General features: G+C 32.0%; 57 protein-coding genes and 1 tRNA gene (2 of these 58 cut by a window edge). 24 read left to right on the forward strand and 34 right to left on the reverse strand.

The features are described from left to right. The 4 genes in view from gpmI to B3792_RS00290 are tightly spaced (at most 34 nt apart) and all read left to right on the forward strand, a layout consistent with a single transcriptional unit that may run on beyond the window. Positions 1-401, forward strand: partial view of a 2,3-bisphosphoglycerate-independent phosphoglycerate mutase gene (gene gpmI / locus B3792_RS00275; protein ID WP_291047204.1) — the end only. 1,135 nt of this gene lie to the left of the window's left edge; the window shows 401 of its 1,536 coding nt (coding positions 1,136-1,536); the start codon falls outside the window, past its left edge; it ends in the stop codon at positions 399-401. 27 nt (positions 402-428) lie between these two features. Beyond that, entirely contained in the window at positions 429-851 is a 423-nt protein-coding gene (locus B3792_RS00280) for a BT0820 family HAD-type phosphatase (RefSeq protein ID WP_280045217.1), read from the forward strand. Continuing rightward, positions 848-1,657, forward strand: a complete 810-nt coding sequence (gene map, locus B3792_RS00285) for a type I methionyl aminopeptidase (protein WP_115001887.1) — start codon at positions 848-850, stop codon at positions 1,655-1,657. The genes B3792_RS00280 and map overlap by 4 nt, the downstream gene beginning before the upstream one ends. A 34-nt stretch (positions 1,658-1,691) precedes the next feature. Continuing rightward, positions 1,692-2,441: a class I SAM-dependent methyltransferase gene (locus B3792_RS00290; protein WP_257468107.1), complete on the forward strand. Its 750-nt coding sequence runs from the start codon at positions 1,692-1,694 to the stop codon at positions 2,439-2,441. Positions 2,442-2,511: 70 nt separating this feature from the next. Here the strand turns inward: B3792_RS00290 and B3792_RS00295 are convergent, their stop codons facing one another. The 4 genes from B3792_RS00295 to B3792_RS00310 form a co-directional block, all read right to left on the reverse strand. After that, a complete protein-coding gene (locus B3792_RS00295) occupies positions 2,512-3,219 on the reverse strand; it encodes a GLPGLI family protein (protein ID WP_219034894.1) in 708 nt (235 codons plus the stop codon). A gap of 12 nt (positions 3,220-3,231) precedes the next feature. Continuing rightward, positions 3,232-4,266 (reverse strand): hypothetical protein, encoded by a 1,035-nt coding sequence (locus tag B3792_RS00300; RefSeq protein WP_219034878.1) that lies wholly within the window; start codon positions 4,264-4,266, stop codon positions 3,232-3,234. 140 nt (positions 4,267-4,406) lie between these two features. Then, positions 4,407-7,244 carry a DNA polymerase I gene (gene polA, locus B3792_RS00305; protein ID WP_291047200.1) on the reverse strand — a complete coding sequence of 946 codons (2,838 nt, stop codon included), beginning with the start codon at positions 7,242-7,244 and terminating at the stop codon, positions 4,407-4,409. 96 nt (positions 7,245-7,340) lie between these two features. Then, a complete protein-coding gene (locus tag B3792_RS00310; RefSeq protein ID WP_286495515.1) occupies positions 7,341-7,673 on the reverse strand; it encodes a 2Fe-2S iron-sulfur cluster-binding protein in 333 nt (110 codons plus the stop codon). 143 nt (positions 7,674-7,816) lie between these two features. On the opposite strand from B3792_RS00310, the gene B3792_RS00315 reads away from it, so the two are divergent. Next, on the forward strand, positions 7,817-8,608 hold the full coding sequence (locus B3792_RS00315) for a TIGR00266 family protein (protein ID WP_291068560.1): 792 nt from the start codon (positions 7,817-7,819) through the stop codon (positions 8,606-8,608). A 112-nt stretch (positions 8,609-8,720) separates the two neighbouring features. Next, positions 8,721-10,166 carry a DUF5723 family protein gene (locus tag B3792_RS00320; RefSeq protein WP_280049431.1) on the forward strand — a complete coding sequence of 482 codons (1,446 nt, stop codon included), beginning with the start codon at positions 8,721-8,723 and terminating at the stop codon, positions 10,164-10,166. Positions 10,167-10,227: 61 nt separating this feature from the next. On the opposite strand, the gene B3792_RS00325 is transcribed toward B3792_RS00320, so the two are convergent. From B3792_RS00325 to B3792_RS00335, 3 genes are all read right to left on the reverse strand, one after another. After that, entirely contained in the window at positions 10,228-11,280 is a 1,053-nt protein-coding gene (locus B3792_RS00325) for an NAD(P)/FAD-dependent oxidoreductase (RefSeq protein WP_115001902.1), read from the reverse strand. A 148-nt stretch (positions 11,281-11,428) separates the two neighbouring features. After that, a tRNA-Met gene (locus B3792_RS00330) sits at positions 11,429-11,502 on the reverse strand. Positions 11,503-11,705: 203 nt separating this feature from the next. Beyond that, positions 11,706-12,887, reverse strand: coding sequence for a pyridoxal phosphate-dependent aminotransferase (locus B3792_RS00335; RefSeq protein ID WP_219034881.1), 1,182 nt, complete (start codon positions 12,885-12,887; stop codon positions 11,706-11,708). 112 nt (positions 12,888-12,999) lie between these two features. On the opposite strand from B3792_RS00335, the gene tpx reads away from it, so the two are divergent. Beyond that, positions 13,000-13,500: a thiol peroxidase gene (gene tpx / locus B3792_RS00340; protein WP_114997736.1), complete on the forward strand. Its 501-nt coding sequence runs from the start codon at positions 13,000-13,002 to the stop codon at positions 13,498-13,500. Between the two features lie 67 nt (positions 13,501-13,567). Here the strand turns inward: tpx and B3792_RS00345 are convergent, their stop codons facing one another. Further along, positions 13,568-14,458 (reverse strand): 3-hydroxyacyl-CoA dehydrogenase family protein, encoded by an 891-nt coding sequence (locus B3792_RS00345; RefSeq protein ID WP_114997739.1) that lies wholly within the window; start codon positions 14,456-14,458, stop codon positions 13,568-13,570. Between the two features lie 198 nt (positions 14,459-14,656). Beyond that, positions 14,657-15,661: a Gfo/Idh/MocA family protein gene (locus tag B3792_RS00350; RefSeq protein WP_114997742.1), complete on the reverse strand. Its 1,005-nt coding sequence runs from the start codon at positions 15,659-15,661 to the stop codon at positions 14,657-14,659. Between the two features lie 71 nt (positions 15,662-15,732). Here B3792_RS00350 and B3792_RS00355 point away from each other — a divergent pair, with 71 nt between their 5' ends. Then, positions 15,733-16,380 carry a protein-L-isoaspartate(D-aspartate) O-methyltransferase gene (locus B3792_RS00355; protein ID WP_280045208.1) on the forward strand — a complete coding sequence of 216 codons (648 nt, stop codon included), beginning with the start codon at positions 15,733-15,735 and terminating at the stop codon, positions 16,378-16,380. A 55-nt stretch (positions 16,381-16,435) separates the two neighbouring features. Here the strand turns inward: B3792_RS00355 and B3792_RS00360 are convergent, their stop codons facing one another. The 3 genes from B3792_RS00360 to B3792_RS00370 all read right to left on the reverse strand — a co-directional run bounded on the left by B3792_RS00360 (position 16,436) and on the right by B3792_RS00370 (position 18,876). Next, positions 16,436-16,864 carry a PepSY-like domain-containing protein gene (locus B3792_RS00360; RefSeq protein ID WP_180905227.1) on the reverse strand — a complete coding sequence of 143 codons (429 nt, stop codon included), beginning with the start codon at positions 16,862-16,864 and terminating at the stop codon, positions 16,436-16,438. 64 nt (positions 16,865-16,928) lie between these two features. Continuing rightward, positions 16,929-18,203: a sensor histidine kinase gene (locus tag B3792_RS00365; RefSeq protein ID WP_291068563.1), complete on the reverse strand. Its 1,275-nt coding sequence runs from the start codon at positions 18,201-18,203 to the stop codon at positions 16,929-16,931. 1 nt (position 18,204) lies between these two features. After that, entirely contained in the window at positions 18,205-18,876 is a 672-nt protein-coding gene (locus B3792_RS00370) for a response regulator transcription factor (RefSeq protein ID WP_286485014.1), read from the reverse strand. Positions 18,877-18,969: 93 nt separating this feature from the next. Between B3792_RS00370 and B3792_RS00375 the strand changes: the two genes are divergently transcribed. Continuing rightward, a complete protein-coding gene (locus B3792_RS00375; protein ID WP_291068566.1) occupies positions 18,970-19,986 on the forward strand; it encodes a threonine aldolase family protein in 1,017 nt (338 codons plus the stop codon). Between the two features lie 36 nt (positions 19,987-20,022). Here the strand turns inward: B3792_RS00375 and B3792_RS00380 are convergent, their stop codons facing one another. Then, entirely contained in the window at positions 20,023-20,532 is a 510-nt protein-coding gene (locus tag B3792_RS00380; protein WP_291068568.1) for a hypothetical protein, read from the reverse strand. Between the two features lie 89 nt (positions 20,533-20,621). Further along, entirely contained in the window at positions 20,622-21,797 is a 1,176-nt protein-coding gene (locus tag B3792_RS00385; protein WP_280049430.1) for a trans-sulfuration enzyme family protein, read from the reverse strand. A gap of 243 nt (positions 21,798-22,040) precedes the next feature. On the opposite strand from B3792_RS00385, the gene B3792_RS00390 reads away from it, so the two are divergent. Continuing rightward, positions 22,041-23,183 (forward strand): DEAD/DEAH box helicase, encoded by a 1,143-nt coding sequence (locus B3792_RS00390; RefSeq protein ID WP_286495891.1) that lies wholly within the window; start codon positions 22,041-22,043, stop codon positions 23,181-23,183. A 72-nt stretch (positions 23,184-23,255) separates the two neighbouring features. On the opposite strand, the gene B3792_RS00395 is transcribed toward B3792_RS00390, so the two are convergent. Both B3792_RS00395 and aspA read right to left on the reverse strand, forming a co-directional pair. Further along, positions 23,256-23,561 (reverse strand): hypothetical protein, encoded by a 306-nt coding sequence (locus B3792_RS00395; protein ID WP_114997765.1) that lies wholly within the window; start codon positions 23,559-23,561, stop codon positions 23,256-23,258. 52 nt (positions 23,562-23,613) lie between these two features. After that, positions 23,614-25,011: an aspartate ammonia-lyase gene (gene aspA, locus B3792_RS00400; RefSeq protein ID WP_114997768.1), complete on the reverse strand. Its 1,398-nt coding sequence runs from the start codon at positions 25,009-25,011 to the stop codon at positions 23,614-23,616. Positions 25,012-25,119: 108 nt separating this feature from the next. Between aspA and B3792_RS00405 the strand changes: the two genes are divergently transcribed. Beyond that, complete coding sequence (locus B3792_RS00405) at positions 25,120-26,328, forward strand: acyltransferase family protein (RefSeq protein ID WP_286495890.1); 1,209 nt, start codon at positions 25,120-25,122, stop codon at positions 26,326-26,328. Between the two features lie 162 nt (positions 26,329-26,490). Here B3792_RS00405 and B3792_RS00410 read toward each other — a convergent pair whose 3' ends face one another. Further along, positions 26,491-27,150, reverse strand: coding sequence for a helix-turn-helix domain-containing protein (locus B3792_RS00410; protein WP_291068570.1), 660 nt, complete (start codon positions 27,148-27,150; stop codon positions 26,491-26,493). A 93-nt stretch (positions 27,151-27,243) separates the two neighbouring features. Here B3792_RS00410 and B3792_RS00415 point away from each other — a divergent pair, with 93 nt between their 5' ends. The 6 genes from B3792_RS00415 (at position 27,244) to B3792_RS00440 (ending at position 36,440) form a co-directional block, all read left to right on the forward strand. Continuing rightward, positions 27,244-27,636 (forward strand): YbjN domain-containing protein, encoded by a 393-nt coding sequence (locus B3792_RS00415; protein ID WP_219034890.1) that lies wholly within the window; start codon positions 27,244-27,246, stop codon positions 27,634-27,636. Between the two features lie 12 nt (positions 27,637-27,648). Then, positions 27,649-28,353: a PspA/IM30 family protein gene (locus tag B3792_RS00420; protein ID WP_125350044.1), complete on the forward strand. Its 705-nt coding sequence runs from the start codon at positions 27,649-27,651 to the stop codon at positions 28,351-28,353. Between the two features lie 69 nt (positions 28,354-28,422). Continuing rightward, positions 28,423-28,620 (forward strand): DUF4177 domain-containing protein, encoded by a 198-nt coding sequence (locus B3792_RS00425; RefSeq protein ID WP_125350043.1) that lies wholly within the window; start codon positions 28,423-28,425, stop codon positions 28,618-28,620. A 19-nt stretch (positions 28,621-28,639) separates the two neighbouring features. Then, positions 28,640-29,332, forward strand: coding sequence for an OB-fold-containig protein (locus B3792_RS00430; protein WP_125350042.1), 693 nt, complete (start codon positions 28,640-28,642; stop codon positions 29,330-29,332). 99 nt (positions 29,333-29,431) lie between these two features. Then, complete coding sequence (locus B3792_RS00435) at positions 29,432-31,516, forward strand: flotillin family protein (protein ID WP_221856601.1); 2,085 nt, start codon at positions 29,432-29,434, stop codon at positions 31,514-31,516. An 85-nt stretch (positions 31,517-31,601) separates the two neighbouring features. Further along, positions 31,602-36,440: a DNA repair ATPase gene (locus B3792_RS00440; RefSeq protein ID WP_221856599.1), complete on the forward strand. Its 4,839-nt coding sequence runs from the start codon at positions 31,602-31,604 to the stop codon at positions 36,438-36,440. A 30-nt stretch (positions 36,441-36,470) separates the two neighbouring features. Here the strand turns inward: B3792_RS00440 and prfH are convergent, their stop codons facing one another. The 5 genes from prfH to B3792_RS00465 all read right to left on the reverse strand — a co-directional run bounded on the left by prfH (position 36,471) and on the right by B3792_RS00465 (position 41,803). Continuing rightward, positions 36,471-37,097, reverse strand: coding sequence for a peptide chain release factor H (gene prfH / locus B3792_RS00445; protein WP_257468282.1), 627 nt, complete (start codon positions 37,095-37,097; stop codon positions 36,471-36,473). Further along, positions 37,097-38,488 carry an RtcB family protein gene (locus tag B3792_RS00450; RefSeq protein ID WP_219035380.1) on the reverse strand — a complete coding sequence of 464 codons (1,392 nt, stop codon included), beginning with the start codon at positions 38,486-38,488 and terminating at the stop codon, positions 37,097-37,099. The genes prfH and B3792_RS00450 overlap by 1 nt, the downstream gene beginning before the upstream one ends. 2 nt (positions 38,489-38,490) lie before the next feature. Next, entirely contained in the window at positions 38,491-39,252 is a 762-nt protein-coding gene (locus B3792_RS00455; protein WP_219035379.1) for a hypothetical protein, read from the reverse strand. Positions 39,253-39,626: 374 nt separating this feature from the next. Beyond that, on the reverse strand, positions 39,627-41,315 hold the full coding sequence (locus B3792_RS00460) for a beta-mannosidase (protein ID WP_409450507.1): 1,689 nt from the start codon (positions 41,313-41,315) through the stop codon (positions 39,627-39,629). Beyond that, complete coding sequence (locus B3792_RS00465; protein WP_219035377.1) at positions 41,240-41,803, reverse strand: glycosyl hydrolase 2 galactose-binding domain-containing protein; 564 nt, start codon at positions 41,801-41,803, stop codon at positions 41,240-41,242. The genes B3792_RS00460 and B3792_RS00465 overlap by 76 nt, the downstream gene beginning before the upstream one ends. Positions 41,804-42,066: 263 nt before the next feature. On the opposite strand from B3792_RS00465, the gene B3792_RS00470 reads away from it, so the two are divergent. From B3792_RS00470 to B3792_RS00480, 3 genes are all read left to right on the forward strand, one after another. After that, complete coding sequence (locus B3792_RS00470) at positions 42,067-42,357, forward strand: helix-turn-helix transcriptional regulator (RefSeq protein WP_219035376.1); 291 nt, start codon at positions 42,067-42,069, stop codon at positions 42,355-42,357. A gap of 126 nt (positions 42,358-42,483) precedes the next feature. Beyond that, a complete protein-coding gene (gene lepA, locus B3792_RS00475) occupies positions 42,484-44,280 on the forward strand; it encodes a translation elongation factor 4 (protein WP_038332533.1) in 1,797 nt (598 codons plus the stop codon). Between the two features lie 93 nt (positions 44,281-44,373). After that, positions 44,374-44,718, forward strand: a complete 345-nt coding sequence (locus tag B3792_RS00480; protein ID WP_125350035.1) for a DUF4260 domain-containing protein — start codon at positions 44,374-44,376, stop codon at positions 44,716-44,718. Here the strand turns inward: B3792_RS00480 and B3792_RS00485 are convergent. Next, positions 44,713-45,705: a 2-hydroxyacid dehydrogenase gene (locus tag B3792_RS00485; protein WP_125350034.1), complete on the reverse strand. Its 993-nt coding sequence runs from the start codon at positions 45,703-45,705 to the stop codon at positions 44,713-44,715. The genes B3792_RS00480 and B3792_RS00485 overlap by 6 nt on opposite strands. 173 nt (positions 45,706-45,878) lie before the next feature. Between B3792_RS00485 and B3792_RS00490 the strand changes: the two genes are divergently transcribed. The 3 genes from B3792_RS00490 (at position 45,879) to B3792_RS00500 (ending at position 49,026) form a co-directional block, all read left to right on the forward strand. Next, positions 45,879-47,417 carry a serine hydrolase gene (locus B3792_RS00490; protein WP_291047178.1) on the forward strand — a complete coding sequence of 513 codons (1,539 nt, stop codon included), beginning with the start codon at positions 45,879-45,881 and terminating at the stop codon, positions 47,415-47,417. A gap of 62 nt (positions 47,418-47,479) precedes the next feature. Beyond that, positions 47,480-48,364, forward strand: coding sequence for a DMT family transporter (locus B3792_RS00495; RefSeq protein WP_286495880.1), 885 nt, complete (start codon positions 47,480-47,482; stop codon positions 48,362-48,364). 29 nt (positions 48,365-48,393) lie between these two features. Next, positions 48,394-49,026, forward strand: coding sequence for a CatA-like O-acetyltransferase (locus B3792_RS00500; RefSeq protein WP_286495878.1), 633 nt, complete (start codon positions 48,394-48,396; stop codon positions 49,024-49,026). Positions 49,027-49,066: 40 nt separating this feature from the next. Here B3792_RS00500 and B3792_RS00505 read toward each other — a convergent pair whose 3' ends face one another. From B3792_RS00505 to B3792_RS00530, 6 genes are all read right to left on the reverse strand, one after another. Next, entirely contained in the window at positions 49,067-49,657 is a 591-nt protein-coding gene (locus B3792_RS00505; protein WP_286495877.1) for a hypothetical protein, read from the reverse strand. A 23-nt stretch (positions 49,658-49,680) separates the two neighbouring features. After that, positions 49,681-50,328: a hypothetical protein gene (locus B3792_RS00510; RefSeq protein ID WP_291047175.1), complete on the reverse strand. Its 648-nt coding sequence runs from the start codon at positions 50,326-50,328 to the stop codon at positions 49,681-49,683. A gap of 94 nt (positions 50,329-50,422) precedes the next feature. Next, complete coding sequence (locus tag B3792_RS00515; RefSeq protein ID WP_291047174.1) at positions 50,423-50,923, reverse strand: regulatory protein RecX; 501 nt, start codon at positions 50,921-50,923, stop codon at positions 50,423-50,425. Between the two features lie 188 nt (positions 50,924-51,111). Then, positions 51,112-51,759 (reverse strand): ribulose-phosphate 3-epimerase, encoded by a 648-nt coding sequence (gene rpe, locus B3792_RS00520; protein ID WP_280036965.1) that lies wholly within the window; start codon positions 51,757-51,759, stop codon positions 51,112-51,114. Between the two features lie 84 nt (positions 51,760-51,843). Then, complete coding sequence (locus B3792_RS00525; protein WP_219035269.1) at positions 51,844-52,419, reverse strand: DUF3575 domain-containing protein; 576 nt, start codon at positions 52,417-52,419, stop codon at positions 51,844-51,846. 60 nt (positions 52,420-52,479) lie between these two features. After that, a complete protein-coding gene (locus B3792_RS00530) occupies positions 52,480-52,869 on the reverse strand; it encodes a hypothetical protein (RefSeq protein ID WP_219035270.1) in 390 nt (129 codons plus the stop codon). Positions 52,870-52,965: 96 nt separating this feature from the next. On the opposite strand from B3792_RS00530, the gene mgtE reads away from it, so the two are divergent. Next, complete coding sequence (mgtE, locus tag B3792_RS00535) at positions 52,966-54,285, forward strand: magnesium transporter (RefSeq protein WP_125350025.1); 1,320 nt, start codon at positions 52,966-52,968, stop codon at positions 54,283-54,285. Between the two features lie 38 nt (positions 54,286-54,323). Here mgtE and B3792_RS00540 read toward each other — a convergent pair whose 3' ends face one another. The 5 genes from B3792_RS00540 to B3792_RS00560 all read right to left on the reverse strand — a co-directional run. Further along, positions 54,324-55,190 (reverse strand): sigma-70 family RNA polymerase sigma factor, encoded by an 867-nt coding sequence (locus B3792_RS00540; RefSeq protein WP_019975176.1) that lies wholly within the window; start codon positions 55,188-55,190, stop codon positions 54,324-54,326. A gap of 124 nt (positions 55,191-55,314) precedes the next feature. Beyond that, a complete protein-coding gene (hutG, locus tag B3792_RS00545) occupies positions 55,315-56,256 on the reverse strand; it encodes a formimidoylglutamase (RefSeq protein ID WP_219035272.1) in 942 nt (313 codons plus the stop codon). A 2-nt stretch (positions 56,257-56,258) separates the two neighbouring features. After that, positions 56,259-56,864 carry a trimeric intracellular cation channel family protein gene (locus B3792_RS00550; RefSeq protein ID WP_125350023.1) on the reverse strand — a complete coding sequence of 202 codons (606 nt, stop codon included), beginning with the start codon at positions 56,862-56,864 and terminating at the stop codon, positions 56,259-56,261. A 38-nt stretch (positions 56,865-56,902) separates the two neighbouring features. Further along, positions 56,903-57,511 (reverse strand): trimeric intracellular cation channel family protein, encoded by a 609-nt coding sequence (locus B3792_RS00555; RefSeq protein ID WP_125350022.1) that lies wholly within the window; start codon positions 57,509-57,511, stop codon positions 56,903-56,905. 127 nt (positions 57,512-57,638) lie between these two features. Next, positions 57,639-57,671: the final stretch of an NAD(P)-binding domain-containing protein gene (locus B3792_RS00560; RefSeq protein WP_291047172.1), read on the reverse strand. It continues 1,350 nt past the right edge of the window; 33 of the gene's 1,383 nt are visible here — the last part of the coding sequence; its start codon lies beyond the right edge, outside the window — the gene reads right to left on this strand; the stop codon is at positions 57,639-57,641.

The following is a 57,671-nucleotide window of genomic DNA, read 5'->3' on the forward strand; positions in this document are numbered from 1 at the left end:
ATGCAATTGTACCAGAAATCGAAAAAGAATCAGCGGATTTCATTTGTCTTAACTTCGCTAATACAGATATGGTTGGACATACAGGTGTTATGTCTGCGGCAATAAAAGCTGCTGAAGTAGTAGATTCTTGTGCGGAGAAAATTGTAAATGCAGCTTTAGAACATGGTTACAATGTGGTGATTTTGGCTGATCACGGAAATTCAGATTTTATGATGAACGAAGATGGATCACCGAATACGCAACATACAACGAATCCTGTTCCATTTATTTTGGCTCAGAAAAATATCGAATGGAATGTTGAGCATGGTAAACTTGGAGATATTGCACCAACTATCTTAACTTTGATGGGAATTGAAATTCCAACTGAAATGACTGGAAACATTATTGTTCAAAAAAAATAACCTAAATAACTTTAAATACTTACAAACATGATTAATAAAATTATTGCTGTTGACTTTGATGGAACTGTGGTAGATGATAAATATCCAGAAATTGGAAAAGCTAAAATCTTCGCTTTCGAAACATTGAAACAATTACAAAACGACGGATATCGCCTTACTTTATGGACTTATCGTAGTGGTAAATATTTAGACGAAGCTGTTGAGTTTTGCAAACAAAATGGTATAGAGTTTTATGCCATCAACAATAGTTTTGACGGAGAGGATTTTGATAAAAATACGCAAAGTCGAAAAATAAATGCCGATATCTTTATCGACGATAGAAATTTAGGAGGTTTCCCAGGTTGGAGTGACGTTTATCAAATCATTACAAAAAAGATTGAATTAAGTGTTCACGCAAACGGGCAAAAAGCTCCTGAGAAGAAAAAGAAAAGAGGATTTTTCGGATTATGATACATTTAAAAAGTAAAGAAGAATTAGAACTAATGTACCTAAGCGCTCAATTGGTTTCAAAAACCTTGGGTATGTTAGCCAAAGAAGTAGTGCCTGGTGTTACAACCAATCATTTAGATAAATTAGGAGGCGAATTTATTCGCGACAATGGTGGATATCCTGCATTTTTAGGAATGTACGATTTCCCTAAAAACCTTTGTATTTCTCCAAATCAACAAGTTGTTCATGGAATTCCAAACGATGAACCACTTAACGAAGGAGATATTGTTTCGGTAGATTGTGGTGTTTATATGAATGATTTTTACGGAGATCACGCTTATACATTTGCAGTTGGTGAAGTAGATGCTGAAACTGAAAAATTATTACGCATTACAAAAGAATCTATGTTCAAAGGAATAGAACAAATGAAAAAAGGTAATCGCGTAGGTGATATCGGTTTTGCAATTCAACAATATTGTGAAAAAGAAGGTTACGGAATCGTTCGTGAATTAGTTGGACACGGATTAGGTCGTAAAATGCACGAAGAACCACAAGTTCCGAATTATGGACGTCGTGGATCTGGTAAAAAAATTGAAGAAGGAATGGTGTTAGCCATCGAACCAATGGTAAATATGGGAACTGAAAAAGTCTTCTTTCATCCAGATGGTTGGACGGTTACAACGCGCGATGATAAATATTCGGCTCACTTCGAACACGATGTTTGTGTAGTGGATGGCGAACCAAAATTATTGTCAACTTATCAGTTTATTTACGATGCTTTAGGAATCGTATCTGACGAAGAAAAACCATTTTTATTCAAACCTTAAGAAAACTTTTGTGAAAAAGCTTTTAAAAAAAATCATGAATATTCTACCTCGTCCTTTATTAATACAAGGTAGTTATATTATTCGTCCTGTTTTAGTTTGGTTTATGAAAGGAAATCGCTTCGTAGACCCAATTGATGGACAAGGTTATTATAGTTTGTTGCCTTATGGTTACGAAAAACAGCGTGATAATGTACTTTCACCCGGAACTTTTTCATTAGAAAGACATCGCTTGATGTGGTTGTACCTAAAAAATGAAACGTCTTTCTTTACTGAAAAAGCTAAAGTTTTGCACATTGCTCCAGAGCAATCTTTTATCAAGCGTTTTCGTGCGATGAAGAATTTAGAATACATCACAAGTGATATAGAATCGCCTTTGGCAGATGTAAAAGCAGATATCTGCGATTTACCTTTTGGTGATGATACATTTGATATCATTTTTTGTAATCACGTTTTGGAACATATTCCTGACGATCACAAAGCGATGAGCGAATTATTTCGTGTCATGAAACCAGGAGGTTGGGGAATTCTGCAAGTTCCAATTTCGTATCAACGTGATGTAACGTACGAAGATCCAACGGTTACAACAAAAGAAGAACGTAAAGAAAAATTTGGACAATATGATCACGTTCGTGTTTATGGTTTAGATTATTACAAACGTTTGGAAGATGTAGGATTTATTGTAGAAAAAGCAGATTACACCAAACAAATTCCTTCGGAAGATGTACTAAAATATTGTTTAGAAAAAGGTGAAATTTTACCAGTTGTTCGCAAACCAGCGGTATAATTCATTTAAAAATAGTCAAAATAAAAGCNNGCTTTTATTTTGACTATTTTTCAACTCCTTCATTCGATGTTTACGATGCATTCATATCGTTTTGCATTTCTCTTAACGTCATTACTTTTCCTCTTGTAGGTAAATTAATTTTAAGATTTTCTTTCAAAATTTCAAGTTGATTAATCTTAAAAATCACTGTAAAATAAGGCGAAATAATTTCTGCTTGTAAAATCAACCCCGGTAAATTCGAAAAATAATAAGGTCCATCTTTATATCTTATTTCAGGCGAATACCAAGCCGTAAATTCATTTCCATCTCGATCTTGATCAATCGCTTTTACGACATTATAACCATTAATCACAGCTTTTTCTTTCGTTAATTTCCAATTAAAATTAGGTATATTTTCTTTAACCAAATACGTTTTTACATTAATATCAAACTGTTTATAATATTCATTTTTAGAAAAATCTTTATACAAAGGATTTTGTTCCGATTTCAAAATCTCTTGTACAACCATATCCGCTTCATGTTGTGCGTTATTCACTTTTGTATCTGCTCGAAAAACAGATAAATTTTTATTACTTTCTAATATAAAATCGACAAAAACTCCTCTATCTATAGCCATTTTGAAAGCTGGTTGCAAATTCTTTGAAAACATATCCTTCGATTGTTCATAATCAAAAATAAATTCGGCTTTGTAAGTTGCTCGTATGCTTTCTTTTTGCGTTTGTGCTGACAGATTAATTCCTAAAAACGAGGTAATTGCGACAATTATATTTTTATTTATTGGGTTTTTATTTTATTTAAAACTTTTTCTAATATCCATCTTTTCGTTCACCGATTTGTTGAACTCTGAAAAAGATTGCGTGTTATAATCATTTACGATTATACTAAAATTCATATCTAAATCTGTTTTTTCATCATCTTTTTCATAAGTAGTGTTCCAAATTGCAGACGTTTCTTTCAACACCCAATTCCCGTTATGAGGACGATATTTATAAACAACTTTTGCTTCTCTTAAAAATTCATTTTCTGAATATTTAGTTTCCGGAATAGTCGTTTCCCAATAAAACTCAACAACAGCAAATGTATCTTTATCAATTGTCAGAAATACATCTCTTGATTTTGTTTTTATTGTAACTTCATAAACAAAACTATCTCCATATTTTGTTAATGATAAATTAGATTCTTCATATTTCTTTTCCTTTAATAAGTATACAAATTGCTTAATATATTTTTCTTTCAAATAAATACTCTCCAAATAATAAATCAAACGAATATTTGAATTTGGTTCTCGTCCACTTTTTATTTCGTTGTTTACAATTCCTTTTGATTTAATTTTCAAATCTCCTCGTTTAAATTTAAACTGTAAATCTGCATCAATAAAATCCCGTTCATTATTATTAAATAACAAATCTTGTTGAAAATTAACTAAGAAATAATATTGTTCAATATTAAAGTTTTTATCATAATTATCATAAACTTTCTGTAGAACATCTTCGGCTTTCAAGTTTGTTACAAAAGCTTCTTTTAACTCGATTTCGGATACTCTTTCGAGTTTGATTATCATTTCAGATTTTAATTCCGATACGTTGATTATTGCATCTTGATAATCTTTTTTCGAAACGATTAACTCATCTGTTTGCGAAACATTGTTTAAATCAACCACAACTTTTCCTTTCATGTCTGATACAAAATTCTTAGTCGAATTTTTGAAATATACATCTGCATCATAAAGTGGTAAATTATCCGAAAGGTCTAATATTTTTAGATTTATAATTTGAGCATTTAAACAAATCGTAAACAATGTAAATAAGTAAAATAGTTTTTTCATATAATTTAAAATCAATAATGAATTAAAGATATATTTTAATCTCGTTAAGAATTTGTTAATCAGAATATTTTGTAGATATTTTAACAAAAAAAAACGCTACTAAAAAGTAACGCTTTGTAATTATTGTAAATAATATTTTTCTAATGAGCTTCTAACCAATTCGCTCCTACTCCGACTTCTGCAATCAACGGAACATCCATTTGCATTGCAGCTTCCATAGTCGATTTGATTAATTCAGAAACTTTTTCAAACTCATCTTTGGGTGCATCAAAAATTAACTCATCATGCACTTGTAAAATCATTTTGGTTTTATAATTTTTCTTCAATTCTTTCTGAATTTGAATCATTGCCATTTTCACGATATCCGCCGCAGTACCCTGTATTGGCGCATTTACAGCATTTCGCTCAGCATGCGAACGCACCACAGCATTTCTCGAATTGATATCTTTCAAATAACGGCGACGACCCATTAACGTTTCTACAAAACCTTGGTCACGAGCTACCTCAACTTGTTTTTCGATATACGCTTTCAACGTTGGATAAGTTTCATAATACGCATCAATCAATGCTTTGGCTTCTTTACGAGAAATATTTGCTTGATCTGCTAAACCAAAAGCCGAAACACCATAAATAATTCCGAAGTTTACCGTTTTCGCTTGACTACGTTGTTCACGCGTCACCTCATCTAAATCTACATTGAAAACTTTTGCGGCAGTAGAAGCGTGAATATCTTCTCCATGTTTGAAAGCTTCTACCATTGCAGGATCTTGTGACATTTGTGCAATCAAACGCAATTCAATTTGCGAATAATCGGCAGAAATAATCACATGATTTTCATCTCGCGCAACAAAGGCTTTACGAATTTGCTGACCTTCTTCTGAACGAATCGGAATGTTTTGTAAATTCGGATTTACAGAAGACAAACGTCCCGTTGCAGCAACCGTTTGCGCGTATGTTGTATGCACGCGACCAGTTTTTGGATTCACCAATTCTGGCAACGCATCAATATAAGTCGATTTTAATTTTTGTAATTGACGGTACTCTAAAATATCATTGATAATTGGATGCTTATCTTTCAGTTTTGATAAAATTTCTTCTCCTGTTGCATACTGACCAGTTTTAGTTTTCTTCGCTTTTGGATCTAATTGTAATTTATCAAACAAGATTTCTCCCAATTGTTTTGGCGAATTAAGATTGAATTCTTCTCCAGCATCTTCCTGAATTTTTGCTTCTAATTCTCTTAATTTCGCTTCGTGTTTTACCGAAAGTTCTTTCAAGAACGGAACATCCAAATTAACACCTTCCAATTCCATATCAGCCAAAACTTGCATCAATGGCATTTCAAGATCAGTGAATAATTTGTGTGTATTTGATTTGATTAATTCTGGTTCGAAAAGATTTTTCAACTGATTTGTAATATCAGAATCTTCTACTCCATATTCGGTTTGCTCCATCAACGGAACATCACGGAAATTCTTTTGATTCTTTCCTTTTTTTCCAATCAAACTTTCGAGTGAAACTGGTTGATAACTCAAATATGTTTCTGACAACACTTCCATATTGTGATGCATATCTGGATTAATCAAATAATGCGCAATCATCGTATCAAAATTTTGACCTAAAACAACAATGTCATATTTGTTTAAAACTTTAATATCATATTTTAGATTTTGACCAATTTTCGAAATTGATTCATCTTCAAAAAATGGTTTAAATTCGTTGATAATTGCTTTTGTTTCTTCAAAATCTGTTGAAAAAGGCACATAATAACCTTTTCCTTTTTCCCAAGAAAACGAAATCCCGACCAATTCTGCTTCTAACGCATCCAAAGAAGTTGTTTCTGTATCGAAAGTCACTTCTTTTTGTTTCAGAATATTTCTCAACAATAATTCTCTTCCTTTTTTCGTATCGATTAATTGATACAAATGATTGGTTGTTGAAATATCTGTAAAAGCTGAATTTTGTGGAACGATTTCTTCATCAGACGTAAAATCGAACAATGATTGTTGAGCCATTTGCACTTGATTCGAAGAAATCTGACTTGCCGCAGAAATTTCTTCTTGCGCTTCTTTGATAATTCCCGAAACATCCAAACCATAAATTCTGTAAACCGTTTCTAACATACGACGGAATTCTAACTCCGTGAAAAGTTCAGTAACTTTTTCTATATCTGGCGGGCAAACCGTTAAATCTTCTTCATCAAATTCTACAGGAACATCTGTAATAATCGTTGCTAATTTCTTCGAAAGAATTCCAAGCTCTTTATTCTCTTCAATCTTTTCTTTAGCTTTCCCTTTCAGCTTATCTGTATTCGCTAAAAGGTTTTCCAATGATCCAAATTCTTTCAAATATTTACTTGCCGTTTTTGCTCCAACACCTGGTAAACCTGGAATATTATCCACAGCATCACCCATCATTCCAAGGTAATCGATAACTTGAATTGGATCGTCGATTTCAAATTTTTCTTTTACTTCTTCAATTCCCCAAATCTCAACACCTTTTCCATTTGCAGCAGGACGATACATTTTAATTTTTTCCGTTACCAATTGCGCAAAATCCTTATCGGGTGTCACCATATAAGTTGTATAACCAGCTTTCTCTGCTTTCTGTGCTAATGTTCCGATCACATCATCTGCTTCGTAACCTTCGGCGAAAAGTACTGGAATTTTTAACGCTCGTAAAATATCTTGAATATACGGAACGCCTTGACGAATGGCTTCTGGCGTTTCATCACGATTTGCTTTATATTCAGGATAATCTACCGTACGAACTGTTGCTTGACCAACATCAAAAACAACCGCCAAATGCGTTGGTTGTTCACGTCGAATGACATCGAACAAGGAATTCGTAAATCCCATAATTGCCGATGTATTGAAACCTTTTGAGTTGATTCGTGGATTTTTGATAAATGCATAATACCCTCTAAAAATTAAGGCATAAGCATCTAACAAAAAAAGTCTTTTATCTAATTGATTCATTTAATAAGTTTTAAGTATTACGCCAAACGTTTTACGCTAAACGATAATAACAAAATTGTAACGTAGAACTTATAACGTACCACGTAAAACTAAAATTTAATATTCTGGTGCTAATTCAACAACTAATCCATCCATTTCATTCGAAAGATGTAACTGACAACCTAAACGTGAATTATCTTTCACATTAAATGCCTCTGCTAACATTGCATCTTCATCAGGCGTCATTTCTGGTAATTGAATTTCTGGTGTTAAGACATAACATTGACAAGAAGCACACATCGCCATTCCACCACAAATACCAATGGTTCCTTCTGGTGCTAATTCGTAGGCGCGCACAAGCTCCATGATATTCATATTCATATCAGTAGGCGCGTCAACTTCGTGCGAAACACCTTCTCTATCTATAATTGTAATTTTAATATCTGCCATAATACTTTTTCAAGTTAAACAAAAATACGGATTGTTTACTTTCAAAAAAAGAATATACCTCATTGGTTCATATTTAATACTAATTTTAAATAAGAACTGTTACGAATTACGAATTTTGTCGACTAATTAGTAAAATTAAAAAAATGAATTCACACGAAATAGATTATAAAATTTACGGTGAAGAAATGCAATTTGTCGAAATTGAATTAGATCCACAAGAAACTGTTGTAGCAGAAGCAGGTAGTTTTATGATGATGGATGATGGTGTAAAAATGGAAACAATTTTTGGCGATGGTTCTCAACAAAGTGGTGGAATTTTCGGAAAATTATTAAATGCCGGAAAACGAATGTTAACAGGTGAAGGTTTGTTTATGACTTCGTACACAAATTACGGACAAGGAAAAAAGAAAGCGTCTTTTGCTGCACCATATCCAGTAAAAATTGTTCCGATAGATTTACCAGAAGTGAACGGAAAATTTATTTGCCAGAAAGATGCTTTTCTTTGTGCTGCAAAAGGAGTTTCGGTTGGAATTGAATTTAATCGAAAATTAGGAACTGGACTTTTTGGAGGAGAAGGTTTCATTATGCAAAAATTAGAAGGCGACGGAATGGCTTTCATTCATGCTGGTGGAACATTACATCGTCGTGTTTTACAAGCTGGCGAAGTTCTGAAAGTTGATACAGGTTGCATTGTTGGTTTCGAACAATCTGTTCATTACGATATCGAATTTATAGGCGGAATTAAAAATACATTTTTCGGAGGAGAAGGTGTTTTCTTTGCTACATTAAGAGGTCCTGGTGTTGTATATATACAATCTTTACCTTTTAGCCGATTGGCTGATCGTATTATTGCACATGCACCTTCTGCAGGCGGTTCTTCACAAGGTGAAGGTTCTATTTTAGGAGGTTTAGGAAGATTAATTGATGGTGATTAAAATTTAATTTTATAAAGAAGGGTTTCAAATTGAAACTCTTTTTTTTGAGCTGTACGTAAAACCGTAATTTATTTCAATTGATTTTTCTTATTTATAATAAAAATTTTATCATTTGAAAAAACTTCTATTAACCGTTATTTTTTGTTCAGGATTTACGTTTGGACAAAATATTTTATCTTTTAGTAATGATCAATATAGCGGGATTAACGGTAGTGTTTTTTCTCCGACAACTTCATATTTTAACCCGAATAAATGGGATATTAATATTATTTCTGAGGATATTTTATTCAGAAATGATTACGCTTACGTATCCGATCAAAACGTATTAGGTTTAATAAAAGGTGAAACAAAATCAGCAAATATAAAAGCTGGAATAAGAGGAGAAACGCATTCTAATATTTTAGATTTCGCAACTAGAAATACGATTTCTTATCATTTGGAAAATGATTTTCTGGGACCTTCCGTTTCTTTTAAAAAGAAAATTAATAATCAAACTTATCGTCTTGGAATTTTCACCCGACTTCGTACACAAGGTTCTATTAAAGATTTAGATAATTATTTTCGTTTTAGTAATCAGAATGAAATAGAACCAAAAAATTATGAGTTTGAACCTACAAAGACAAATGCAATGAATTGGGCTGAATTAGGCTTAAATGTTTCGACAAATTTGTATACAACTAATACTTCTGAAGTTATTATTGGGGCAAATATTAAATATCTTTTGGGTTTAGATGGCGCGTATATCAAAAGTAAAAACGCGATAAAATTAGAAGCTGAACCAACTATAACAAGTACAATCGACAATCCTGATGCAAATATTTATGCGTCAAATTATGATATAAAAGCAGGATATTCTACCAATTATGATTTTGATCGAGATAAATATGTTTTACGAAATAGAGGAAATGGAGTTGGAATAGATTTAGGAATTTCTTTTGTGAACAGAAGAGCGAATGATGAATTATATGATTTCAAATTTTCGGCAAATTTATTAGATGTTGGATTAGTAAAATTCAGAGGCGATAACCATCATTTCTACAATCCCTCGCAAAGAGTTCAAATTCGTAATAATCCAAAATTAGATGGAGTTGAATTTGAAAGTGTTGATCAATATTTAGGACTTTTGAGCAAAGAAGTTTATGGTGATGAAACAAAATCTAAAACGGGAAATAATTTTTCGATCGGTTTACCAACGAGTTTACATCTTAATCTGAGTAAAAAAATTATTGAAAATCATTACTTAAATTTCAATTTGATGCAACGAATTCCAGTTTTTGAAAATAGTTTGAAACGTATCAATGTGCTACAAACTTCTTATACTATCCAAAAAAATGGATTTGGAATTGGACCTTCCCTTTCTATCTATGATTTTGAAAATATAACATTTGGTGGGTATGTAAGAATTGGCCCTCTAATTTTGGGCAGTGATAATGCAATTCCAATCGTTTTTAAACAGAAAAAATTAACTTCTGCGAACTTTTATTTTGGATTAAAATTTTATCCTTTTTGGGACAATGAAGCCAAAAGACGAAGTAGAGAACCTTGTGAATGTGAATAAAAAAAACCTTTTACGCAAAACGTAAAAGATTTAAAAAATATTTCTATTTATTTTGTTAAAATTAGTCAATAGCTTTGACAACCGCTTTTTCGGCTTCTTTTCTTGTCCCGTCGAAACCATCAACACCAGAAACTGTTGTGTATTTCAAGACAAATTTTTTCCCAGGATTCATTCTATTGTAAACAGACTGACACATTAGCGTTGCTTCATGGAAACCACATAAAATCAACTTCAATTTTCCTGGATAAGTATTTACATCACCAATCGCGTAAATTCCTTCGATATTTGTTTGATAATCTAACGCATTATTTACCTTGATTGCATTTTTCTCAATCTCCAATCCCCAATTTGCAATAGGACCTAGTTTTGGAGAAAGACCAAACAATGGAATAAAATAATCTGTTTCAAGTTCAAAAGTTTCACCTTCTTTTTCAATTACCAAACTTTCCACTTTTCCTTCACCTTTGATTCCAGTAATTTCAGCTGGAGTAACCAAATTAATTTTTCCAGCTTTTTTCAATTCAATTACTTTATCAACAGAATCTAACGCTCCACGGAACTCATTTCTTCTGTGTACCAACGTAACTTCCGCAGCCACATCAGCCAAGAAAATCGACCAATCCAAAGCAGAATCTCCACCACCAGCAATTACGATTTTTTTATCACGGAACAGTTCAGGATTTTTTACAAAATACTCCACTCCGTTTTCTTCATACGCTTCGATGTTTTCGATAATTGGCTTACGAGGCTCAAAAGATCCAAGACCACCTGCAATCGCAACCGCTTTTCCTTGCACTTGCGTTCCTTTATTTGTTGTTACAATAAAAGTTCCGTCTTCTTGCTTATCGATTGTTGCAGCTTGTTCGTTCAATGTAAAACCTGGCTCAAATTGTTTGATTTGCTCCATCAAATTATCAATCAATTCACCTGCACCAACAGAAGGATAACCAGGAATATCAAAAATTGGTTTTTTTGGATACAATTCTGTCAATTGTCCTCCTGGTTGAGGAAGTGCATCAATAATATGACATCTCATTTTTAATAAACCTGCTTCGAAAACGGCAAAAAGACCAGTTGGTCCAGCTCCGATTATAACTATATCTGTTTGAATCATTTTTTTGAATTTTATTTAGAACGTTACTAAATTGAATGCAAATTTAATGAATTTGAAAGGATTAATCGATGATTATCATCAGAAGTCTAATAATATTTATTGATAATAAAAAAGACAAATTCAATAATGAATTTGTCTTTTGAAGTTGTAGCGAAGAGCAGAATCGAACTGCCGACCTCAGGGTTATGAATCCTGCGCTCTAACCATCTGAGCTACCTCGCCTTGTTTTTAGTGGTGCAAATATAAGAGGTTATTTTCGATTAAAACAAATCTTTTTTGAAATATTTTCAATAAAAAGTCGCTTAAATAGGCTAATCAATTGAATTTCATTAAAATTAAAATCACATTTTTTTTAAGAAAATATCATCCACAAAAAAATCCTCAAGTAAAACTTGAGGATTTTGATATTTTATCTATTTTTCTACTTACGCTAAAGCATTTTTGATACGTGTCATTGCTTCTTTCAACTCTTCTACAGACGCCGCATACGAGATACGAATACAATTTTTAGACCCGAAAGCCGAACCAGAAACAACTGCAACTTGTGCATGCTCTAATAAATATAAAGCTAAATCATCTGCATTGTTAATTGTAACGCCATTGTATGTATTTCCGAAAGTTGCCGTAACATCTGGAAATAAATAGAAAGCTCCTTTTGGTTCGTTTACTTTGAACGTTGGAATTTCTCTTGCCCAACCTAACATCAATTCACGACGTTCTGCAAACGCATCAACCATGTATTGAACAGAACTTGGATCTGCTTCTAAAGCCGTAATTGCAGCACGTTGAGCGATAGACGTTGCTCCCGAAGTCACTTGTCCTTGTAACGTTTCGCATGCTTTTGCTAACCAAGCTGGCGCTCCAATGAAACCAATTCTCCAACCTGTCATTGCGAAAGCTTTTGCTAAACCATTTACAGTTACTGTTTGATTATAAACTTCTGGGAAAGATGCAATCGAAACATTTTTTTCTCCGTAAACAATGTGCTCATAAATTTCGTCCGAAATAATAATCACATCTGGATATTTTGCTAAAACCTCAGCCAAACCTTTCAATTCTTCTCTTGTGTAAACTGATCCTGACGGATTACAAGGAGATGAATAAATAATAGCACGAGTTTTATCTGTAATTGCAGCTTCTAACTGTGCTGGTGTAATTTTGAAATCAGCTTCTAAAGTTCCTTCCACAAAAACTGGCGTTCCTCCTGATAATTCTACGATATCTGAATAAGAAACCCAATAAGGTGTTGGAATAATTACTTCAGTTCCTTCGTCTACAATTGCTTGTAAAACATTATAAATAGATTGTTTTGCTCCAGTAGAAACAACAACTTGATTTGCTGTATATTCAATATTGTTATCACGTTTAAACTTCTTACAAATTGTTTCCTTCAAATCTGCATACCCTGCAATTGGAGGATATCCTGAATAATTTTCGTCGATAGCTTTTTTAGCTGCCTCCTTGATAAAATCTGGTGTATTGAAATCTGGTTCTCCAATACTTAAACTAATCACATCGATTCCTTGTGATTTTAATTCTCTTGCTTTCGCAGACATTGCAATAGTTGCAGATGGTTTCAAATTCTGTAAACGCTTTGAAAGTTGCATAATATTTGTGTGTTATTTGTAATGTAACAATTTATTATTGCGAAGATACTTTTTTCTCCGTAGAATTTTGTTACTTTTAATCATTAAAAATCTAAGAATAAAATAAAAAATTATGGCTGAAATTACATTCAAAGGAAATCCTATTCATACAGGCGGAGATTTACCTATAATTGGTGAAAAAGCGCCGATTTTTGCTTTAACAGCAGGAGATTTAAGCGACAAAACATTGGCTGATTATGCTGGAAAAAATGTTGTTTTAAATATTTTTCCAAGTGTTGACACTGGTGTTTGTGCGCAATCTGTACGAACTTTTAACAAAGAAGTTTCTTCTGCTGCAAATACAGTTGTGTTATGTATTTCGAAAGATTTACCTTTCGCTTTATCTCGTTTTTGTGCTGCCGAAGGTTTGGATAATGTAGTCACTTTATCTGATTTCAAAAATGAAGAATTCGCAAATGCTTATGGTGTTAAAATGGTTGATGGACCATTAAATGGATTATTATCTCGCGCAGTTGTAGTAATTAATCCAAATGGAGAAGTTGCTTATGCAGAACAAGTTCCTGAAATTGGACAAGAACCAGATTACACACATGCTTTAGCTGCAATTAAGTAATCAAAATAAAAAAAAGCGTTACCCGAAAAGTAACGCTTTTTGTTTTGACTATTTTGTGTAAGATAAACTACTTCGCAAACTGAGCAGCTAATTTTTCTGCTTTTTTAGATTCTGAATAATCATAGAATCCTTCTCCAGATTTTACTCCTTTTTTACCAGCAGTTACCATGTTAACTAACAATGGACAAGGTGCATATTTAGGATTTTTGAAACCATCGTACAACACTTCTAAGATTGATAAACAAACGTCTAAACCGATAAAATCTGCTAATTGTAATGGTCCCATTGGATGAGCCATACCTAATTTCATTACTTCGTCAATTTCTTTCACGCCCGCAACTCCTTCATATAAAGAATAAATTGCTTCGTTAATCATTGGCATTAAAATACGATTGGCGATAAAACCTGGATAATCATTCACTTCAACTGGAACTTTTCCTAATTTTTCTGACATTTCCATAATCGCTTTCGTTACTTCGTCTGTTGTATCGTAACCACGAATAATTTCAACCAATTTCATCATCGGAACTGGATTCATGAAATGCATTCCAATCACTTGTTTTGGACGACTTGTAACAGACGCAATTTTTGTAATCGAAATAGAAGAAGTATTAGACGCTAAAATTGCATTTGCTGGCGCAGCTTCATCAATTTGTTTGAAGATTTTCAATTTCAAATCTAAATTTTCTGTTGCAGCTTCTACAACTAAATCCGCATTTTTTACCGCTTCCGCAGTATCTGTAAATGTTGTAATATTATTTAAAGTTGCTGTTTTGTCAGCTTCCGTAATTTTTTCTTTGGCGATCATACGCTCCAAATTTCCAGCGATTGTTTTCAATCCACGCTCCAAACTATCTTGAGAAACGTCAACCAAATTCACTGCAAATCCTGATTGTGCGAAAACGTGAGCAATTCCATTCCCCATCGTTCCAGCTCCAATAACTGTAATGTTTTTCATCTTTTTGTATGTTTGTTTTTATTATTTATTTTTTTTCGAGATTCGAAGTTCGAAATGAGTTTTGCGAAATTTGATTTTTCAGAATGAGAAGCTGAAATGAATTCAGCTTGACAAATTTTCGTCATTCTGAACTTGTTTCAAAATCACATCATATTCATGCGTTTAGCGAAATTCGAACTTCTAAAATCTAACATCGATTTATTCTTTCTCGATTGTTTGATTTTTGATGACTTGCTGTTCTTTTTCAAAATAAGCAATAATCTCCAATGCAACTTTCAATGCATTTCGTCCATCTTGTAACGAAACTTTAATTGGTGAATTATTCACAATAGAATCTGCAAAGCTTTCTAATTCATCCAAAATTGCATTATTTGGTAAAATTTCTGGATGTTCAAAACAAATTTCTCTACGATCTCCTTTATCGTTTTCCAAAATCATCGCAAATTCACTTGGATTTTCTGGCGCTTTGTGCATTTTAATAATTTCAGTCTTTTTCGTCAAGAAATCAATTGAAATATACGCATTTCGTTGAAAAACACGCATTTTTCGCATATTTTTCATTGACATTCTACTTGTCGAAACATTCACCACACAACCATTTTCAAACTCAATTCGAGCATTTGCAATATCAGGTGTATCACTAATTACCGAAACTCCAGACGAATGAATTGATTTAATTTCTGATTTTACAATCGATAAAATCACATCTAAATCATGAATCATCAAATCTAAAACTACAGGAACATCTGTACCGCGCGGATTAAATTCTGCCAAACGATGCGTTTCAATAAACAATGGTTCTTCGATAAAAGGTGCAGCCGCTGTAAATGCAGGATTAAAACGCTCTACGTGTCCAACTTGCGCTTTCAAACCTTTTTCATTTGTCAATTTCAACAAATGATCTGCCTCTTCTAAGGTATGCGTAACTGGTTTTTCGATGAAAAAATGTTTATTTTTTTCGATCACTTTCAATGCCACTTCATAATGTGATAACGTTGGTGTCACAATATCGACAACATCAACAGCATCAATCAATTCGTCCATCGAACTAAAATATTTATACCCAAATTCAGCTTCAACTTTTTTTCCATTTTCTTCAAAAGAATCAAAGAAGCCAATTAATTCGTATCTTTCCGATTGATTTAATAACTTTAAATGGATTTTTCCAAGGTGCCCAGCACCGATCACTCCTACTTTTAACATTTGGTAGATTTTGCCGTTAAAATTAATGAGAATAAGTTGTATTTAATGCATTTTTGTAAAAATTTTGGAATATGTCTGTAGACGATTTTAAACACAGAGGACGACGCAAAATGTTGGTTGATTTGTTGCGCTCGAAAGGAATTGAAGATGAAAACGTATTGGAAGCTATTAATTTAGTGCCACGACATTTATTTTTAGACAGCGCATTTACGGAATTCGCATATCGCGACGAAGCTTTTCCGATTGCTGCTGGACAAACGATTTCGCATCCGTTTACAGTTGCTTTTCAGACACAATTATTAGATATTCAACCTAATGAAAAAGTCTTAGAAATCGGAACTGGTTCTGGTTATCAAACTGCTGTTTTGGTTGCTTTGGGTGTTGAAGTTTTTACGATTGAACGTCAAAAAGATTTATTTGATTTCTCGAAAATTATGTTGAAAAAAATCAATTTCGAGCCACGCTATCAAACGTATGGAGATGGCTACAAAGGCTTACCTTCTTTTGCTCCTTTTGATAAAATTATTGTAACAGCTGGTGCGCCAGAAATTCCAGAAGAATTAAAAAAACAATTGAATATTGGTGGAATAATGGTGATTCCGGTTGGTGAACAATCGCAACGAATGATTGTGATTATACGTTTATCAGAAGATCAATTTGAGCATTACGAATTTGGAGATTTCAAATTTGTGCCAATGTTAGAAAGTCGAGATAAATAGAATAAAAAACTCCAACTAAACTTTAGTTGGAGTTTTTCTTTGAATATATTTTTTATTAATCATCAATTTTCTTGAAATTTCCATTTTTATCAAATTTTAATTCAAGTCCATTATTCAATTTTACTTCAATTTCTTTTCGATCTCTTTCAATTTTTGTGATTGTAGTATTCGGAAAACTTCTTTTCACATAATTCGAAATTTTAGCTGGAATAAATCCTGTTGGAATAGCATTTCGTTTTCCATCAACTTCTTTCCAAGCTCCGTCTCCGTCAAATTCTACCTTTGTTCCATTTGCCAAATACACTTTATATTCTTTCGAAAAATAATCATCGTCCAACATCACAGAACCAACTTGTTTTGCACCAAAATACTTATTGATAAATTGCTGTCCCGTTTTTGGAACTTGGTTATATTTTATCGCTTTATCTTGAGCAAAAGAAATCAACGTTGCACTTAACATGATAACACTTAAAAACTTTTTCATTTTGTTTGATTTTATAATTATAAGACAAAGTTGCAAAGTGAATTAGGAAAGATTTGGGAATAATTTATTTTTTCAGAATAAATTGATGAAAAGGAAACTCATAATTGTAATCTAACTTTAGATTTTGTTGATTTCTGATAATCGTGTCCACAATTGAAAGCCCCAATCCATTATTACCATCACTTGTTCCTTGTTTATAAAAACGACTAAAAATAAGATTCGAATCCAACGTTGCGTTTTTTCCTGTATTCGAAATTATAAATTGATTTGAATCACTTTCTATCTTAATAATTTTCTCATCATTGTTATGTTTGATCGCATTTCTAATCAAATTTGAAATTAAAATTCGAGCCAAATCGATATTAAAATCAAGAATAAAATCTGCCTTAAAATTTGTTTCTAATTTAATTTCTTCTGCTTCTAAAATATCTTCATAATCTTCAATCAAATCATTTGTTAAAGCTGTAAAATTAACTTCAACATTATTTTTATATTGATTATTCTCGATTCGAGACAACATTAACAACGATTTATTAAGATTCACCATTCGCCAAAGTGTTTGCTTAGTTTCTACTAAACTCATCACTTCTTTTTCGTTTAAATCTGAATTTTCTATTAGCAAATCAAGTTTATTTAGTGCAATTGTCAAAGGCGTTTGCAATTCGTGCGAAGCATTTTCGATGAATAATTTTTGCGAGTTAAAAACCTCATCATTTCGATTAATCATTCGCTCAATTTCTTTTTGCAAATAAGAAAATTCTTTCACATTCGTTTCAACAAGTTTTGGTTTTTCGTTATTTCCCACTTCATATTTTCTTAATTGAGAAATAATCTGTCCAAAAGGTTTGAAGGCTTTTTTCAATCCAAAATGATTAATCAACAATATACTAATCAAGATAAAAAAGTATAACGCAATCAAAGAAAGAGACAAATCATAAATCAATTCGTCTTCTTCGACGGTTGACGTTCTAATTTCTAATGAATACGGATGATTTTCTTTGTCATAAAAACCAGTTCTCAATATACGATAAGGCTCCATATCATCATCGTATCCCATGTAAACTAACTCATTTGAAAAATGATTTCTTTCATCATATTTACTTGGATCAACTTTGGTAATTTTGAATTGACTTAACCCAAATTCGGTTGTATTTAATAAATTCGGATCGCGATAAGCTTCTCGAATAATCTCAATTTTTTGATTCTTCAATCCGTCATCTACATTGTCATAAACCTCATCCAAAATCAAGGAATGAAAAAGAAATGCCCAAATCGCAATAACGATTAGTAACCAAAATGTGAGGTAACGAAATGTATAATTTTTTAGTGATATTTTCATGTTAAATCAACTTATAACCAATCCCATAAACCGCTTGTAAATCGGCTTCAGAATTCGCTTCTTTCATTTTTTTTCTTAGATTCTTTATTTGCGAATAAATAAAATCTAAATTATCTGACAGCTCAATATGATCTCCCCAAACACTTTCTGCTAAAGTCGTTTTCTGAAAAACACGTTCGGGTCTCAACATAAAATAATACAGCAAATCGTATTCCTTTCTGTTCAATTTCAGTTCGATATTATTTACTTTAACCAAACGATCTTCAGGAAAAATTTGAATATTTTTATAACTCAAAATATCTTCTCCTTTTTGTAGATTTTTGCGTAAAGCAACTTTAATTCGAGCCAATAATTCAGCAAAATGAAATGGTTTCGCCAAATAATCATCCGCGCCAACCAATAATCCTTCTACTTTATCATCAACCGAATCTTTTGCCGACAAAATAATCACCGAAGTTTCTTTATGAAGATTCTTTAATTCCTTCAACAAAGACATTCCATCACCATCTGGCAACATCATATCCAATAAAATGCAATCATAATCGAACGAAATTATTTTATCCAAAGCTTGCTGATAATTATCCGCAGTTTCGACAATCATCTTTTCCTTTTCTAAAAACTCAACAATCGTTTCTTGCAATTTTATTTCATCTTCTACGACTAAAATCTTCATAATTCAGTTTAAATAATTGGTAAAAATAGATAGTAAAATAGGAAAGAATTAGGAAAACTCCTACTTTTATTCTCAAAATTTAAGATTTCAATTTTGAAAAAATATAGCTTTAAAAATGATTATAGCGAAGGCGCTCATCCAGCAATTTTGCAACGATTAATCGATACAAATTTAGAACAAACAATTGGTTATGGCGAAGATGAATTTTGCAATGAAGCAAGAGAATTGATCAAAAAATATCTGAAAAAAGATGCTGCAATTCATTTTGTTTCTGGTGGAACACAAGCCAATTTAATTGTAATTTCTTCTATTCTAAAACCACATGAATCTGTAATTGCAGCAGAAAGTGGGCATATTGCTGTTCACGAAACTGGCGCGATAGAAGCAACAGGACATAAAGTAAATACTATTGCGACGGATAATGGAAAAATAACTCCTGAGCAAATTTCGGTTGTTCTTGCCACGCACACGGACGAGCATATGGTAAAGCCAAAATTGGTTTATATTTCTAATTCTACGGAAGTTGGCAGTGTTTATTCAAAAAAGGAATTACAAGAGCTTTATCATTTTTGCCAAGAAAATAATTTATATCTTTTCGTTGATGGCGCGCGTTTAGCTTCTGCTTTAACTTCTTCTAAATGTGATTTAAGCTTAGAAGATATGGCAAATTTTACAGATGTTTTTTACATTGGTGGGACTAAAAATGGTGCACTTTTAGGTGAAGCAATTGTGATAAATAATTTGAAATTGGATGAAGATTTTCGTTATCATATCAAACAAAAAGGCGGAATGTTAGCGAAAGGACGTTTGATTGGAATTCAGTTTTCGGAAATGTTTCGAGATGATTTATTTTTCGAGATGGGAAAACACGCGAATCAAATGGCAGAAAAATTAGCAAATGCTATTTCAGCAAAAGGTCACAACTTTTTGACAGAACCATCTTCTAATCAAATTTTTCCTATTTTACCAAATTCAATTATCGAAAAACTACAACAAGATTTTGAGTTTTATATTTGGCAAAAAATTGATGAACAAAATTCTGCAATTAGATTGGTTACTTCTTGGATAACGCCAGAGAAACAAGTAGAAAATTTTATCAAATCAATATAAAAAATAAAGGATCCATAATTTGTGGATCCTTTTATTTTAATAATAATCTTTCACATTTTTCAAACGCTCTTTATCTCGTTTATACTGAGACTTTCTGATTTCTTTTTTACGTTTCATCAAATTTTTATCGTAAGAATAATTACGTTCTATTCGCTTGATATCTCTTTCATATTCGTCTTCTAAGCGCTCTAATCGATTATCAATTCTATCTTTGTAATAATCGTCACGATGAGAATTTGACCATTTGTAACGTTGATTATCATTTAAGATTTTATCAATATCACGTTGTAAATTGTAAGAAATCTCTCTGTTTCTTCTACCTTTTTCGTAACCAGATAAATTGCGATCTCTTCCAACTCTTTCGAAATCTTTACTTGCTTGTTTTTTTAAAGCAATTATTTTATTTTTTTGACTACTTGATATTCCGTAATAATCAGATCTTTCAATTAAAACATCGACATTTCTATTATTTCCATCATTTGGTCTATTTTGCGCATAACTTGACATTGTAAACAACGCAAAACCAAAAATTAAAAACTTCTTCATATTCTAAACTTTCGTTTAGAATAAGCAAAGTCCGTGCTGAAATGAATAAATTATTAAAATTTATATTTAATCAACAACTAATCAATTAATTAAACCTTAGTTTTTTCTAACGCTTGCAAAATATCTTCGATAATATCCACTTTATCCTCCAAACCGACCGATAAACGAATAGAACCTGGCCTAATTCCCAAATCTGCACGTTCTGCATCTGATAATTTTGCGTGAGTTGTAGTTGCTGGATGCGTTGCAATCGATCTCGAATCTCCTAAATTAGACGTATATAAAATCATTTCTAATGCATCAATAAATCTGAAAGCACGTTCTTTTCCTCCTTTCACTTCAAATGTTACGATTCCACCCCCGCCTTTCATTTGTTTTTTCGCCAACTCATATTGCGGATGCGATGGTAAAAATGGATATTTCACATCTGCAATTTCAGCATGATTTTCCAAAGCTTCTGCCAACGCCAACGCATTTTCGCAATGACGATCCATACGAAGTGGCAACGTTTCTAAACTTTTAGAAATTGTCCACGCATTAAAAGCCGACATCGCCGGACCTGTATGACGAATAAAAAACATCATTTCATTGATTAATTCTTCTTTTCCTACAACTACTCCACCCAAAACTCGACCTTGTCCGTCCATATATTTTGTTGCAGAATGAATAGATAAATCAAATCCAAATTGCAAAGGTTGTTGTAAATATGGCGTTGCGAAACAATTGTCAATTGCAAAAATAACATTCGGATGTTTTTCTTTCAATTTTGCCAAAGCTTCTAAATCAAATAATTCTAATCCAGGATTTGAAGGCGATTCTAAGAAAACAATTTTTGTATTTGATTGAATTGCTTTTTCCCAATCCTCGATATTTGGCGTTTCTACATATGTATAAGTTACGCCCCAACGCGGAAATAATTGCGTAATTAATTGATGTGTAGAACCAAAAATTGCACGACTCGATACAATATGATCTCCACTTTTTATATACGAAGCAAAAGATGCAAAAACAGCAGCCATTCCCGAAGCAAAAGCTAAACCTGCATCTGCTTTTTCCAAAGCACAAACGCGATTAATAAACTCTGTTGTATTTGGATTTGCATAACGTGAATAAACCATACCTTGCTCTTCTTCTGCAAAAATTGCACGTCCTTGCTCTGCGCTATCAAAAATAAAACTTGATGTTAAATATAATGGAACCGAATGCTCGCGAGTAGCAGATCTTGGCGCTTGCTCACGAATTATCTTAGACTGATCTTTTTTCATAAGAATCAAAGTTAACGATAGTTTTATTAAGCAAAAAGCTTTTAATAAAGTTTTAAACAGAAATTATTTCTGTTTTCAATCGTTGTTTCGATAATTTGACTGTTTCTAAAAAGATTTTTAGAAATATTTCAGAAACGATTTTAAAACTTTCATTTTCATCACGATTAAAAATGATTAAACGAGTAATTATTCCTAAAATATCATTCAAATTTAATCTCTACCTTTGCAGTCTTATATCAATTTATGTCATTCGAAAATTTAGGATTATCACCATATTTATCAAAAGCAATTACAAAACTTGGATTTTTAAAACCTTTTGAAATTCAGACCGAAACAATTCCATCTATTTTAAAAGGAAAAGATGTGATGGGAATTGCAAAAACTGGTTCTGGAAAAACCTTGTGTTTTGTTGCGCCTTTGCTACAAAAAATTCAGCATCAATCGTACGAAAAATCTCGTAATATAAAAGCGTTAATTTTAGTTCCAACACGTGAATTAGCAGTTCAGATTGAACAAACTTTTGCAGGATTACAAACTGCTTTACGTCGCGAAGTACAAACACAAGCTGTTTATGGTGGAACTTCAATTAATCCACAAATGAAGAATTTATATGGAACTGAAGTTTTGATTGCAACTCCTGGTCGTTTATTGGATTTGATGGATCATAATGCGTTATCATTGGATCAATTGCAATATTTGGTGATTGACGAAGCAGACAAAATGTTCCAATTAGGATTTGGAGATGAGATGAACCGAATTTTGAAAAGTGTTCCGAAAAAGAAACAATCAATTCTATTTTCTGCAACTTTGAATGATAAAATTGATGAAATAAAATCTACATTAAGTATTGATCCAATTGTTGTTGAAATCAAAAAACAAGAAATTGATTTGGAACAAATCGAACAAGTTGCTTATAAAGTTGATGCCGAAACAAAAGGTCCTTTTTTACGTTATTTAATCAAATCTGAAAACTTAGAACAAGTTTTGGTTTTTGTTTCTTCGACACGAACTGCAGATAATTTAGTAGAAAAATTAAAAAAGAATAAAATCTCTGCAATGGCGATTCACAGTAAGAAATCCCAAGGCGCTAGAATGGATAATTTGGAAGATTTTAAACTAGGTGATATTAAAGTTTTGGTTGCAACAGATTTGATTGGACGCGGAATTCATATCGAAGGTTTACCAACTGTTATTAATTACGAATTACCTCGTTCGCCTTTAGATTATGTGCACAGAATCGGGCGTACAGGTCGTGCAAATGCAAACGGAAAAGCCATTAGTTTGATTACAGAAGAAGATTTGCATCATTTCAAAATCATTCAGAAAAAAATGGGTAAAAAAGTTGATTTACTTCCAACTGATAATGTGAATTTACACGGATATTAAAATAAGTTTTAAGTTATGAGTAACAAGTTCTAAGTTTTCTCTGAACTCATTACTCATAATTTTTTAATTAAATCAAGTCCAAAGATATTGTCTAAACTCTATTAATTTTTTCAACATTTGATTATCTTCTTCATATTGATTATTTTCTAAATTATCATTATCGAGCTTACGTTTATTCCACCAATTATATAAGTTTTCAATTTCAATTTTTGCATTTTTATGTTCATCATCATACATCCAATCAACATGACTTGTAAATAAATTTTCTTTTTCAATACAATCGCATAAAATCTGAAAACAAGCATGTAAAATAATCACATCCTTATCTAGCCATTCATCGTTTAATGTTTCTATTTTTAGAAGATTCGAAGGTTTCATTATTAATTTATTTTTTCAAAACTTATCACTCATAACTACTAACTCACAACTTCTAGATATGTGGACCAAGCATATTTTTAGGATCAAGGATTTCGTCCAAACGTTCTTTCGACAATAAACCGTGATCTAAGACCAATTGATATACACCTCCTCCTGTTTCTAAAGCTTCTTTCGCAATTTTTGTACTTGCTTTGTAACCAATGTAAGGATTTAAAGCTGTAACAATTCCAATACTATTTTGTACTTCATTTTTCAAATGTTCTGCGTTTGCTGTAATTCCATCCACACATTCAACACGTAGCGTATTCATCGCATTTGTTAAATATTGAATCGATTCCATAATCGAAAAACCAATTATTGGCTCCATTACATTTAATTGTAATTGACCAGCTTCGGCAGCCATTGTTATTGATAAATCATTTCCAATCACTTTAAAACAAACTTGATTCACTACTTCTGGAATTACTGGATTTACTTTCCCTGGCATAATCGAAGATCCTGGTTGTTTTGGAGGTAAATTAATCTCGAACAAACCTGTTCTCGGACCAGATGTTAACAAACGTAAATCATTACAAATTTTCGACAACTTCACACAAAGACGTTTCAAAGCTGATGAATAATCCACAAACGAGCTTGTATCCGAAGTTGCTTCAACTAAATTATCAGCCAACGAAACATCTTCATTCATGATTTCAGCTATTTTAGTTGTACACAATTGTGCATAACCTGGAACAGCATTCAATCCAGTTCCAATTGCAGTTGCACCCATATTAATTACTAATAATTCGGCAGCAATTCGGTTTAAATTATCAACTTCTTTATGTAATGTATTCGAAAAACCTTCAAACTCTTGCCCAAGCGTCATTGGAACTGCATCTTGCAATTGCGTACGTCCCATTTTTATAACATTACCAAATTGTTTCCCTTTTTTATCAAGTGCCTCATACAACGAAGTTAATGCCTCAACCAAAGGTTTATTCATATTAAATAATGCTAATTTCAAAGCAGATGGATAGGCATCATTCGTAGATTGCGAAAGGTTTACATGATCATTTGGCGAACAAAATTGATACTCTCCTTTTTGTTTTCCTAAATACTCCAAAGCAATATTTGCAATTACTTCATTTGCATTCATATTTGTAGAAGTTCCCGCACCACCTTGTATCATATCGATTGGAAATTGCTCTGTATATTTACCAGCTATTAACTCATTCGAAGCAAAAGAAATCGCATCAAATAATTCTTTCGATAAAATTCCTAATTCGTGATTGGCTTGCGCTGCTCCTAATTTCACAACACCAAGCGCTTTTACAAATTCGGGATAATGTGACAAATAGTTATTGGAAATTTTGAAATTATTAATGGCACGTTGCGTTTGCACACCATAATAAGCCGTTTCAGGAATTTGTAATTCTCCTAATAAATCAGACTCCGTTCTCATTTTATTTATTGTTTGTTATTGACAATTAAAGGTAAGGAATAATCTAGTATCTTTTTGAAAAGCATTTTTCCAAAAAATTTAAAAAATCTATATCTTTAAAACATTAACACAAAAGAGATGAAAGCAGCTCGTTATTATTCATTAGACGTTTTTCGTGGCGCAACTGTTGCGTTGATGATTTTGGTAAATAATCCAGGAACTTGGTCGGCTATGTTCGATCCTTTGGAGCATGCAGAATGGCACGGATGCACACCAACAGATTTGGTTTTTCCTTTCTTTTTGTTTGCCTTAGGAAATGCAATGGCTTTTATGATTCCAAAATTACAACAACAACCTCAACAAATTTTCTGGCAAAAAGTAATAAAACGAACAATTCTAATTTTCGGAATTGGATTATTCATCAATTGGTGGCCATTTTTCAAGTGGGATAATAATGAACTTATTTTCAAAGCATGGAAAGATTCAGAAGAAAGCGGAATCCGAATAATGGGCGTTTTACAACGAATTGCAATTGCTTATTTTTTCGCTTCGGTGATTGCTTTTTATTTTAAACAAAAACAAGTTTTATTGATAAGTTGTGCGATTCTTCTACTTTATTGGGTTTTAACTTTCGGACTTGGAACTTCTACCCCTTATTCATTAGAAGGTTTTATCGGAACTAAAATTGATAATCAATTGCTTGGTTTAGCGCATATTTACAAAGGAGAAGGAGTACCGTTTGATCCCGAAGGAATTTTCAGTACAATTTCTACTATTCCACAGGTTTTATTTGGGTATTTGGTTGGTGATTATATTCAGAAACAAGGAAATATCAATTGGTTGAATCGTCCTTTACCAAAAACTGACAATCCGCAATATAAAATGTTAGCTGGCTTATTTGTTTTAGGAACAATTGCGTTGACAATTGGTTACGTTTGGCAATGGGATTTTCCGTACAATAAAAAGATTTGGAGCAGTTCTTATGTTTTCAACACAACTGGTTTAGCAATTTTGACAATTGGATCAATGATTTGGTTCATCGAAATTTTAGGCATCAAAAATGGTTTCATGAAATTCTTTGATGTTTTTGGAAAAAATCCTTTATTCATCTTTGTTTTGAGCGGATTATTACCTCGATTATTAGGTTTAATCAGAATTGAAGCTGGTTTAAACGACAAAAGAGAAATCAAATTCATTTCACCATTGGGTTGGTTCTACGAAAATGTTTGCGCTAAAATTCCTGGAATTCCAGAAATTGGTTCATTTGTTTATTCGCTAATTTTCTTAGCTTTCTTTTGGTGGTTAGCTTATTTATTAGATAAAAAGAAGATTTATATTAAAGTTTAAAAGTCTTGAGTAGTAAATTATAATTTTTTAGAAGAGATGTCTCGATTCCTCGACATGACATTAATTATCAGCCTAGATTGGATTTTCTTGTCATGTTGAGCGAGTCAAACGATGTAGAAACATCTAATATTTAGAAAACAATCTTACTTATAAAAATTATTTCTAAACCTTCTTATAAACAGCATAAAACTGATAAAAGTGCTGAATATTTTCAACATCAAAAATAATTTGTTTCCATTGATTTAATTCCAAAATCAATTGATTTTCGTGTTGAGTAAACTTCCCAACAAAAATTTCATCATCATTCAAATACAAACCAAACTTATCATTTACCAAATGTAAATTTTCCACTTCCAAATGTTCAAAAAATAAAATAGACGATTCTTCTTCTGTAAAATCGATAGGTGAAGCGATACTCGAAGAATATTCTAACGCAATAAATTGATGCGAATTATAAATCGGAAAATAGATCGACGGATAATTTTCTATATTAGAAAATAATTCTTTTTTTAACTGAATTATTTCTCGTGATAAAAAAGGAATCGCGCTCAAATTTTTAACATTTCGTAACATATCAGCTTCCTCAAAATAGTTATCAAAGTGTAATATTTCGTTAACTGTTAAGTTTTTTTCGATCAAATGACTTATTGGAATGCTAAAATATTTAGCAATTTGAGAAATTGTTTCAATTCGTGGCTCTGCACGTTTTTCTTCATAAGATGAAATATTCCCTCTACTAACTTCGAACAAATCAGCAAAAGCCTGTTGAGTTAAGTTCTTAACTTGTCTTAATTTCTTTATATTTTCACCTATTTTTGTCATTATTTAAAATTTTAACACTTTTATTTGCTAATTATTTTAGCAAATTGTTTAATTTTATGGAAACAAATTACAAAAAACACTAATAACAACAAAATGAATTATTTTTCGAAGATTGAAAATTTTATTCAAAACATCAATTACACCATCACTTACAAAGACGAAAAAGAGGGTGTTTTTATGATTGAAAATTTATTGGATGGTGTTCAAAATCTGATTGTAGGAATTGCACCACCTGTTATCATTTTCGAGTTGTATTTATTTACAATTACAAATGATAATCTGGAAATGCTAAAAGCGTTGTTGATGAAAAATCGCGATATCATTCATGGTGCTTTTGCAATAACAGAAGACGGAAAAAAAGTTATTTATCGTTACACACTTCAAATTGCGAATCTTGATCAAAACGAATTTGAAGCAACGTTAAATTCTTTGAGCTTATTGATGAGCGAATATTCTGCTCAATTAATCGAATTTTCTAAACAATAAAACAATATCACTATGAATATTTTCAAACGTATTTTTAGAATTGGACAAGCGGAAATACATTCGGTTGTCGAAAAAATGGAAGACCCAATCAAAATGACAGAACAAGGAATTCGCGAAATGCGCGACGATCTTAATCAATCATTAGAGGCTTACGCAAAGGTAAAAGCAATGGCAATTCGTTCGCAAAATAGCGTCGACAAAAAGAAAGAAGAAGCTGCAGATTATGAACGAAAAGCAATTCTTTTGTTAGAAAAAGCTGAGCGAAATGAAATTACAATTGAACAAGCCGAAAATTTAGCGAAAGAAGCTTTGAGCTTAAAAAATCAATTGTTAGAAGAAATTACTGAATTAGAAAATCAAGTGATTATTCATGAAAAATCTGCAAATGAAGTGCACAAAAACGTTGAGGTTCTTAAATTCAACATTAATAAATGGGAAAATGAATTAACAACATTAAAAGCTCGTGTAAAAGTTGCTGATGCCACAAAACAAGTAAACAAACAAATGGCAAAAATTGATGCGAATAGCACAATTAGCATGTTAGAACGCATGAAAGCCAAAGTAGAAGAAGACGAAGCACTTGCACAAGCTTACGGAAGTTTAGCGGACAATTCGAAAACCGCTGATGACGAAATTAACGAAACCTTGAAAGGTGATTTGATTCAAAATGAATTAGAAGCTTTAAAGCTAAAAATTCAGTCGAAAAATCAAGAATAAATCACTTTTTATAGTGAATTATTTCTATAAAATTTTTAGTAAATTAATCTCTTTTAAAAAATCAAAACTATGGCATCTAAATATGAATACAAAACAATAGAAATAATGCCTAACGCTGGCTTATTTTCTATCAAAATAGATAAAACATTTTTGGATGATTTACTAAATAAATATGGAAATGAAGGCTGGGAATTAATCACTTCCACTCCGCTTTCCATCAACAGCACAACGAAAATTATTTATTATACATTCAGAAGAGCTATTTAACATTAAAAATTAACACTAAATGACCGAAATTTTAGACCTTCTTTTTAATCCATTGGCCAACGGAATTATGACCATTTTGATGGGATTTTCTCTTGTCTATTGGGTATTTCAACTGTTAGCTGGTGACGGAATTGATCTTGGAACAGATTCTGATTTTCATATCGGAGACATCAATGATGTTGATGCCCACCACGAAATTGACGCTGATCACGATGCTGATGCAGACGTGCATCACGAACCAGGTTTTTGGGCAAAATGTTTAGAATTCATCAATGTTGGTAAAGTTCCGTTAATGGTGATTATTACTTTGTTCAAATTTATCAGTTGGGTGATTACCATTATTTCTTCGATTGTTTTTGGATTAAGCAAATTAGGATTGTATTCAGTTTTAATCTTAATTCCGGTTTTCATCATCGCTTATTTTATGATGCATTGGATCACTAAACCATTAGTTAAAATGTATTCAGAATTAGGTTATCATGGAGAAGAAGAAACTGATTTTATCGGAAGAGTCGGAAAATCAAAATCTAAAATCACAGGAGATAAAATAGGCTCTGCGGAATTTCAAATCGAGAAAGATATTATTACGCTTAACATCAAAAGTCAAAATGGCGAAGAAATTAATTTTGGAGATACCATTATTATCACCGACGAATCGCCTTCAAATCATTATTATTTCGTCATCAAACATATAACCTTAAACAACATTTAACACTATTATGACACTAATATTTCAACTTACTTCGTTTCTTATCGAAGAAATTTTAATCTTAATTATTCACTAAATCAATCAAAATATAATAAAAATCTCATGACAAATTTTATTCTTTTAGCAGTTGGTGTTATCGTTTTCATCTTTATTGCTTTCATCGTCGTTTTAAGCGTTTTCTATAAAAAAGTTCCGCAAGGAAAAGCCATCGTTCGTACTGGTGTTGGTGGATCGCAAGTAGCTTTCAACAAAGGAATGTATGTAATTCCTGTTTTCCACAAAATGGAAATTATGGACATTTCGATTAAGAAAATTGATATTACTCGTCAACAACACGATGGTTTAATTTGTAAAGACAACATTCGTGCAGATATCAAAGTTGCATTTTTTGTTCGCGTTAATAAATCGGTGAATGATGTAATCAATGTTGCACAAAACTTAGGAACAGAACGAGCATCAGAACCAGAAACATTAAAAAGTATTTTCGAAGCAAAATTCTCAGAAGCTTTAAAAACAGTTGGAAAAAAATTCGATTTTATCGAATTATACGAAGCTCGTCGCGAATTTAGAGATGAAATTTTAAATATCATCGGAACAGACTTGAATGGATATATTTTAGATGACTGTGCGATTGATTATTTAGAACAAACTGAATTACAATTCTTGAGCCCTGATAATATTTTAGATTCGGAAGGTATTAAAAAAATCACGGAATTAACGGCTCAACAAAATATGAACGCCAACTTAATTCGTCGTGAAGAAGAAAAAGTAATCAAAAAACAAAACGTTGAAGCGCGCGAAGCAATCTTAGAATTAGAGCGACAATTAGCCGAAAAAGAAGAGCGTCAACGCAGAGAAATCGAAAATATAAAAGCGCGCGAAGAGGCAGAAATTGCAAAAGTTCGCGAAGAAGAACGTCTAAAAGCTGAATCTGTTCGTATTACAACAGAAGAGCAATTGGCGGTACAAGAAGAAAATAAATTGCGTCAAATTATTATCGCAGAAAAAAATAAAGTTCGTACTGATGCAATCGAAACGGAACGCGTTGAAAAAGATCGTGCATTAGAGCAAACAGAACGTGAGCGAATTGTGACTTTAGCTCAGATTGATAAAGAAAGGTCTATCGAAGTTGAGAAGAAAAATATTCAAGGCGTTATCAAAGAACGCGTTCTTTTAGAAAAAGGCGTGATTGAAGAGCAACAAGGTGTGAAAGATGTTGAAGTTTACCGTGAAGTTGAGCGTCAGAAACAAGCCGGAATTATTGCTGCATCGCAAGAAGCGGAAGAGCGTTTAATCGAAACTGTAAAAGCTGCGGAAGCGGCAAAAATTGCGGCAGAGCAAGAAGCTGCTCGTCAAGTTATCGAAGCAGATGCACAAAAACAAGTTGCAGAACGCAAAGCGCAAGAGTTATTAATTGATGCGGAAGCTAAAAAAGAAGCTTCTGCAAAAGAAGCTGAAGCTCGTAAAATAATTGCTGAAGCACAAGCAAAAGAAGAAGCTGCAATTGGTCTATCTGAAGCAGAAGTAATGGTTGCAAAAGCAGAAGCAGAAGAAAAACAAGGAACTGTAGAAGCATCTGTTATCGAGAAAAAAGCAGAAGCGTTACGTAAAGAAGGCTTAGCACAAGCAGAAGTTGTTCGTGAAAAAGCATTAGCAGAAGCAAAAGGAATTGAAGAAAAAGCAGAAGCTATGAAGAAACTGGACGGTGTTGGAAAAGAGCACGAAGAGTTCAAACTTCAATTACAAAAAGAAAAAGATATCGAATTGGCTCATATCAACATTCAAAAAGATATTGCTGGAGCCCAAGCTGAGGTGTTATCAAATGCATTGAAATCTGCGAAAATTGACATTGTTGGTGGAGAAACAATGTTCTTCGAAAATATTGTGAAACAAGTTTCGAATGCAAAAGGTTTCGATCATTTAATCGACAATTCGAAACATGCAACAGATATCAAAAATGCATTGATTGACGAAGATGGCGGAAGCGATTTAGCTGGAAAAGTGAGAAGTCTTGCCGATAAATATGGCATTTCATCAAACGACATCAAAAACTTAACAATTACTGCGGCATTAATTAAATTACAGCAAGCTGCTTCTGCTTCTGGAAACAGCGAAGACACAGGATTTATAAATTCTCTTTTCGGAATTGCGAATCAGTTAGGTGTTTCAAATAAAAAAATAGGTTAATCCATTAAACAATAATAGAGTGATTGAATCTATTCGTTTCAATCGCTCTTAATTACAGTTTAATCACCTTCTAGATTTTAATTTAATGCAAGAAGAAAAAAATATTAACGTTACCGAAACGCTTGATGCAGGCGCGTACGAAATCATCCGAAAAAGACTTCTTACACAAAAAGATTTTCTTTCGGAAAGATTAACGAAATTGAATGATGCTCGAAAAGAAGTCTTCAATTCTACCAATTTTGCATTAAGCGCAAACCAAAGAATTACGACAGAAAATACATGCGTCGCACGTGGAATTATCGCGTTCGATAAATTGTGTATTTTTGGTTACAACGTGCATTTCGGTTTACGCACAGACATTCAGTTGAGCGATGTTTTTAGTATTTATCTGTTTCAAGAAAATCAATTTATTCCTCAACCTCTCGACTTAATAAACGATCAGAATTTCTTTACAGATTTTCAGAATTTATATAAATATTACCGCGATTCTATCTTTTCTAAATTTCGTAGAACAGATAATTATCTATACATGGTTTTCCAAACCAGTAAAAGCGCACAAGATTTGAAAGCGTTTAAATGGTTAATCAAAGACGGAAAATTAATTTATCAAGATGATCGCAGCATTCACGAAGTAAAAAAAGCAGATCAATTTGATTTTGAATGGCAAAAAACTTCTATCGATGATCGTCGATTAGGAAAGTTTCCACATATTTCTATTTTAGATAAGATTTTTATCGAAGCAATTGGTGGTGATATTACTTTTAAAATTGAAGATAATACGGATTCAGGAAAAGGAATTTTCACTGAAAAAGTGACACATTTAGATCAACAATTAGACGATGCCGAATATTATTATGCCGATTTAGGAAATCTAATTGCGGTTAAAATAAAACCGTTTCAAGAAGATTTCAGAGCCTATATTTACAATGTTCGCACCAAAGAAGTTATCAACATTCCTGCACTTTTAGATGCAGCAGTTCTGTTACCCGATAATCAAGGTTTAATTTTTTCGAATGGTTATTATTTACAAAACGGAACGTATCATCTTTTCGATAATAATAATTTAGAGCATTTTCAATTTTTCCGTCGTGTAAATTCTCCGAACGGAGAAGATTTTATGTACATTTTCAATCAAGATGAAACCAATACATACATTCTTTTATCGTACAATATCATTCAACAAACTGTGGAAACACCTATAGTTTGTAATGGTTTTACGATTTTTAAAGATGGAAGTTTAATTTATTTCCGCACCGAAGAAGAAGCGACAAGACATCATCAAGTTCAAATTTGGCAAACACCTTATGTTGAACGTTTGATTGAAAATACAGAGAAAACAAATCATCCATTATATAAAATTGGGAACAAAGACATTGTGAAAGCAATGGCTGAATCTCAGGAGGTTATTCAATTAATCAACAAAGAAGATTCGTACGAAGGTTTATACGAGGACATTGTAAAAAAAGCGAATAATATTGTAGATGGCTATTTTTGGATTAATGATCAAGAGACTTTTGAGCTTGCTGTTCCTTTATTAGAAATAAAAACAGTTGCCAATACAGCGATTGATGAATTTGCTAAAGTTCAAATTCAGAAAAAATTTGCGCAAGAAACCTTAGAAAAAACGGAAGAATCGATTGAAGAAATCGTTTTCAAAGTAAATAGCACAACGTACAATCAATTGGATTTATTGGTTGAACATTTAGCTGAGGCTCGTAAAATTCAAGGAAAAGTTATTGATTTACGTTCAATTCGCTACATCAATTTAGAGCGTGTTCAAGAATTAGAAAACCGATTGCAAGAGGTAAACGAAAATTTATCAACCAAAACAATTGAGTTTCTTTTATTGGATGAAGCACTAATTCCATACGAAGAAAAAGTTGCTGAACAGAAAAACTTAGTAGCTTCTATCGAAAAAGTCATTGATGCGAAAGTTATCGAAGAAGCCTGTCTTAAAATTGCCTCAGAATTAGAATTATTGATTGATATTCTGAACAGTTTAAAAATTGAAGACGCAACACAAACAACAAAAATCATTGAGAAAATCTCGGTTATTTTTGCTTCGCTTAACGAAGTTCGTGCCCAATTAACACGTCAAACTTCTGCGTTAAAAAGCAAAGAAGCTGTTGCAGAATTTTCTGCTCAAATCACGTTGTTAGAACAAAGTGTGGTTAACTTTTTAGAATTATCAACAACTGCCGAAAAAACGGAAGAATACAATACAAAAATAATTGTTCAACTTGAAGAATTAGAAAGTAAATTTTCTGATTTTGATGATTTCGCCTTGAAAATTGCAGATAAGCGCGACGAAATTATCAAGGCATTCAATTCGAAACGTGAACAATTAGTTGAACAAACCAACAAACGCACCAATTCATTAGAACAAATTGGCTTGCGCGTCTTGAAAAATATCGAAAATAAAGCCAAAACTTTTTCTGAGAAAGAAGAAATTTTAGCGTTTTATTCTTCGGATTTAATGATTGACAAAATGCGTCAAATCATTCAAGAATTGAAGGATTTAAAAGATGTTTCGAAAGCCGAAAACCTTGAAAATCTATTAAAAAAATCGCAAGAAGATACGCTTCGTGTTTTACGAGATAAAACTGAACTTTTTGTTGATGGGCAAAATATTATTGCGCTTGGTCAAAATAAATTTACGGTCAATACGCAGCAATTAGCGCTGACATTGTTGAATCGTAACAACGAATTATTTTATCATTTAACAGGTACAAGTTTCTATCAAAAAGTTAAAAACGATGAGATTTATCGTTACCAAGATATTTGGAACCAAGAATTTGTTTCGGAAAATCAATTGGTTTATCGTGCTGAATATTTAGCTTATCAAGCTTTTTTAGCAAGAAATGAAAACGATTTTGATGCTGAAAAATTTATCAATCAAATCATTGAACAAAATTATTCGGAAGGTTATATAAAAGGCGTTCACAATTTTGATGCGTTTCGAATTTTTACTGAATTGGTCAACATAAATTCGAAATTAGATGTGTTGCAATTTGATGCGCCAACTCGTACAACTGCTCAAATTTTTTGCCATTCTTTAGAAAAGAATTTGCAAGATAAGTTGAATGCAATGATTAATTCGGCTCAATTAATTTTGAAAAATTTTCCGAATTCAACTCGATTTGAAAATATTCTAAATGAAATCAAATCGCTTTTTGAAAATTGGGAAACTGAATGGGATAAAACAATAACAACTTCAGAAAAAGTTGCCAATTATTTGTTTAGAACTTTCACAAAATATCAAGCTTTTTCGATGAGTAATGAAGCTGAAAATTTTCGAAAAGAATTCATTAATTACTTAGAGAAAAATAAAAATTCAGATGATTTTAATGCGTTGATTGCAGATGAACAATTTTCTTCAACCGAAAAATTTTACTTGATCGAAAACTGGATTCATTCTTTTATCGATGAAAATGAAAATTTTTCAACTTACAGAAATGTTGTAAATGAAGTAGCAACGATGTTATTGTTTTCTAAAGATAAATTTCAGTTAATAAATGGAAATTCATCTATTATAATTGAAGATTTAAAAGGAAATCATACCGTAATAATTGATGGTATTTATACACAAAATTATCATGAAATCATTTCTAAATTAGAGCATTTTTCAACTGTTGATGTTCCAAATTTTAAATCATTCCAAAAGTTAAAAGAAGAAATTTCGAAAGCTTATGAAAAGGATTTAAAAATCGCAGAATTTGAACCAAAAGTTTTAACATCATTTGTTCGAAATAAATTAATCAACGAAGTTTATTTTCCTTTAATCGGAAATAATTTAGCCAAACAATTGGGAACTGCAGGCGATAACAAGCGTACTGCACGAATGGGAATGTTGTTGTTAATTTCGCCTCCTGGTTATGGAAAAACGACGTTGATGGAGTATTTAGCAAAAACAATGGGCCTACATTTTGTGAAAGTAAATGGACCAACAATTGGACATAATATTACATCAATCGATCCAATAGAAGCCAAAACTTCTGGAGAAAGAGAGGAATTAAAAAAGATAAATCTTTCGTTTGAAATGGCAGATAATGTAATGTTGTACTTGGACGATATTCAGCATTTGAGTGCCGAATTTTTACAGAAATTTATTTCATTAGCCGATGGACAGCGAAAAATTGATGGAATTTTTGAAGGAGAAAGTAAAACCTACGATTTACGCGGAAAACGTTTTTGCATTGTAATGGCAGGAAATCCATATACGGAAAGCGGCTCTAAATTTCAGATTCCAGATATGTTGGCTAATCGTGCTGATGTTTATAATTTGGGTGATGTAATTGGTGATACGGAAACGTTGTTCAATTTAAGTTTGATTGAAAATGCAACAGGAGATAATCCTTATTTGGATAAAATTGCTTCAAAAAGTTTGACAGATTTTTACAAGTTAACAAATTTTGTAACCGAAAATCAAGAACAACTTCCGGATTTGGAAGGCAATTATTTGAAACAAGAAATTGATGATTTTATTGCAGTTCTAAAACATGTGATTAAGATTAGAAATATTGTCGTAAAAGTCAATCAAAATTATATTTCGAGCGCAGCAATGCAAGATGATTACAGAACGGAACCGCCTTTCAAAATGCAAGGTTCGTACAGAAATATGTCAAAATTGGTTTCGAAAATTGTTCCAATGATGAACGAAAAAGAAATTAACGAAACTATTTTAGCGCATTACGAAAGTGAATCGCAAACATTGACAACAGATACAGAATCGAATTTGTTGCGATTAAAAGAAATTGCAGGTTTGATAACTGCTAAAGAAAAAGAACGTTGGGAAACGATAAAAGCAACCTTTGTAAAAAATAACAAACACGGTGGCTTGAATAAAGACGATAAAGTTTTTGCTCAATTGCTCGAATTCAATGAAAATTTGGAAGGAATTATCCAAGCTATTTTGAAAAAATAAACTAAAAGCCGCTCATTGAGCGGCTTTTTTTTATTCACTAAATTTATCTCCTCTGAATATTTTCACAGGATTCCCTCTTGCAATAGACGTTTGATTATTCCATTTTTTTTGAACCAAGTCCTTCAATTTATTGGTTTCAAATCCTTGTAATTTCAATAACAAACGAGTTGTTGCAGTTTTTTTGTTCTGATGTTGTGAACGTAAATCCATCGAAACAGCCGAAATTCCACTTGGTTGATGTATCGCACGAACAGCCGAATTTACTTTGTTTACATTTTGTCCACCATTTCCAGAGCTTCGCATTGTTTGGTATATAATTTCATTCGGATTGATTGAATTTTCTTTCGGAATTTCTAATTCAAAACAACCAATAAACCAATTTTTTCGTTGATGAAATTTTCGGTATGGACTTTTACCAATCCATAAAATTGCTCCAAGCCAAGTTTTTAAAAACGTGTTTAAATCATTTCCTTCAAGTTCTATAATCACAGATGAAAGTTGATGAAAATCTTTATCCATTTCTCTTTCAATTATGTCAAACTTAATTTCAGATTTTGTGCACGCTTCCGAAAACTTTTTAAAAACATTAGTCACCACAAAATTGCATTCCGCTGGTCCTCTACCCGATGTAAGTTGAATAATTTTTTTCCTCATCATTATTTATCCATTCGTACAATTTTCGGTGTAAAAGTTCCCAACACTTTCACTAATTCAGTCTGTAAATTCATCACCGTTTTTATGTTTTTATATGCCAAAGGTGCTTCATCTACACTTCCGCCAATCAGCTCAATTCCTGCATCTTTCAATTGTGAATTCATAAAACTTTTAGTAATTGTTGATTTACATTTCGCACGCGACATTTTTCGTCCCGCACCATGCGAAGCCGAATTAATACTCAATTCATTTCCCAAACCTTCAACAATGTAACCGTTCGCGGTCATCGAACCTGGAATAATTCCTAAAATTCCTTTTCCAGCTGGCGTCGCTCCTTTACGATGAACAATTCGTTCCGTTCCTTCAACCATTTCTTTCCACGCAAAATTGTGATGATTTTCGATGTTAAAAACGATACGTTTTCCCAAAGCTTTCGCAATTCTTCGGTGAATATCATCGTGACAAGCCTTGGCATATTCGCCAGCCAAATTCATCGCTGCCCAATATTCTTGGCCATCGTACGTGTCCAAATCTAACCAAGCCAAATGCTGAACTTGCTTCGGAAGTGGACATTGTTTCGTCGCCAAATACGTATAATGTTTTGCAATATTTGCACCCAAACCACGCGAACCACTATGCGATAAAACAGCCAAATATTCTCCTGGAATCAAGTTCCATTCAGGTTTTACCTCATCTAATTTCACAATCCCAAATTCAACAAAATGATTCCCTCCACCAGAAGTTCCTAATTGTTGATAAGCTTTTGTTTTTAAACTTTTCAAGATTGGAATTTCATCAAAAATAGAACGTTCAAAAATTTCATGATCCGCTTTTAGTTTATGCGTTTCATACATTCCGAATTTGGTATGATCTTGCAAAATCTGAATCAATTGATGCGATTTTCCTTTCAAAAAACTAGCTGGCAAATCGTAAACCGAAAGACTCATTCTACAACCAATATCCACACCAACTCCATAAGGAATCACCGCATTATCCGTCGCTAAGACACCTCCGATTGGCAATCCATACCCCGAATGCGCATCTGGCATCAAAGCTCCTTTTACCGAAATTGGCAATTTCAATGCATCATATAATTGAAATTTTGCTTGCTCGTCAATTTCATTTTCTCCAAAAATCGAAAAAGGTGAACGCGTTGTTTTTAATTCTTGTAATCTAACCTCAACTGGTTTTATTAATCCTTCCGCAACTTTTCCCCAAATTCCGTGACCGATGTATTTTTCTGGCTCAAGTAAAACTTCTTTTGCTTCGTTAATAATCGTTTGTTTCTTTTCTTTTTTTCTGTATCGATGAATTTGCCCAATTGCAATATTGATCGAATTATATTTTGGAAAGCCTATTTTTATAAAGTCCTTTCCAGAGATTTTATTTCCCATGATTAATATCTTTTAGATAACTGATGTTCTTTTTCCATCAGCATTTCAGCGATTTCAATCGCTAAATTTTTATTATTAAAAAATTTCCTTTTTGTAAAAGGATTTTTAAATTTTGGTTTTCGTTCATACGAATACCCTCCTCCAACTATTTTCTTTAAAAGGATTCCTTGATTTTTATACTTGTCAAAAAAATGATCGATTTGCGCTTCTTCGCGCTTCAAATCAATATCAAGCGGTTTGTAATACGTAATCATATTTGGTTTTATAATCAATCGAAAACGCCACGGTTGTAGAAATTCATAAATTCCTTTGAAACGTTTTGTCTTGGGATCATACACCTGAATACACACAAAATATAGACGTTCTTCATCATTCAAAATTGAATACGGACCTGAATATTCGTAAGGTTGCAATTGTTTCAACTCTTGAATTCTCTGAACATAAATTCGCTTTCCGTTTCGTTTTCGTTTTTTTACAAACTTTCGCGTTTCTGCATATTGAGAAGTATTTATTTTCTTTAGAATTTGAGTAAAAAACTCAATCTCATTTTCTTTTTTAATATCTTCTCTCAATACAATATATCGCTCAAAACCTTTTTGACACGGCTCTTTTAAAAGAACAAGCGGAATTTCTTTTTGTTCTTTAAAAATTTCTTTTTGACGTTTATATTTCTCTCTTACATTTTTTTCTTTCGTTGTTTTTACACTTCTTTTCCTCGCTCTTTTTGTTCGTAATTGAGTAGAAAAGAAAATTGAATCTTCCATAAAATGGATTATTTGATTGCAAATAATTATTTTGAAATAATTAGCGCTAACTATTTCTTCTTCGGAAGTTTTTAGAAGTTATTCTGAATCTAGAATGGAATAATAAAAGAAAAAGCCCGAAGAATCCTCCGGGCTTTTGATATAATAAGTAAATTATTTACGATTTATAAGCACGAAGAATGCTCATTGCAAAATCTGTTGCAATAGCTAAAAACTGATATGTCGTTTCTTTGAACATTTTATTTCTTCGTTATTAAATTGTTATACGTTATGATTTTTATCAGTGCAAATTTAAGTCAATAAAATTCACATTTCCAAATCCTTTGTGAAATTTCACTAAAAATAGGGAGAAAAATATTATTGATTTTTAACATTCATTTAGTTGAAGAAGTTCCTTTCAAAATTTCATCAGTTAATTCCATTATCTTGGTTAAAGAATTTGATAAAATAATTACATCTTTATCATTAGTCCAATGTTTATTTCCATTAAAATCTACCACAGAAAATTTTACTTTTCCTTTCAAATCTTTCAATAAGTCATTTACGATATAAATTTTGTACACATTTTCTTCTTTTTCTACTGAAATTAGCACATTTTCGAAACTTCTTTTCACTTGATAATGTAACGCTTTCCAATTTCCTAATTTATCCAAAGACGACCACGAAGTTACTGGCCAAACGTCATTCAATTGCCAATACAAACTTCCCATATTATAAGGTTTTGCACGTCGATGTGCTTCAATTGCCAACTGAATTCCGCGTGCTTGTAACAATTGAGAAACGTAGTTGTACTGCACAAAATCGGTCGGAACAACATAATCTCGCTGCATATATTCGTTGATTGTTTCCCAACCTTTTGGATTTTTTTGATGCGCTAAAATTATTGCAGAATTTTTACTCAATGTATCTTTTTCAGAAAACATTGATTTCACCGTTTTCAACGTTGGCATTCCTTGAAAACCATATTCAGAAGCAAAACGTGGAACTTTTTTTTCATACGTTTCAAACGGTTCCATTCCCCACCAAACGCCCCAATAATGCGAATCTCCTTGCGTCAAACTTTCTTTTCTTCCCCAACCAATCGAAGGTGAAGACGGCCAATAGCGATTCTCTGATTTTGGTAAAATCGAATCTAAAACATTCGGAATAATATGATGAAAAGTCGTTTGATAATCTTTCCAAATACTCAACGAATCTTGTTTCGACCAGCCCATTTGTTTCTGATATCCCCAATTTTTCCACGCTTCATCAATTTCATTATTTCCACACCAAAGCGCAATAGAAGTATGATTTTTTAGGCGATTCACTTGATCAATTGTTTCTTGTTTTACATTGTGAAGAAAATCTTGATCGCCAGGATAAAAAGCACAAGCGTACATAAAATCTTGCCAAACCAACAAACCTTTTTCGTCGCATAATTCATAAAAATAATCGTCCTCATAAATTCCACCACCCCAAATACGAATCATATTCATATTGGCTTCAACCGAACTATTTATCAACTTTTCATAATCATTTTTTGAAACTCGTGAAACAAAATTATCTTGCGGAATATAATTTGCACCTTTCATATAAGTTGGAACCCTATTCACTTTAAAATAAAACCTAGAGCCAACTTCGTCTTTTTCTTGTACCAATTCTATCGTACGTAAACCAAATTTTAAATACTTAAATATCTGTTCATTCCCTTGTTTAATTTTGAATTGATAATCGTATAAATACTGTTCGCCCATTCCATTTGGCCACCATAATTTTGGATTGTGAATCGTTTCATCAATCGAAAAATGATTAATTCCTTTGGTTAATTTTTGAGTGATTATTTTCTGATTAAAATTAATTTCTACAGCTGTATTTTGTTCCGATTGGATAATAAATTTAAACTTTACTTTCGCTTGATTTTTATCCAATTTGACAATTTCATAAGACAAGTCATTCAGTTTTAAATTATTCCAAGAAATAAGTTCAATTGGTTTATAAATCGCAACCGTTACCAATCTTGGTCCCCAATCCCAACCATACTGATATTGCGCTTTTCGAGTAAAAACACGCTCACCTTCTGGTATTTATATGGAAGAAGATTTGCTAATCGTTTTCCTTCATTAGGCGACGATTTGAATTGTATTTCGAGCAAATTATTTTTATCTTTCAGTAAATCTTTGACCGAAACTTCCCAAATTCGAAACATATTATTCGCATCCAGAATTAATTTTCCGTTCAGAAAAACTTTTGCATATGTATCCAATCCATTAAATTTTAACTGAATGTTTTGCGCTTTTCGTTCGGCTTCAGTCAAATCAAAAGAAGTTTTGTAGTTCCAATCTTCGTTTTCTACCCATTGCACTTTTGCATCATTAACGTCTTTGTAAGGATTTGGAATAATATTATTTAACATCAAATCGGTATGAACAGAACCAGGAATCTCAGCTTTCAGCCATTTTGAATCTCCTTTTTGTTGAAAAGTCCAATTCTCTAAATTCAAATTTCGAGTCGTTTGAGCAGAAAGTTGAATAAATGTAAAAAAAGTAATAACAAAAAATAGTAATCTCCTCATTTTGTGCTGATTTTCATAAGGATAAAATTAGGTTTAAAATTCATATAAACACAAAAGAGATTATTAAAAACAATTTCTTTTGTTGAATACATAATATAGGCTTCGTTAATTATGGGAATAACGAATATGCTAAACTTAGGTTGACTCGGCTATATTTGAATTTCAGAAAAAAGCAACTGATTATTCAATCGATTTGTACAATCAAGATCAAGCGGAAACTACAAAAAAATGGAAATGATTCTTCTATCAATTTAAAACAAGTTATGCGAGAAGAAAATTTAATGGATTATGATTTTGAAAGTGCTAAATTTAGAATTCAAGAATTACATTCAAACTTTTTCAAAACGCTAAACGAGCATTCTAAGCAAAAACTAACACCTCTTAATTTGAAATATTGTTCGTATATCTATCTTGGTTTAGACACCAAACAAATTGCAACTCTTCTTAATATTGAACCAAAAAGTGTACGAATAACAAAGTATCGTTTGAAACAAAAATTTGGTCTAGTAAAAGAAGATAAATTATATACTTTTTTTCATCGGATAATTGCCTAGATTTATTTTTTAGTAAAAAACACACTTCAACTCTCGTTAATTTATTAAAATATAATTCATAATATTTTTCAAAATACTTGCAGTCTGCACGGAAAAGATTATTTTTGCCTATTCGACAAATAGAATATGAAAAATATCCGTAATTTCTGTATTATCGCCCATATTGACCATGGTAAAAGTACCTTGGCCGATCGTTTATTGCAAGTAACAAACACGATTTCTGATCGTGAGTTACAAAATCAAACTTTAGACGATATGGATTTGGAACGCGAACGCGGAATCACAATTAAATCGCACGCCATCCAAATGGAATATGAAAAAGATGGTGAAAAATATATTTTAAATTTAATTGACACTCCTGGTCACGTGGATTTTTCTTACGAGGTTTCTCGTTCGATTGCCGCTTGTGAAGGAGCTTTGTTAATTGTAGATGCTGCACAAAGTATACAAGCACAAACCATTTCTAACCTTTATTTGGCTTTAGAAAATGATTTGGAAATCATTCCAGTTTTGAACAAAATCGATTTACCTTCTGCAAATCCAGAAGAAGTAACAGACGATATTGTTGATTTGATTGGTTGTGATCCCGAAGATGTTTTGCGTGTAAGTGGAAAAACAGGTGAAGGTGTGTTAGAATTGTTACACACAATTATCGAGAAAGTTCCTGCACCAGTTGGTGATCCAGATGCACCGTTACAAGCCTTGATTTTTGACTCTGTTTATAATCCTTTCCGAGGAATTGAAGCTTTTTACAAAGTGGTAAATGGAGAAATCAAAAAAGGAGATCAAGTAAAATTCATGGCTACCAACAAAAAATATGGTGCCGATGAAATTGGAACATTAAAACTGAATCAAGTTGAGAAGAAAGTCATTAAAACTGGAGATGTAGGTTATATTATTTCTGGAATTAAAGAAGCTTCTGAGGTAAAAGTTGGAGATACAATTACATTAGTTGAGAATCCTGCAAGCGAAGCTATTGATGGTTTCGAGGAAGTAAAACCAATGGTTTTCGCTGGTATTTATCCGGTTGACACAGAAGATTACGAAGATTTGCGTGCTTCTATCGAAAAGTTACGTTTGAATGATGCTTCATTAACTTTTGAAGCTGAATCTTCTGCTGCTTTAGGTTTCGGTTTCCGTTGTGGATTCTTAGGAATGTTACACTTAGAAATTATTCAGGAGCGTTTAGAACGTGAGTTCAACATGACGGTAATTACAACTGTTCCTAACGTTTCGTATGAAGCGTACTTGGAAAAAGATCCAGAAAAAATGATTCCGGTTCATAATCCATCTGAATTACCAGATCCATCAGGATTAAATCGTGTTGAAGAACCATATATTCGAGCAGCAATCATTACAAAATCTGAATTCGTAGGTCCTGTAATGAGTTTATGTATTGAGAAACGTGGTGAATTACAATCTCAAAACTATTTAACTCAACATAGAGTAGAAATGATTTTCAATATGCCTTTGGCTGAAGTTGTTTTCGATTTTTATGATCGATTAAAATCTATTTCAAAAGGATATGCATCGTTTGATTATGCACCTTCTGGAATGAAAGCTTCAAAATTGGTAAAAGTTGACATCATGATTAACGGTGAAGTTGTAGATGCTTTATCTGCCTTAATTCACGTTGATAATGCCTACAATATTGGAAAGAAAATGTGTGAAAAATTACGCGAATTAATTCCTCGTCAACAGTTTGATATTCCAATTCAAGCCGCGATTGGTGCAAAAATTATTGCGCGTGAAACAATCAAAGCATTACGTAAAGACGTTACTGCAAAATGTTATGGTGGTGATATTTCTCGTAAACGTAAGTTATTAGAAAAACAAAAAGCTGGTAAGAAGAAAATGCGTCAAATTGGACGTGTAGAAGTTCCCCAATCTGCATTCTTAGCTGTTTTGAAATTGAATGATTAAAATTCTTTTTATATACCAAAAGCCGTTCTAATGAACGGCTTTTTTTGTAACAATTGGTAAAATATTTATACTAATAAATTAAGCATCAACATTATGAAAAATTTATTAAAATTAGAACAATTAGCAATTTTAATTGTAACGCTAATCATCTATTATAAACTTGATTATTCCTGGTTTTTGTTTGCAATTCTTTTTCTTGCTCCCGATATTTTTATGTTAGGTTATCTTTTTGGAAATAAGATTGGCGCAATATCTTATAATTTTATTCATAATTATTTTACGACAATTTCATTGATTCTCATTGGTTATTTTTTACACATTGAATGGTGTTTAATGATTGGATTAATTTTTTTCGCTCATATTGCGTTAGATCGTTTTTTAGGATTTGGTCTCAAAAAATATGATGGTTTCAAATCCACTCATTTAGATAATTTATAACATCACAACCTCATCTGTTGAACCTTTTTCTAAAATTTCTAAAATACTTCGCATCGTAATTTCTGAAATTTGTTCCAACGCTTCTTGTGTAAAAAAAGCTTGATGCGCAGTTACCAAAACATTTGGAAAACTCATCAATCGCTGAATCATGTCATCCTGAATAATTTCTGCTGATAAATCTTTGAAGAATAATTTTTCTTCTTGTTCATAAACATCAATTCCCAAATAACCAATTTTATGATTTTTTAAAGCTTCAATCGCTTCATGTGTATTGATTAATCCACCTCTACTCGTATTAATAATCGTTACGCCATCTTTCATCATCGCAATCGTTTCTTGATTAATCATGTAATGATTTTCTGGCGTCAGCGGACAATGCAACGAAATAATATCTGAAGTTTTAAACAACTTATCCAGCTCAACATATTCCACGCCATTATTCATCAATTCTTGATCTGGATACAAATCATAAGCAATAATCTTACATCCAAAACCTTTCGCAATATTGATAAAAGCCTTTCCTATTTTTCCTGTTCCAACAATTCCAATCGTCTTCTGAAAAAGATTAAAACCAAGTAAACCGTTCAATGCAAAATTTTGTTCACGAACACGATTATAAGCTTTATGTGTTTTTCGATTCAATGTTAACAACATCGCCATTGTATGTTCAGCAACAGCCTCGGGAGAATATGCAGGAACACGACAAATTTTAATTCCAAATTCTTTCGCAGCTTCCAAATCGACATTATTAAAACCAGCACATCTCAATGCAATAATTTTAACGCCTTTTTTTGCTAAAACTTCAATGACTTGTCGGTTCACTTTATCATTCACAAACACACAAACAGCATGCTCATCTTCAATCGCGTTTACGATATGCGGACCTAAATGTGTTTCATAAAAATTAAGTTCAAAACCGTAATTTTTATTTTCAGCCTCAAAAAAAGTTTTGTCATAAGGCTTAGACGAAAAGAAAGCTATTTTCATTGAATTATTTTTAACTAATTTATGTTTTTAATTAATTGTAATTTACTTTCTACTTGATTATTATAAAATTTTAAATCATTCAAAATTAATTCATCCTCTATTTTTGATATTTTATTAAAAGCTATAAGCTGATGAATAAAAATTTCTAACTTCGTGAAAATTCAAATTCACACATGAAAAATATACTTTTATCAACGATTACATTAGCTTCTTTTACAGCTTTTGGACAAAATATTTCGAATCAAGCTATTGATAAAGTCACAGAAAATGCAATGAAAGCATTTGATGTTCCTGGAATGTCTGTTGCGGTTATCAAAGACAGGACAATTGTGCATTCGAAAGGTTATGGCGTAAAATCTCTTAAAACGGGAGAAAAAGTTCAGTCGAATACAAATTTTGGCATTGCTTCTAACTCGAAAGCTTTTACAGCAGCTGCTTTGGCGATTTTGGTTGATGAAGGAAATATAAAGTGGGATGATAAAGTGATTACGCACATTCCTGAATTCAAGATGTACAACGATTATGTAACCAAAGAGTTTACAATTCGTGATTTATTAACGCATCGAAGTGGATTAGGTTTGGGTGCTGGAGATTTGATGGTTTGGCCTGATGGACATAATTTCACTCCAAAAGATATTATTTCTAATATTCAGTTTTTAAAACCAGTTTCAGATTTCCGTGTAAAATATGATTACGATAATTTATTATACATTATTGCAGGAGTTGTGATTGAAAGAGTTTCGGGGCAATCTTGGACAGATTTTGTAACAAAAAGATTGTTGGAACCAATTGGAATGACGAATACTGCAGCGAATTGGCATTTGCTAAAAGACAAGAAAAATGCAATTAATCCGCACGTTCCAATTGACGGAAAATTACAAGTGATTGATCGTTATACGAACACCATTTTTGATGCAGCTGCAGGAATTTATTCGAATGTAGATGATCTTGCAAAATGGTTGCAATTCAATTTAGATAAAGGAAAAGTGAATGGAAAACAAATTATTTCGGAAAAACAAATGAACGAAATGATTACACCACAAACTTTACAACCAAATCGTACTACTCCACCTTATAATTCATTATTCAAAGCGTATGGTTTGGGATGGCAATTGCAGGATATGAACGGAAAATTGGAAGTTTCGCATACTGGTGGATTGGAAGGAATTGTAACACAAACGATGTTTTATCCTCAAGAAAAATTAGGAATTGTGATTTTGACAAACCAACAATCGGGTGCAGCTTTCCGAGCAATCTCGAATACAATCAAAGATTTTTACTTAAAAAATCCATCTACAGATTGGGTAAAAACGTATGATGATATAATGAAGAAAAATGTGGAAGAAGCCGATGTTATTACCGATGAAGTTTGGAAAACAGTTGAAGCAAATCAAAAAAATAAAGCCATCAAATTTGATTCAAAAAGTGTAATCGGAACGTATAAGGACAATTGGTTTGGTGATGTTGTAATTTATGAAAAGAAAGGAAAAATCATTTTCGAATCGAAACGTTCACCTCAATTAACTGGTGAAATGCTTTTTTACAAAGACAATACGTTTGCAGTAAAATGGTACAATCGTTATTTCCATGCAGACGCTTTTGTTTATGCAGAAATAAAAGATGGAAAAATGACAGGTTTCAAAATGAAGGCCATTTCTCCGTTAACAGATTTTAGTTACGACTTCCAAGATTTAGATTTTACGAGAAAATAAATTTTAATAAATACTAATCAAATGCGAAGTTCGAAATTAGAACTTCGTTTTTTCTATTAAAAATGAAATTCAAAGGTTACGCATATGGACTAATTTCTTCCATATCTTATGGATTAATTCCATTATTTATCCTACCTATAAAACAGGCAAATTTTTCGATGGATACTACATTATTCTATCGATTCTTTTTTTCTGCATTGATTGTCGGAACATATTTATTCATCAAAAAACAATCATTCAAAATAGATGTGAAACAGATTCCATTTTTAATCATTTTAGGATTATTGTACGGAATCTCAGCGGATGCTTTATTTTTAGGTTATGATTATTTAACTCCTGGAATTGCCTCCACATTATTATTCGTTTATCCGTTGATTGTTGCCATCATAATGGCTGTTTTCTTCAAAGAAAGAATTACAATTTCAACTATTGTAGCCATTGTTTTTGTACTGGCTGGTGTAATTTTATTAAGTTTTAAAGAAGGAAAATTCGAGCTAAATCCAATCGGATTAGGAATTGTTTTTATTAGTGCTTTGGGTTACGGATTATATATTGTGACAGTCAACAAATCGAAAGTACGAGATATAAAAGGCTTTACATTAAGCTTTTATTCGTTTCTATTTACAACGATTTATTACGCAACAAAAATGATTATTCACAAAGAATCCTTCATTTTACCATCATTAGAATTAACCTTCAACTTTTTTACATTTGCGTTTGTTACGACAGTTGTTTCGAGCATCGCATTGATTTATGCGATTAAAAATATTGGTTCTACAGCCACTTCTATTCTTGGCGCATCAGAACCTGTGGTTGCCGTTGCTGTAAGTGTTATGATGTTTGGTGAAGATTTTTCGCTGAGTTTAGCTTTAGGAATTTTTATGATTATTCTAGGCGTAACTCTGAATGTAATTGGTGATGCATATCAACAAAAAAGATTGAAGTAATTGTAAATCCTATTTTTAACTTTGCAGCAATGAAACAGAAATTTAATCCTGAAGGTTGGAATCGTATAGAGCATTTTAATATGTTCTCGAAAATGGATAATCCGTATGTCGGAGTTGTTGCGGAGGTTGAATGTTCTAAAACGTACAAATTTGCCAAAGCAAATAAATTGTCTTTTTTCGCAGTCTATTTACATTGCTCGATGTTGGCAGAAAATAAGATTAATGAGTTTAAATATCGCATCGAAGATGATGAAATTTTTGTGTACGATCATTTAGATTGCGGAACAACAATTGGAAGAAAAGACGGAACTTTTGGTTTTGCATTGATGAATTTTACCGAAGATTTTGATGCATTTAACGCGCAACTTCAAGAGCAAATACAAAGTGTAGAAAACTCGGTTGGTTTGCATATCAAAAATGAAGAAATTACCATTGGCTTGGTTCGTCATTCTACATTTCCATGGTCGAGATTTACAGGTCTAACACAACCAAGTAACTTTGGAACGGGAGAATCTATTCCGCGAATTATTTTTGGAAAAGCGTATACGCAAAACGATAAAATGTATATGCCTGTTTCGGTTGAGGCGAATCATGGTTTTGTAGATGGTTTTCATTTGGCGAATTATCTGCAAGAATTTGAAAACGAATTAGGTAAATATTAGAAATAGTAAGAACGAATTTCGAGTTTCGAAATTCGTTTTTTTATTTTACATCATTAGGATGAATAAATGGTTCTGGTTCTAGAATTTCCTCATATTGAATAGGAAAATATTTTTTATCTTCTTCTAAAACAAAATCATCCGTATAATTATAAAAATGCTCCAACTCTCTTAATTGATACTTTCCTTCTTCATCTTTATGAAATCGAAAAGCGTAACCTTTTATTTCACAACAGAATGTTATTTTTTCTTTATCTAAAGGGATATAATTTAAATTTGAGATATCGATATATTCATCTAATACTTCATTTTTATCTAAAAGAATAGTATAATCTGTATTTTGAATAGTAATTGGTAATGTATAATAATTCCCTATTGAACAGTCTTGTCCAGTCGAAGAAATATATAAATAAAATTTTTCTTTTGCGAAAAAGAGAGAGATTGTTCTAATTGGTATATGATTACTTTTTGTAATATCAATAGCTTGTTCAATAACTTCATTTACATTCTCATCTTTAAAAACTGAATCTGCTTTTATTTCATTCTTCTTTTCCCAACCTTTAGCAGATTGACTGCTCGGTTGCTCACATTGAACAAAAAGAATGAATAAGAGTAAAAAATATAAATTCTTCATATAAGTGTTTTGATTAAAGATAATCAATTCACTGCAACTTTTTTATTTAGTTTTTTTGACCAAGAAAAAATATAAATCGTTCCGATAATTGAAGGCACAATCCAAAAATAAATATTATCTCCAAATCCAGCGCCTGCAACCAAAAACGCTGTTACTGAAGCGATATAAGCACCAACCATTTTTCCAACATGATTCATTGTCCATTTTTTATAATTCTCTGTATTCTTGTAAAAAACAAAATCTCGATAACACATAAACCCTCCTAAAAACCCAAAAATTAAATACAATAATCCAATTGCATTGCTTGTGAAAAGTGGAAGTAATCCAAAAACAATCATCACAATAGATGTGATAAACATTGCTCCAGAAATGATTTTATCCAAATTATTAGAATAGTTTTTGCGCTTATAATTTAGAATTCTATTTCCGATCAAAATCATATAAATCGTGAAAATACCAATCATTAAAAGAAAAGAATTGTGGTGATTTGGAAAAGCACAAATAATCAACGAAAGAACAGAACTGACTAACATACCAATCGAAAATATTTTTCCCACTTTTTTGTGTGTCGAATTTCCTTTTTTTATAATCATAACAGCTGTTCCAGCAACCAAGCCAATTCCTCCAAAAAATGCGTGAATGTAAATAATGATGTTGACTAAATTTTCCATAATGTGTTTATTTATTATGGAATAAAATTAAGTGAAGTCGTTTTTAATTTTAAAAATAGTTGACCGAATTGTCGAATTTTAAGGATGAATTGTATTACTCTTTTGTTTTCACTGTTTCTATAGCATCATTCATCAAATCGAACTCGTAACCTTTGTACGCTAAATATGCTTTTACTTTGTTTATTTTCTTGAAAGATTCTCGCTCAGAAGCTAATAAATTGAACTTTTTTTGTGTTAAATGCAATAAATTATTCCAATATTTATCCAAATCAATTTCTTCTTTAAATGCTTTTTCAATTAATTTTTGATCAATTTGACGCATTTTTAATTCTTGACGAAGACGATTTCTTCCCCACATTTTTTGATTGACTTTTCCTCGAACAAAATTATGAACAAATCGTTCTTCATTCAGGAATCCGTAATGAATTAGCTTAAAAATAATCTCATCTTTCGCTTCTGGAATCAAATCAAAATCACGAAGTTTTTTCTCTACTTCCCAATGACAACGATCTTGATAAAGACAATATTTTGCCATTTTATCTTTGATTTCATCAATCGTATAAATCTTTTTTGGGTTGTCTTTAGAGAAATTCATGCAACAAAGTTAAGATTTTAATAAGAAAATTGTTTGATTAACTTGATGAGGATCCTGAAAAAAGTTCAGGATTAATCAACAAAAAAACTGAATCATTTCTGATTCAGTTTTTTATTATTTGTTTAAATAGTTGAAGGAAAAATATGAACTTCTCAATTCTAATTTCTCACATCTCAATACTATTTTTATTAAGCTTTTTGTAATTCCGCGATATATGCTGTTGGATCCTCAGCATTGAAAACTGCCGAACCAGCAACTAAAGCATCTGCACCAGCTTCTACCAATTTTGATGCATTTTGTACTCCAACTCCTCCATCAATTTCGATGATCACATTTGCATTAGCTTCTGTAATCATTTTTTTCAATTTAGAAACTTTGTTGTAAGTATTTTCAATGAATTTTTGACCTCCAAAACCTGGATTAACACTCATAATTAACACCAAATCTAAATCATTAATCACATCTTCTAAAACAGATACTGGTGTATGCGGATTAAGCGCCACTCCTGCTTTCATTCCTTCTGCTTTTATAGCCTGAATTGTACGATGTAAATGTGTACACGCTTCGTAATGAACAGTCAAAATATCTGCGCCAACTTGTTTGAAAGTTGAAATATAACGATCTGGATCAACAATCATTAAATGCACATCCAAAACTTTGTCTGTTAACGAATTTATTTTCTCGATAATTGGCATTCCGTAAGAGATATTCGGAACAAAAACGCCGTCCATTACATCTAAATGAAACCATTCGGCTTGAGAATTATTAACCATTTCGATGTCTTTTGCTAAATTCCCAAAATCGGCTGCTAAAATTGATGGTGCTACTATTGGCATAATCTTATTTGTTGTTTGTTTGTATTTTGTGGTGCAAAGGTAATGAAATAAAAAAATCGTTGAAAACTCAACGATTTATATTTTTTAGAAATTATAACCAAATTTGAAACCTAATTCAGGTAAGAAGTCGATGTATGTTTCTTTATCTGAATATATCCAATCAGAACCATTAATAGAATATTTAAAAGGATAATAAGTATCTATAAAAATTCCTGCTCCAAAATTGAATTCATAAAAAAATTTTTTAGCAAAATTTCTTTTAATTCCATAATTCACCACAAGTTTTGCAAAATCATCATCTTTTCCCATCCCTTGGTATGTTGATAACCAATCTGTATAATAGTCAAATTTCAATCCTATAAAATTTGCAGAATTATTTAAAGTAGATTTTCCTTTTGAACTTCTTCGATCAAAATTATAGTAATAACGACCTTCTAATCCTAACTTTACTGTGAAATCCATATCCAAACCATCATCTGAACCTGTAAAATTAATTGTAGAATAATTTAAATTACCAAGAATTGTAATTTTATCTGTTATGGCTTTCTCATAATTTGCTCCAACTCCCAAAACATTAATATGTGCTGAAATCAAATCTGTTGCTTTTTCTTGAGCAAATAGTGAAGTTGATAATAAGAGAGTAAATAATAGTTTTTTCATTTTCAGTGTTAATTAATACAATACGAATATAACAGAAAAAATGATTCAGTAAAATTATTTTTAATCCAAGAAAACTCTATTATCAATAAAGTTATAAGGTTCTTCGTCTTTCAATTCTTCGTTGATAATAAAATGAATCGAATCTTTTGACATAAAAATATAAGTGTAAATATCTGCCATTTCATCAGAATCTCTAAACTCATAATATTCATCACCAATAGTACACCAAACGCCTTCATCTTCAGAAAATGTAACGCAATCATCACTGTGAATGGTCTTAAAGTTAACTGTCATTGTACCGTCAACTTTTCTATTGACCATCCAACTATTTGTTTCACCTTTAAAAAATTTCCCATGATCGGTTCCAGACCAAATTCCAACAAATCGTTCATCTACATCCATAGATTTTATAAATTCTTTAATTTGTTTTTGATCTGTTTTATTCATCATAATTTCTATATTAAAATTAGCTTAAAAGTAGCCAATCTATACTTCTTCTCATCTCAAAAAGACTTAATTTGCAGCTCGGGATAAAAAAACAAATTTATGGAAAATAATATGCTTAATCAACATCCAGCAGATATTGCCGAACAATTAACTGCACTGAACGTAAAAGAAAGAAACATCGCTTTTTACTCGCTTTTGAATGATGATAAAGTTGAAGTATTCTCCTATTTTGAACCCGATATTCAGTACGAAATTGTAAAAAGTTTGACGGACGAAGATTTAGCTGAAGTTTTGAACAATCTTGATCCTGATGACCGAACAGAACTATTTGAAAATTTCCCAGATCAATTAATCAAACATTCCATTAATCTTTTAAATCCTGAAGAACGTGCTACAGCACTGAATTTGATTGGATACAAAGAAGATTCGATTGCACGTTTAATGACACCAAATTATATTCAGGTAAAAGAACATTATACAGTAAAACAAGTTTTGGCTCACATCAAAAAGTATGGAAAAAAAGCCGAAACATTAACGTATATTTTTATTGTTGATGGAAAAAATAGATTGATTGATGATTTAAAAATTGGCGAAATTCTTTTGGCTGATGAAGATACTAAAGTAGAAGATTTAATCGATCATAATTTTGTTTCAATCAAGACGACAACTCCTTTAGAAGATGCGTTAGAAGTTTTTGATAAATACGATCGTTCTGCGATGCCAATTGTGACAGAAAATGATGTTTTGGTCGGAATTGTAACATTTGACGATATCTTGGATCGTATGAAAATGCGTGATACAGAAGATATTCAGAAATTTGGAGGTATGGAAGAATTGGATGTTTCGTATACTAAAACACCTATTGCGGAATTAATCAAAAAGCGCGCAGGTTGGCTGGTTATCTTATTTATTGGCGAAATGTTTACTGCTTCTGCTATGAGTTATTATGACCAAGAAATCGAAAAAGCGGTTGTGTTGGCTTTATTTGTTCCATTGATTATTTCGAGTGGTGGAAATTCTGGTTCTCAAGCGGCTTCACTAATTATCCGAGCAATGGCTTTGGGTGAATTGAAACTAAAAGATTGGTGGTATGTAATGAAGAAAGAGTTTGCTTCGGGATTAATCTTAGGTGCAATTCTAGGATTTGTTGGTTTTATCAGAATCTTAATTTGGCAAAAAACTGGAATTTATAGTTATGGAGAATATTGGCTATATGTAGCTTTAACAGTCGCTTTATCTTTAATCGTCATTGTTTTATGGGGAACACTTTCTGGATCTTTAGTTCCATTTATTTTGAGAAAAATTGGATTTGATCCCGCAACAGCATCCTCGCCTTTCGTCGCAACCTTGGTTGATGTTTCAGGATTGATTATTTATTTTACAATTGCTGCAATTTTACTAAGCGGAAAATTATTATAAAAAAAATCCAACCAATTGGCTGGATTTTTTTATTTTTATTATCGTCCGATATATGTTTTCAAAATCTTAGATCTCGAAGTATGTTTTAAACGGCGAATTGCTTTTTCTTTAATTTGACGAACACGTTCTCTTGTTAAATCAAACGTTTCTCCAATTTCTTCTAACGTCATTGGATGTTGACCGTTTAATCCGAAGTATAAACGAATTAAATCAGCTTCACGAGGCGTTAATGTTTGCAATGCACGTTCAATCTCTACACGTAATGACTCAATCATCAATTGTACATCTGGAGATGGAGATTCACCAATGTTTAATACATCGTATAAGTTAGAATCTTCTCCTTCTACTAATGGTGCATCCATTGAGACGTGACGACCAGAGTTTTTCATCGACTCTTTTACATCACCTTCAGACATATCCAAAACTTCAGAAATTTCTTCTGCAGATGGAGCACGTTCATGTTCTTGCTCTAATAAAGCATAGGCTTTATTAATTTTATTGATCGATCCAATTTTATTTAATGGTAAACGTACAATACGAGATTGCTCTGCTAATGCTTGTAAGATAGATTGACGAATCCACCAAACCGCATAAGAGATAAATTTGAAACCACGCGTTTCGTCAAAACGTTGTGCAGCTTTTATCAAACCTAAGTTTCCTTCATTAATTAAATCTGGTAAACTTAAACCTTGATTTTGATATTGTTTCGCAACAGATACCACGAAACGTAAGTTTGCTTTTGTTAATTTTTCTAAGGCAACACGATCTCCTGCTTTGATACGTTGTGCTAACTCTACTTCCTCCTCCGCTGTAATCAAATCTACTTTACCAATCTCTTGTAAGTATTTATCCAACGACGCAGTTTCACGATTTGTTACCTGCTTTGTAATTTTAAGCTGTCTCATTTAACTAAAACCCTCCTATTATTAATGATTATTATCGATTTCTTTTGGCATTTTATCAACACCACTATATATGTATACGCAGATAACTGAAAAAGGTTACAGAATATTGTAAATTATTTCAGAATTAATATCTTAAAACTTCGTAAATCATTTGAGCAGAGAGTTTCGCTGTCGAGTTATCAACATCAAAAAGCGAATTATATTCAACTAAATCAAATATTTTCACTTTGTTTGAGTTCATTAGAACCTTCAAAATATATTTAACCTGAAAAGGTGTCAAACCATTAATTGTCGTTGCACTTACACCTGGCGCATAAGCTGCATCAAAAACATCCATATCCAACGAAACATAAAGCACATCAAATTGTTGAACAATCGTTTTCAAATCATCTAATACTTTATTCAAATTGAAATGCACTTCATCTGCCAAAATAAAATTAACTCCTATATTTTCAGCACGTTGAAATAATGCTTTCGTATTTCCTAATTCTTGAATACCGATTGGAATATAATTGAACTTCATTTCATTTTCTTCGCAATACTTTGCCATTTCGTAAAAAGGCGTTCCAGAAGTTGATTGCGGATTTGGCGTTCTCAAATCAAAATGCGCATCAAGATTGATAATTCCAATATTTTTGTATGATTTTGCTAAAGCCAAAAAATCACCCAAAGCTGTTTCGTGTCCACCACCAATTACAATCGGAAAATGATTTTGTTGGATAATTTTATCCACTTGATTGATTTGTTCTTCACGTGCAGATTCTAAATTATTATCATCACAATGAATATTTCCAGCATCAAAAATAAAATCAGTTTCGGAAAAATGTAAAGGTAAATTCGCCAAACTTTTTCGAATCAAATCTGGTGAATCTTTCGCACCAATTCTACCCTTATTCCGTTTAACACCTTCTTCCGAACAAAATCCTAACAGTACTTTTGGTTGAACAGATGATGATTCAAATTTATCATAATCAGAAATTACTTGATGAATTCTTAAACCTAATTCTCCATCTTCAGAATCAATTCTTCCTGTCCAATTTTCTTGATTAAATGGTGTTTTTTGCATGATTAATAAAATTTAGGTAACGACAAATTATATTTTACAGTAACAATACGAATTGCGGCAATAATAGCTCCCGAAACAATAAAATTGATATTACGATCTAATCCAAAACTTTCAAAAATTAAATACATTACACCTCCTGCGACACATGCCATTGCATAAATTTCTTTCACAAAAACTGTAGGCGTTCTATTCATCAAAACATCTCTTAACATTCCTCCCATTACAGCGGTCATCATTCCCATCATCACAGAAATAAAATCATTTGCGCCCAAAGAATGCGCTTTTTCCAAACCTACAATTGTAAATAAAGCAATTCCCAATGTATCGAAAAGCATTAATGTTATTCTTAATCGTGAAAAATATTTAAAAAATAATCCTGCCAACAAAATTCCAGCAAAAACTGCGTAAATGACATTCATATCATTTATCCAAACTAACGGATAACTGTTAAGAAATAGATCGCGTAAAGTTCCACCACCAACAGCCGTTATAAAAGCAAAACAAGCAATTCCGAACCAATCATGTTTTTGTCTTTCATCTCCAGCTAAAGCACCAGAAATAGCAAACACAACCGTCCCAAATAATTCAAAAATGTATTGAATTTCCATCTATAAAAAATTAGTTCGCTAAGATACGAATCTATAAATTAATGGCTTTTGAATTTCGGTAATGATAAGTTATACTTAATTGCAGTCAAACGAATTGCGACAATTACAGCCCCCGAAATAAAGAAATTGATGTTACGATCAAGTCCCAATTTCCATAAAATCATATAAATAACTGCACCACAAAGACATGCAAACGCATAAATTTCTTTCTTGAAAATAATAGGAACTTCGTTCAACATCATATCGCGAATAATGGATCCAAAAACCGCCGTAAACATTCCCATTACAGGTGCAATTACAGGATGAATTCCAAGATTTAGAGCTTTTTCTAAACCAACAATCGTAAACAAAGCAATTCCTAACGTATCAAAAAGCATAAATGTTTTACGAAGTTTCAACAGAGGTGTATAGAAAATTGCCGCTAAAATAACACCAATCCCTACCGCATAAATAAGATTAACATCCTTTATCCACATAATTTCAACGGAAAGTAAAATATCACGAATTGTGCCACCTCCAATTGAAGTTAGGAAAGCAATAAAGGTTACACCAAACCAATCGTTACCAGATTTTTCATCTGCTGCTAAAGCGCCCGAAATTCCAAAAAAAAGTGTACCAAATAATTCGAAAAAATATTGAATCTCCATTTCTATTGTATTAAATCATATTGTGTTGTGCTCTGTCAAAAATAAACACTTTTCTTTTTTAACGATGTTTAAATATACAATCGAAAATAAAAAAAGACCAACACATTTGTTAGTCTTTTTGTTAATATTAATAATAATTTGTTTTTTCTAATTGCTTTTC

The sequence above is a fragment of the Empedobacter sp. UBA5924 genome, assembly GCF_002431085.1.
In the GTDB taxonomy this organism is placed as follows: Bacteria; Bacteroidota; Bacteroidia; order Flavobacteriales; family Weeksellaceae; genus Empedobacter; species Empedobacter falsenii_B.

Bases quoted from the DNA above. Each gene is read 5' to 3' on its own strand.
- B3792_RS00395 (WP_114997765.1), bottom strand. From the start codon at position 23,561: ATGAAACCTTCGAATCTTCTAAAAATAGAAACATTAAACGATGAATGG.
- B3792_RS00515 (WP_291047174.1), bottom strand. From the start codon at position 50,923: ATGAATTTCTCTAAAGACAACCCAAAAAAGATTTATACGATTGATGAA.
- B3792_RS00430 (WP_125350042.1), top strand. From the start codon at position 28,640: ATGACCGAAATTTTAGACCTTCTTTTTAATCCATTGGCCAACGGAATT.
- B3792_RS00425 (WP_125350043.1), top strand. From the start codon at position 28,423: ATGGCATCTAAATATGAATACAAAACAATAGAAATAATGCCTAACGCT.
- B3792_RS00540 (WP_019975176.1), bottom strand. From the start codon at position 55,190: ATGAGACAGCTTAAAATTACAAAGCAGGTAACAAATCGTGAAACTGCG.
- B3792_RS00530 (WP_219035270.1), bottom strand. From the start codon at position 52,869: ATGATGAATAAAACAGATCAAAAACAAATTAAAGAATTTATAAAATCT.
- B3792_RS00500 (WP_286495878.1), top strand. From the start codon at position 48,394: ATGAAACAGAAATTTAATCCTGAAGGTTGGAATCGTATAGAGCATTTT.
- B3792_RS00505 (WP_286495877.1), bottom strand. From the start codon at position 49,657: ATGAAGAATTTATATTTTTTACTCTTATTCATTCTTTTTGTTCAATGT.
- B3792_RS00310 (WP_286495515.1), bottom strand. From the start codon at position 7,673: ATGGCAGATATTAAAATTACAATTATAGATAGAGAAGGTGTTTCGCAC.
- lepA (WP_038332533.1), top strand. From the start codon at position 42,484: ATGAAAAATATCCGTAATTTCTGTATTATCGCCCATATTGACCATGGT.
- tpx (WP_114997736.1), top strand. From the start codon at position 13,000: ATGGCTGAAATTACATTCAAAGGAAATCCTATTCATACAGGCGGAGAT.
- B3792_RS00525 (WP_219035269.1), bottom strand. From the start codon at position 52,419: ATGAAAAAACTATTATTTACTCTCTTATTATCAACTTCACTATTTGCT.
- B3792_RS00495 (WP_286495880.1), top strand. From the start codon at position 47,480: ATGAAATTCAAAGGTTACGCATATGGACTAATTTCTTCCATATCTTAT.
- B3792_RS00435 (WP_221856601.1), top strand. From the start codon at position 29,432: ATGACAAATTTTATTCTTTTAGCAGTTGGTGTTATCGTTTTCATCTTT.
- B3792_RS00325 (WP_115001902.1), bottom strand. From the start codon at position 11,280: ATGATTCAAACAGATATAGTTATAATCGGAGCTGGACCAACTGGTCTT.
- B3792_RS00315 (WP_291068560.1), top strand. From the start codon at position 7,817: ATGAATTCACACGAAATAGATTATAAAATTTACGGTGAAGAAATGCAA.
- B3792_RS00420 (WP_125350044.1), top strand. From the start codon at position 27,649: ATGAATATTTTCAAACGTATTTTTAGAATTGGACAAGCGGAAATACAT.
- prfH (WP_257468282.1), bottom strand. From the start codon at position 37,097: ATGATGAGGAAAAAAATTATTCAACTTACATCGGGTAGAGGACCAGCG.
- B3792_RS00385 (WP_280049430.1), bottom strand. From the start codon at position 21,797: ATGAAAAAAGATCAGTCTAAGATAATTCGTGAGCAAGCGCCAAGATCT.
- B3792_RS00365 (WP_291068563.1), bottom strand. From the start codon at position 18,203: ATGAAAATATCACTAAAAAATTATACATTTCGTTACCTCACATTTTGG.
- B3792_RS00290 (WP_257468107.1), top strand. From the start codon at position 1,692: ATGAATATTCTACCTCGTCCTTTATTAATACAAGGTAGTTATATTATT.
- B3792_RS00440 (WP_221856599.1), top strand. From the start codon at position 31,602: ATGCAAGAAGAAAAAAATATTAACGTTACCGAAACGCTTGATGCAGGC.
- B3792_RS00490 (WP_291047178.1), top strand. From the start codon at position 45,879: ATGAAAAATATACTTTTATCAACGATTACATTAGCTTCTTTTACAGCT.
- B3792_RS00510 (WP_291047175.1), bottom strand. From the start codon at position 50,328: ATGGAAAATTTAGTCAACATCATTATTTACATTCACGCATTTTTTGGA.
- B3792_RS00470 (WP_219035376.1), top strand. From the start codon at position 42,067: ATGCGAGAAGAAAATTTAATGGATTATGATTTTGAAAGTGCTAAATTT.
- B3792_RS00355 (WP_280045208.1), top strand. From the start codon at position 15,733: ATGTCTGTAGACGATTTTAAACACAGAGGACGACGCAAAATGTTGGTT.
- B3792_RS00410 (WP_291068570.1), bottom strand. From the start codon at position 27,150: ATGACAAAAATAGGTGAAAATATAAAGAAATTAAGACAAGTTAAGAAC.
- B3792_RS00280 (WP_280045217.1), top strand. From the start codon at position 429: ATGATTAATAAAATTATTGCTGTTGACTTTGATGGAACTGTGGTAGAT.
- B3792_RS00480 (WP_125350035.1), top strand. From the start codon at position 44,374: ATGAAAAATTTATTAAAATTAGAACAATTAGCAATTTTAATTGTAACG.
- rpe (WP_280036965.1), bottom strand. From the start codon at position 51,759: ATGCCAATAGTAGCACCATCAATTTTAGCAGCCGATTTTGGGAATTTA.
- mgtE (WP_125350025.1), top strand. From the start codon at position 52,966: ATGGAAAATAATATGCTTAATCAACATCCAGCAGATATTGCCGAACAA.
- B3792_RS00390 (WP_286495891.1), top strand. From the start codon at position 22,041: ATGTCATTCGAAAATTTAGGATTATCACCATATTTATCAAAAGCAATT.
- B3792_RS00335 (WP_219034881.1), bottom strand. From the start codon at position 12,887: ATGCAACTTTCAAAGCGTTTACAGAATTTGAAACCATCTGCAACTATT.
- B3792_RS00550 (WP_125350023.1), bottom strand. From the start codon at position 56,864: ATGGAAATTCAATACATTTTTGAATTATTTGGGACGGTTGTGTTTGCT.
- B3792_RS00485 (WP_125350034.1), bottom strand. From the start codon at position 45,705: ATGAAAATAGCTTTCTTTTCGTCTAAGCCTTATGACAAAACTTTTTTT.
- B3792_RS00455 (WP_219035379.1), bottom strand. From the start codon at position 39,252: ATGGAAGATTCAATTTTCTTTTCTACTCAATTACGAACAAAAAGAGCG.
- polA (WP_291047200.1), bottom strand. From the start codon at position 7,244: ATGAATCAATTAGATAAAAGACTTTTTTTGTTAGATGCTTATGCCTTA.
- map (WP_115001887.1), top strand. From the start codon at position 848: ATGATACATTTAAAAAGTAAAGAAGAATTAGAACTAATGTACCTAAGC.
- B3792_RS00300 (WP_219034878.1), bottom strand. From the start codon at position 4,266: ATGAAAAAACTATTTTACTTATTTACATTGTTTACGATTTGTTTAAAT.
- B3792_RS00345 (WP_114997739.1), bottom strand. From the start codon at position 14,458: ATGAAAAACATTACAGTTATTGGAGCTGGAACGATGGGGAATGGAATT.
- B3792_RS00370 (WP_286485014.1), bottom strand. From the start codon at position 18,876: ATGAAGATTTTAGTCGTAGAAGATGAAATAAAATTGCAAGAAACGATT.
- B3792_RS00350 (WP_114997742.1), bottom strand. From the start codon at position 15,661: ATGTTAAAAGTAGGAGTGATCGGTGCTGGGCACCTTGGAAAAATCCAT.
- B3792_RS00555 (WP_125350022.1), bottom strand. From the start codon at position 57,511: ATGGAGATTCAATATTTTTTCGAATTATTTGGTACACTTTTTTTTGGA.
- B3792_RS00405 (WP_286495890.1), top strand. From the start codon at position 25,120: ATGAAAGCAGCTCGTTATTATTCATTAGACGTTTTTCGTGGCGCAACT.
- hutG (WP_219035272.1), bottom strand. From the start codon at position 56,256: ATGCAAAAAACACCATTTAATCAAGAAAATTGGACAGGAAGAATTGAT.
- B3792_RS00450 (WP_219035380.1), bottom strand. From the start codon at position 38,488: ATGGGAAATAAAATCTCTGGAAAGGACTTTATAAAAATAGGCTTTCCA.
- B3792_RS00360 (WP_180905227.1), bottom strand. From the start codon at position 16,864: ATGAAAAAGTTTTTAAGTGTTATCATGTTAAGTGCAACGTTGATTTCT.
- B3792_RS00465 (WP_219035377.1), bottom strand. From the start codon at position 41,803: ATGAGGAGATTACTATTTTTTGTTATTACTTTTTTTACATTTATTCAA.
- B3792_RS00380 (WP_291068568.1), bottom strand. From the start codon at position 20,532: ATGAAGAAGTTTTTAATTTTTGGTTTTGCGTTGTTTACAATGTCAAGT.
- B3792_RS00415 (WP_219034890.1), top strand. From the start codon at position 27,244: ATGAATTATTTTTCGAAGATTGAAAATTTTATTCAAAACATCAATTAC.